Here is a 57037-nt window from a genome sequence, read left to right as displayed (position 1 = left end):
CGGCCGAGGCCGCCGTTGCCGAGTGCGGCGTCCGGCTCCAGGCCGGCAATGACGTTGACGTCGACGCCGAGCGAGGCGAGCGCATCGCGCACCTCCTCCATCAGGCCGAGGTTCGAGATGGCGTCGCGCATCAGGCGGCCGATCAGGAATTCGAGAGAAAGATAATAGACGCGCTTGGCGCCGGTCGCATAAACCTCGCGGGTGGAAGCCATCCACTTGTCGATGATGCGGTCGCGCACCACCAGGATGGTCGCGGTCAGCCAGTCATGCGGCTTTGCCACCTTGGCATCCTTGCCGATGCGGTAGGTCAGACGTTCGATAATTTCTTCAGCGAGAATTTCAGGCCTTGAACTGCGAGGGGCGGGGAGGGGATGATCGGCTTGGAAACAGTGTTCATCGTCAGGTCTCGCCAATTTTAATTTGGTTTCAGGATGTTATGCCTGATTTCAATCGATTTGTCGTTTGCGCCGGCGACAGTTTATGCATCGTTACTAAGCACTTGCAACAAAGGATTTGGACAAACCAAAAATTTGCGAAACCTTCATATTCACGCGGGTCGAGAGGGTTGATTTCAATCGTTTTTCCCGATCTGATGCGCCGAACGAGCACAACGAAAAGCCGCTCCGGTTTGTTCCGGTGCGGCTTTTTCGTTAGGCTTTTGCCGGGACATATCGTCAGTTGGTCAGGCGCGTCACCTGCGCGGAGGCCTTCGCTCCGATTGCCTTGAAGGCGGCAAGAAGGTCTTCCATTTTTTCCGGCTGGAAATAATGGGAGTCATCGGAGGCGCAATAATGCAGCAGTGCCTGTCCCCCCTCGGGCGCCATGAAGGCAATCGTATAGATTTCGATGCCTTTCAATTTCGCGTCGTCGCATGTCTTCTTCGTCGCGGTGTCGTAGGAACGGCCGCCGCTGCTATCATTGTTATTGTCGCCGTCCGTCATGAAGACGATGTACTTCTTGGGTACCTGCCCGGTTTTCTGCTGGTGGGCGGCGTCTTCGGCGTCATTCCCCGCAGCGTTCTTAGCCGTCAGGGCCGAATAGGCCGTGTTCATTGCGCCACTGGAGTTCGTGCCGCCATCATCTTGAAGCGCGCTGACATAGCTTGAGACAGCGGCAGTTCCCCAGGCGAGACTGCTGGCTGGGTATTCAACGATATCGTATGATACCGCGCCTGTGCGTACATATTCGGCATTGGGATCCGCGCTATTGAGCTGATCAAAAAGATTGCCGGCGGCGAGCTTCAGTGCTTCTATTTTTGTGTAATAACGCGTACGCGTGCCGGTGCAGGTGTCGTAGACTGTCTTACCGTTTTTGTTGAGGTGGGGGTTGCATTTATAGGTGTATGATTCCGTTGTGACCGTCGTGGTAGGATATCCCATCGACCCCGATTTATCGAGTGCGAGGAACATAGAGATCGAGCCTTGGGTCTGCGAATGCCCGCCGACCGTCGTGCCAGAGGTCGAGAGATGCTGTGTCTTGAAGCCGACCGCCTGCATGAGCGGGTTGACCGTGAGGTCATAACTCGGCGAAACCGTTACCTGGTAGGATGTTGACTTGCCCGATGTCGTTGCCTGGACATTAACGGCCGTCCTGCTCTTGATATCGGTTCCGTTTTGCAGGTAATTCGCCATCTGCCCGGCGACGAAATTCCGGGCAAAGGCTTCGGCCTCAGAGGTTTGGATCGTGCCATTCGCCAGTGCGGTGGCGGTCGCGAGCGCCGCCGAATCGGCGGCTTCCTGCAATTGCTGTTTCGAGAGCAGCATATCACCGACTTGGATCGCCATGCCGGCAGCGCCGAAAAGAACGGGGATCATGATTGCCGTCATGATACCGAAATTACCGCCTCGATCGCTGAACATGCGATGCAGGCAGGGATGCAAAAAGGAGGTGTTCATCATGTTCACCCAACTGGAAACCCTGTGAGGTGATTTAGGCATGCTGCTTCTTTACGCGGCCCTTACGGCGTCAATACAGTTTTAACGAATCGTCGGATTTTTCCAGTTTTGGGATTATTTCAGCGGGATCACGTCGACCGCCTGGACGGCGCGGTGGCCGCCATAGCTCTTCAAGACGCCGATGACGGGGACGACGTCGGAATAGTCCCGGCCATAGGCAACGACGATGTGGTCCGTGCCGGCGGGAATGTTGTTGGTCGGGTCCAGCTCGATCCAGCCGATCGTCTCGCCGCACCAGATGCGCACCCAGGCATGCATGGCGTCCGCCCCTTCCAGCCGTTCCTTGCCGGGTGGCGGGATGGTGCGCAGGAAACCGGAGACGTAGCCGGCCGGAATGCCGAGGCTTCTGAGAGCCAGGATCATCACATGGGTGAAATCCTGGCAGACGCCGCGCTTCAGCTTGAACGCCTCGAGCGGCGTGGTGTCCACCGTCGTTGCCTCCGGGTCGTAGGTGAAATCCTTGTTGATGCGGGCGCACAGCGCATGAGCGATCTGCATGGCCGTCAGATCAGGCGTGGCGCAGCTTCGCGCATAGTCGGCGATCTCGCGCGCTTCGGTGAGGCGCGGACTGTCACCGAGGAAATGGTGCGGCGAATCCGGCGCCAGCGACCACATGCCTGATATCTCCTCCGGCAGGTTGGCAAGCAGCGGCGAGAAATCGGCGGCGATCGGCTGGCTTTCCACCTGCACGCGGGCCTGCATGCGAATGTCGAGCGTTTCGTGCGGCGCGCGCAGCAGGAAGGAGGTAGCGGGATGATGGAAGAAATCGACGAAATGCGACTGCTCGTCCGGCGAGGGCGAAATGGTAATCGAGCCGGCGATCAGCCGCTGCCGATTGGCCAGCGACAGCGGCATCAGGCGCATGATATGGCGGGCGCCGGAGGCCGGCGCGTCGTAGCTGTAACCCATGTGGAGGGAGAGATCGTAGAGCACGGCCATCACCCGAGATAGGTCTGGGCGAGCAGATCGGAGAGCTGCTCCAACTCGCGTTCCAGTCGCTGATAGACCTCGACGCCCATGCCCTCCGGCGTCATCACCGCCAGGCCGGAATGGAGCCGCATCGCCTCGCGGTAGAAGGGCGACATCTGGCCATTGATCATGGCATTCGGCAGCTGCTCGACCTCGTGATGGATCTCGTTCACCTGGAAGAGGACCGAACGCGGGTTGAGCGGGTCGAGCGCCAAGAGGTCGGTGACAGTCAGCCGCGCGGTGTTGACGTTATAGCGGCGGCGATGAGTCATGACGCTGTCGCCGATCTCCAGCAGCATGTCGAGCGCGCCGTCAGGCGCTTCCGGGCCCGACATGTGGCCGAGCAGTCGCGTCATGTGCAGGCCGCGTTCGATATAACGGCCGAGCGAAAGGAACCGCCAGCCGGTGAAGCGGTACATGTTTTCATGCATCAGACCGGCAAAGCCTGCAAGCTTTCGCAAGAGGATCGTCATCGCGTGGCTGGCGTCGTCGCCGGCAGCGACGGTGACGTGGAAGCGGCGGGCGGTCTTGGCGAGATCGTTGAGCGCCAGCCAGCCGTCGGGCGAGAAACGGTCGCGGATGTTGCTGGCCGAATAAACGGCGCTGTCGATGTTGCGCAGCAGCGTTTCCGGCACGGCGTCGGCGGTATCGATATCGACGGCGGCCAGATAATCGGAGACGTCGGCCAGCAGCGGCTGGCTCGGATCGGCGGCTTCGGCGAAACGGGCATGCCAGGCGCGTAGGATGCGCAGCGCCCCTTCGGCACGTTCGATGTAGCGGCCGAGCCAGAACAGGTTGTCGGCCGCCCGGCTCGGCAGGCTGCCCGGCATGTTGCGGGTGAAGCTGCCCTCGGCCGGCAGCAACGTGTGGCGCTCAACCGGTTTGTCGCTGACGATCCAGACATCGGCGGCGGCACCACCGGACTGCATGGCGATCGCCGCGACATCGGCGCCGGAGCCGATGCGGGCAAAACCGCCGGGCATGATCTGCCAGCCGTTTGCGGTGCGCGCGGCGAAGACGCGCAGCGACATCGGCCGCGGCACGAGCTTGCCGTCCACCCAGGCGGGTGTGGTCGACAGCGTGACGACCTCCTGGCCGACGAGCTTCGGGCCGTCCGAGCTCAGCCAGTCGGTTATCGAATCCTTGGCAGCCGCGCGCAGCGATGAGCCGAGCACGGATTCGCCGTTATCGTCGAAGAAGGGAGCGCGGGAATAGGCCGGGCCGATTACCATCTTTTCGATGTTTTTTGCCACGTGCTCGCGCTCTTCCTCCTGGCCGCACCACCAGGTAGCGATCGAAGGCAGTTGCAGATCCTCCCCCAGCAGACGGTGGCAAATGGTCGGCATGAAGGCCAGAAGCGCCCGGGTTTCGAGAACGCCGGTGCCGAGCGCATTGACGATGGTGACGCTTTCGGCGCGCAGCGCTTCCACGAGGCCGGGCGTGCCGATATGCGAATTCTGGTTCAACTCCAGCGGGTCGGCAAAAGCCGAATCGAGACGGCGCCAGAGCACGCCGATCGGCTTCAAGCCGGCGACGGTGCGCACCATGACACGGCCCTTGACGACGGTCAGATCCTCGCCCTCGAGCAGCATGAAGCCGAGATAGCGGGCGATATAGGCGTGTTCGTAGTAGGTCTCGTTGGCGGGGCCAGGTGTCAGCACCGCGATGCGGTCGTCGCCCGAATGTTTCATGCCCTGTAGCGCGTCGCGGAAGGCGCCGAAGAAGGAGGCGAGGCGATGGACCGGGGTTTCAGCATAGATATCCGAGAAGGCACGAGTCGTCGCGACGCGGCTTTCCAGCGCGAAACCAGCGCCTGAGGGAGCCTGCGTCCTGTCGGCGAGCACCCACCAGTTGCCGTCAGGCCCGCGGCCGATCTCGAAGGCGCAGAAATGCAGATAATGGCCGGATGCCGGCTTGACGCCGGCGAGCGGGCGCTGGAATTCGGGATTGGCGGCGATCAGTGCCGGCGGCAGGAAACCTTCCTCCACCAGCCGGTTGTCGCCGTAGATATCGGCGATGATTGCTTCCAGCAGGTCGGCGCGCTGAACGAGGCCCGCCGACAGCGTGTGCCATTCGCGCTCGTCGATCAGCACCGGGATATGCGAGATCGGCCAGGCTCGCTCGCCGGTGCCCTTGCTGCCATAGGCGCGGTAGAAGACGCCGGCATCACGGAGATAGCGGTCGGCGCGGGCGAAGCGCTCGGCGAGATCCTTTTCCGGCATTGCGCTCAGATGCGAGAGGAAATTCTGCCAGACGGGGCGGACGGCGCCGTCGTTGTCGACCATCTCATCGGCGGTATCGGGAAGCGGCGCATAGTCGAAGGCCGCATTCTTGGCGATGCGGTCCTCTGCCTCTTCCCTGCGCTCCACTGCCGGCTTCTTGCCCATCAAAACTTAAGCCTCAAACCCTCGGCCTCAAACCCCGGCGGGCCGCCTCAGATCCAGCGTCAGCGGGAATTCCGGCGAACCCGTCTCGACGCGCGGAATGTATCCGCCCGCCGTATGCCCCCACGGCTCGAATCGGGTGAGCCGTCTTGCTTCCGCCTCGTTACCGTTGACCGGGAAGGTGTCATAGGTCCGGCCACCTGGATGAGCAACATGATAGATGCAGCCGCCGATCGAACGCTTCGACCATGTATCATAAATGTCAAAAGTCAAAGGTGTGTTGATCGGCAGGACGGGGTGCAGGCCCGAGGCCGGCTGCCACGCCTTGTAGCGGACGCCGGCGACCGACACGCCCGATGTACCGGTCGGCGTCAGCGGCAAGGTGCGGCCGTTGCAGGTGACGGTATAACGCGAGGCATTGTTGGTTTCGAGTCGCACCTGAAGGCGTTCGACGGAGCTGTCGACGTAGCGGGCGGTGCCGCCCGGCGCGCCTTCCTCGCCCATGACATGCCAGGGCTCCAGCGCCTGGCGCAGTTCCAGCTTCGAGCCCTCGTATTCGACTTCGCCGCAGAAGGGGAAGCGGAATTCGAGCTGGGCCTTGAACCATTCCGGGCTGACGTCGAAGCCGTTTTCACGAAGGTCGGCGAGCACGTCGAGGAAATCGGCCCAGACGAAATGCGGCAGCATGAAACGGTCATGCAGGGTCGTACCCCAGCGGACGAACTTGCCGTCGACTGGATTGACCCAGAAACGGGCGATCAGCGCGCGCACCAGCAATTGCTGGGCAAGCGACATGCGTGCGTTGGGCGGCATCTCGAAACCGCGGAACTCGATGAGACCGAGCCGTCCGGTCGGGCCGTCGGGCGAGAACAGCTTGTCGATGCAGATCTCGGCGCGGTGGGTGTTGCCGGTGACGTCGGTCAGAAGATTACGGAACAGGCGGTCGACGAGCCAGGGCAGCGGCTGCTGACCGCGGCTGGGGTCGATCTGCGCCATGGCGATCTCCAGCTCGTAGAGGCTGTCGTGACGAGCCTCGTCGATGCGCGGCGCCTGGCTGGTTGGGCCGATGAACATGCCGGAGAAGAGGTAGGAGAGCGAGGGGTGGCGCTGCCAGTGGAGGACCACGCTCTTCAGGAGGTCGGGACGGCGCAGGAAGGGGCTGTTGTTCGGATTGGCGCTGCCGACGACGACATGGTTGCCGCCGCCGGTGCCGGTATGGCGGCCGTCGATCATGAACTTGTCGGCGCCGAGCCGGGTGGTGCGCGCCTCCTCGTAGATCGCCGTGGTGATGTCGACGCAGTCCTTCCAGTTGGAGGCCGGATGGATGTTGACCTCGATGACACCGGGATCCGGGGCGACGCGGATGACGTTGATGCGCTCGTCCTGCGGCGGCGGGTAACCTTCGATATGGACGGGAAGCTTGAGCTCGGCGGCGGCGTTTTCTGCAGCGGCGATCAGCTCGAGATAATCCTCGATGCGCTCGACCGGCGGCATGAAGATGCAGAGCCTGCCGTCGCGCGGCTCGACCGACATGGCGGTGCGCACGGCGCCGCGGAGTTCGCCGAGCGTCTGTTCGATCCGGCCGCGATTGCTCTCGTCGGCATGGAAAGAGGCTTCCGGCATGGCGCGGCCGGCCGGTACGAAGACATCAGGCAGCGGTTCGCGCGGGATCGTCGGATCGGCGGGGTGGATATAGGGGTAACGCGCCGGGGGAACATAGGGCAGCGTGCCGAGCGGCAGGCGGTAACCGATCGGACTGTCGCCCGGGACGAGGAAGATCTTGCCGCGGCGGGTGCGCCATTTCTCGCTGACCCAGACTCGGCTTTCCGCTGCCCTGGCATTCCATGCCTGGACCGGAAGGATGTAACCGGTCGGGGTAGTGAGGCCGCGGGCGAAGACGCGGGCGATGCGGTTGCGTTCCTCGGGATCCTTCAGCTTTGAATTCGACGGGTCGACGTTTTCGGGAAGGCTGCCTTCCTTGATGATCCAGTCAGCGGGATCCTCATAGGCCGGCTGCACCATATCGGGCTTGATCGCCAGCTCCTTTGCGATCGCCGTCAGGAGCTTTTCGGCATCCTCGGCTTTGACGCCGGTATCCTTGCCTTCGGCGGCGACCAGATCGAGGTTCTGCCAGACCGGCTTGCCGTCGCGGCGCCAGTAGAGCGAGAAGGTCCAGCGCGGCAGGCTTTCGCCCGGATACCATTTGCCCTGGCCATAATGCAGGAAACCGCCGGGGGCGAAGCGTTCGTGCAGCTTGCGGATCAGGATGTCGGCCTTTTCCCGCTTGGTCGGGCCGACCGCGGCGGTATTCCACTCCTCGGACTGGAAATCGTCGATCGAAACGAAAGTCGGTTCGCCGCCCATCGTCAGATGCACGTCCTCGGCTTCGAGGACACGATCGACCTTCTCGCCGAGTTCGTTGAGCTCCTCCCAGCTTTCATCGGAAAAGGGCTTGGTGATGCGCGGGTGCTCGGCGACGCGAGAGACTTTCATGTCGAAGGCGAATTCGGTTTCGGCCTCGCCAAAATAACCGCCGGAGATCGGAGCGGCATTGCGATAATGCGGCGTAGCGGCAAGCGGGATGTGGCTTTCGCCGGTCAGCAGGCCGGAGGTCGGATCGAGGCCGACCCAGCCGGCGCCAGGCAGATAGACCTCCGCCCAGGCATGCAGGTCGGTGAAATCGACTTCGGTGCCGGAAGGGCCGTCAAGCGCCTTCAGGTCCGGCGTCAGCTGGATGAGGTAGCCGGACACGAAGCGGGCGGCGAGGCCGAGATGGCGAAGGATCTGGACGAGCAGCCAGCTGGTGTCGCGGCAGGAGCCCTTGGCGCTTTCCAGCGTTTCCTCCGGCGCCTGCACGCCGGTTTCCATGCGGATGACATAGCCGATCTGTCTCTGCAGGCGGGCATTCAGGCCGACGATCATATCGACTGTCGGCTGGTCGGGCGACCAGTCGAGCGTCGGCAGCAGCGCCTTGAGGCGCGGACCGGCCGGCTCCGGCGTCATGTAGATCGACAGATCTTCCTGGATCGTTTCAGGGTATCCGAAGGGCCACTTGGTTGCCTCTTCCTCGACGAAGAAGTCGAAGGGATTGTAGACCGTCATGTCGGCGACGAGATCAACCTCGATCTTGAATTCGGTCACCGGGTCCGGAAAGACATAGCGGGCAAGGTAATTGCCATAAGGGTCTTGCTGCAAGTTGACGAAATGGTTGGAGGGCGTGACCTTCAGCGAGTGGCTGAGCACCCGTGTCTTCGAATGCGAGGCAGGTTTCAGCCGGATGATTTGTGGGCCGAGGCGGACCGGCTTGTCATAGGTGTAATGCGTCAGATGATAGATGCTGGCTTTGATCGACATATTTCTCTTTTTATCCGGCTCGCATCGTCGTGCGGCTTGCTGTTCCCAAAATCAGTGTGTGCAATGCAGCGAAAGAAAGCAAGGCGGAAAGGTCGACGGCTTTTACGCTGCCTTGGCAAAGGTGACGGCCGCCTTCAGGCCCTTGCCGCCCGTGCCCGGTTCCAGCGTCAGCGCGGCATTGAAAAGATTGGCGATTTCTTCGACAATCGGCAGACCGAGACCGGCACCGGGCGCACCGGACTCATTGCCGCGCGAAAAGCGCCGGCGCACCGCCTCCAGCTTCTCGGGCGGGATGCCGGGACCGTTGTCCTCGATTTCGAGGCGGATCGTCTCTGACGCGGCGATGATACGGACGGTGACCTCAGCTCCCTTGCCGGCATAGGCGATGGCATTGCCGGCAAGGTTGCGCAGCATTTCGCCGATCAGCAGCGGCTCGGCGCGGACCATCGCCGGGCTCTCGCCCTCGAAGCCGAGATCGATGCCGGCGACGGCGGCCGTCGGGATCTGCTCGCCGGTGATTTCCTGGGCGATGGCGGCGAGATCGATGGCGGAGGCGGTCAGCGCCTCCTTGGCAGTGGCGGCGTCGATCTTGGCCATCAGGAGAAGCTGGGCAAGGATGCGCTCGGCATGCGCTACCGCCTGGTCGCCCTTCAGTGCTGCCGCCTGCGCCTCATCAAGCGAGCCGGCACGGGCGGAAAGGGCGAGCTGGGTGCGGATGATCGCTAGCGGGGTGCGTAGCTGATGGCTTGCATTGCCGGTGAAATGGCGGAGCGCATCCAGCGCCGATTGCAGACGGACCATGAAGGAATTTACCGTATCGACCAGCGGCTCGACCTCGCTCGGCACGGTCTGCTTGATCGGATGCAGGTCATCGGGGCTGCGTTCGCCGATGGCGTCGCCGAGCTTGTAGAGCGGGCGCAGAGCCACCGTGACCGAGATCCAGACGATGACGGCCGCGCCCGCGATCATGAAGGCGAGACGGAGTGCGGATCGGACGAGGATCGCCTGCGCCAACTGCCGGCGGGCGATGGTGGTTTCGGCGACCGTCACCACGAAGGGCACGGAGCGGATGCCCGTCGAGGCCGAGCGCTCGAGTGTGGCGATGCGGATCGGCTCGCCGCGGAAGGTGTCGTCGGCGAAGGCGGCAGCATCGCCCGGCGTTTTCTTGAGGACCGGCAGGGACTGGTAGCCGGTGATGAATTGGCCCGGCGGGCCGTCGACGCGGTAGAAGACGCGATCCTGCGCGGCCGAGGTCAGCATCTCCAGTGCGACATAGGGGATATCGACCTGCAGCGTGCCGTCCTCGGCGACGACGACGCGCTCGGCGATCGCCAGCGCGGAACCGGCGAGCACGCGGTCGGAGACGATATTGGAGGTCTGGACCGCCTCGCGATAGGTATCGGCGAGTGCCAGCGTGCCGATGACGGCGGTGGAGACGAGCAACCAGAAGAGCAGCCGGCGCCTGAGGGAATAGGCGGCTTTCATGAGGCCTCGGGCAGCTTGTCGAGATAATAACCGATGCCGCGGGCGGTCTTGACGGTCAGGCCGTGTGGTGACAGGCGCTTACGCAGACGGCTGACATATTGCTCGATGGCATTTGCGGAAATGTCGTCGTCGAAGGCCGTTAGCGATTGAATGATCGCCTCCTTGGCGACGACCTTGCCGGCCCGCATGAAGAGGATTTCGAGCAGGCCGAGCTCGCGGGCGGGAATATCGAGCGGCGTGGCGCCTGATGAAAAGGTGCGGGAATTGAGATCGAAGGAGATGCCGCCGAAGCCGACGGTCGCCGAGCGCAGCCCTGCCTGGCGGCGCAGCAGCACGCGCACGCGGGCCTCGAATTCGGCGATATCGAAGGGCTTGATCAGATAATCGTCGGCGCCGAGATCGAGCCCCTTCACCCGCTCTTCCGGCGTGCCGCGCGCGGTCAGAATGAGGACTGCCGCCTGGTTCTGCCGGGCGCGCATGGCGCGCAGCACGTCGAGACCGTCCATCTCTGGCAGGTTGAGGTCGAGGATCACCAGATCGAAATTTTCCGCTGCGATGACCGCATCGGCGGACGCTCCGTCATGGACGACATCGACGGCATGGCCCGTGCCGCGCAAGATCGCCGACAGGCCGTCGGCCAGTGCGATATTGTCTTCGGTGAGCAGGATGCGCACGGATGTTTCCCCTGTTTTTCAAGGGAGATTACAGAGATGAAGCCGGGATGTCACAGCGATTTTCAAGCTTACAGCGCCGCGCGTCCTTCAGACGCGCAAAGGACGCTGTAACACTTTGAATCGACGCATCGTGCTTTCCGAAAATCGATTCCGATTTTCGGAAAGCACGATGCGCCAGTGAACGGCCGGGAAAAGTTCGACCTCAGCTCCCGGTCCTTTCGATCCGCTCGCGCTGCATCATTGCGGCGGTGAGCAGCTTCCGGAAGCGGGGATCGTCGCGGATGTTGTCGAGATCGGAATCATTGTCGAACCATTTGATATGGTAGACGGAGCTGTTCGGCAGCAGCTTCTCCAGCAGATCGATCGCCTGATCGACGTCGCCGAGGACGGAGTAGACGCAGGCGAGATTATACTGCGCGACGATGTCGTCGGGATCGATGGCGATCGCACGGTCGGCCCAGTCGCGTGCCCTTGCCGCGTCGCCGAGATGGGCAAGCGCCAGCGCGCCGCGATGGGCGGGGCCTGAATTTTCCGGGTTGACGTTCAAGGCCCGTTCGGCGCGCAGCAGGCCGAGGCGCGCCCAGTTTTCCGTATCCAGCACACGGCCGAGCGAGCGGTAGGCCGACATCAGATGGATCGGCGAGACGTAATCATCAGGGCGGATTGCCGCGGCTCGGGTGAAATATTGCACGGATTCGGCGAAGTTGCCGTGCATGAAGAAGAACCGGGCATAGTGGAAGTTCGCCTCGAAGAGGTTCGGGTCGAGCGCCAGGGCACGTTCGAAGGCTGCCGCTGCCCTGTCGTCATAGCCGCTCTGATGGAGGGCGAGACCATGGGAGGCGTGGGCTTCGGGGAGGTCGGGATCGAGCTCTAGGGCGCGGGCGCTCATCTCGAGGATGCGCCTCAGCGGCACGTCGTCAGGCGCCCAATCGCGGATCGCCGCGTCGCAATCGGCGATGCCGGCATAGGCGCGGGCATAGTCCGGATCGAGCTCGACCGCCTTGCAGAACATGCGCCTTGCGAGCTCCAGATAGGATTTGGTCCAGGTGTGAGAGAGCTGGCGGCCTCTGAGATAATAGGTATAGGCCTCGACATTGGCGGTCGGCTCGTTGGCGATCGCCTTCTTCTCTTCCGGCAGCAGGCGCACCTTCAACTGACCGACGATCGCATGGGTGATCTCATCCTGTATGGCGAAGATGTCGGTCATGTCGCGGTCGTAACGCTCGGCCCAGAGATGGTCGCCATTGGCGGTGTCGATCAGCTGACTGGAAATGCGCACGCGATTGCCGACGATGCGCACACTTCCCTCGAGCACGTAGCGCACGCCAAGCTCCTGGGCGAGCCGCTTCACCTTTACCGATATGCCCTTGTAGGTGAAGATCGTATTGCGCGGCACGACGTGCAGGCTGGAGATCTTGGAGAGATCGGTGATGATGTCTTCGGTGATACCGTCGGAGAAATAATCCTGGTCGGCATCGCCGCTCATATTGGTGAAGGGCAGCACCGCGATGAAGCAGGTATTGCGGTTCTGCGCGACCAATCTGGCGGAGGAAGGCGGCGCTAAGCTGACGGTGTAGACCTGAACGGGCTGCCGGATGTTCTTCAGCATATGTTCGCCGATGAATTCGAAGCCGAGATTGAGGCGCGAGCCGACCTGCTCGCGCACCGAGGCCGACACGGCGATGCCGCCCGGCGCTGCGATGCGCTCGAGCCTGGCGGCGAGATTGACCCCATCTCCGAATATGTCGCCGTTCTCGACCACGACGTCGCCGAGATTGATGCCGATGCGGAATTCGACGCGCTCGTCCTTGGGCACGTTCTCGTTACGGGCTGCCATGCTGCGCTGGATTTCGGCAGCGCAGGCGACCGCATTCACCACGCTCTGGAATTCGGCAAGGATGCCGTCGCCGGTGAGTTTGACGATCCGGCCCTTGTAGTCTGAAATACGAATGTCGACCAGCTCGCAGCGATGGCGGTTCAGCGCCTGCAACGTGCCGGATTCATCGATGCCCATCAGTCGGCTGTAGCCGACGACGTCTGCAGCAAGAATAGCGCTCAGTCGTCGTTCCATGACCCCTCCCATGGATCTTCCAGTTTAGTCTAGCTTTTTATAGAGTTTTTGTCGCGTAGAGTCGTCCCCCGAATAATAAATTCGGGCGGTCTCGACGTTTTTAACGCGGCAGCGCGACCATATAACGTCGTCGATCTTCATCAATACTCTAAACGGGTGAAGGACGGAGCCAATCCCTAATCCTTTGTGATGAAAAGACAATTCACATCGGAGAAAAATGGAGTGTTCTGCTTTGGCCGACACTTTCTGAATCGACATCATAAAACCGATCGCCCACCGATTTAAGGCTTGAGCCGGACCCAGGGGCATAGCCTAGAAGACGATTCGCGAGGGAATCATGAACGAGCGAATGAACGAGAATCTCTGGCTGACGGCAGCCGAATGCGCCGAGCGAATCGGCCTGACGGTAAAAGCGCTTCGCCTTTACGAGAAACGCGGGCTGATCAACCCACGGAGAACCGGCAAGAACTGGCGGCTCTATGGTGTCGAGGACATCGCGCGGCTGAACGAGATCCTGGCCTTAAAGCGACTGGGGCTCAGTCTGGCGAGAATCACCGAACTGCTGGCCGGCCAGGCGACCGATCTCGACCGGACGCTCGCCATGCAACAGACGCAGTTGCTCTCACTGCGCAGCCGCGTCGAAGACAGTCTCTCGCGGATCAATGCTTAGCGGCAGCGGATCGCCGCCGGCGAACCCATCTCGATCAACGAACTTGTCAGCATAGCGAAGGAGGCCAGCATGACCGACCAATCCGCCGACGCCGTCGCCTGGCGGCGCTACGAGCAGGCGCGGCCGCGTACCGAAGGCGCGATCGCCCCCGAGCTCAATGATGATTATCTTGGCGCCTACCTCTTCGATGCAGGCAGCACTATCACGATCGCCCGGCGCGAAGGCGGACTGACGGCGCAGGTGCTCGGGCAGGAGGCTATCGATATCTATCCGGAGAAGGAGGACGAATTCTTCTATCGCGTCGTGGCGGCGCAGATCAGCTTCCGCCGCGGACCGGATGGGCGGGTGGAGCATCTTGTGCTGCATCAGAACGGATATGAGCAGGAGGCGCCGCGGATCGGTGCGGCGGAGGCGGCAAGGATGCTTGCCGACCTGGAGAACCGGACGAAAAACAATCAGCCGGTCGATAATAGTGAAGCGCTGCTGCGCAGTCTGATCGCCCAGCATCAGAGCGGCGAGGTCGACTACGACAGGATGGTTCCCGCACTTGCCGATGCCGGGCGGGAGCAGATGCCGATGATCCGCGCGGACCTGGAGCGGGCGGGTGCGCTGCGGTCGATTTCCTTCAAGGGCGTGTCGTCGGAGGGGTGGGACGTCTACGACGTCGCCTTCGAAAACGCTGCGATGGAATGGCGATTTGTACTTGCTGCGGATGGAAGATTCACCGGGATTTTCTTTCGACTATTGCCGTGAGGTCTGGTTATGTGCCTACGGTTTCAATAATCGGCCGAAGTCCGGCCTCGGGAAAATCATGCAACTCTAGAAAATTCCAGACCGAACCTGTGATCCCCAGCCTCGTTGCGCTCCGGTCGTGCCGGAACTCGAGCAGATCCTGCTGTTCTTCGAGCGCGAGCTCTGATCCCGCAAAACGGGCGGCAGCCTCCGTCTGGCCGGCGCCCTTGCTCCTCTGGGCGCGCTCAGGCATTGTTGCCGCATGAGGAGAGTTTTCATCTTGCTGCTGGCGTTCTGGCCGGGCTTTGCGCTCGCCGATCCGGTCTTCTATCCGGCGAAGTCGGGCAATGCCGATGCGCCGGTGCTGACGGTTTATTCTTCGCTCGACGAGCCCCTGGCGCAACCGATGATCCGGGGTTTCCAGGACGCCAATCCCGATGTCGCGGTCAAATATGAGGATATGCTGACCGGCGACATCTACGACCGGATCGTCAGGGAGACGGATGCCGGCAAGAAGACGGCGGATTTCGCCTTTTCCTCGGCGATGGACCTGCAAGTGAAACTTTCCAACGACGGATATGCACAGGTCAGCAACCTGCCGATGAGTACTGCATGGCCGAAATGGGCGAACTGGCGCAACACCGCCTATGCGCTCACCTTCGAGCCGGCGGTGTTCGTCTATCACAAGCCGAGCTTTGCGCATGAGCCGGTGCCGAGTTCGCGGGCTGAATTCGTCGACTATCTGAAGCGCAAGGGCAACGAGGTCTATGGGCGGATCGGCACCTATGACATCGAGCGCTCCGGCGTCGGCTTTCTTTTCATGGCGCGCGACCAGGAGCAGTTCGGCGACATCTGGTCGGTGATCGGGGCGATGGGGGCTGCCGGCGTCAAGCTTTATTCGACGAGTTCGGCGATCCTCGAACGCGTTGCCGACGGGCGCTTCGTGCTCGGCTACAATATTCTCGGTTCCTATGCGGCCGACTGGGCCTCGCGCTATCCCGATGTCGGCATCGTGCTGCCGAAGGATTATACGGTGGTAATGTCGCGGATCGGGCTGGTGCCGCAGGCCGCCGCCGAGCCGGAGCTCGGTCGGCGTTACCTCACCTTCTTCATGTCGAGGGAAGGGCAGACGATCATGGCGCGCGAGCTGCAGATCCCGGCCGTCAGCCCCGAGGTGGCAGGGGAGAATACCGCCAATACGCTGCAGGAACTGCTCGGCGCCCAACTGCGGCCGGTGCCGGTCAGCCCCGGGCTGATGGTCTATCTCGACCAGGTGAAACGGGCGCGGCTGATCGCGCACTGGAACGAAGTTCTGCGGACGCAGTGAAGGCGTCAGCTTTCAGCCAGTTCACTCCACGAGCTGGCGGTCTCGCACTCGTTTCGTGCGCTCTGTTGCCATCGATGACGACTCCGGAATTAAACCGGAGGCCTTTGCTGCAGAGTTGGGGAGGCCGGCCGATGATCCTGCCAGATTGAGCCCGGCAGCCGTGTTAATGCTTCGTCACGACCACTTCGAGATATTCGGCCGGCACCACCATCGTGCCGTCCTCGGCCTGGTTGAAGCGCTCGATCAGCGTTAGGAAATCACGTTCCAGCGCCGCCTTGCCCGGCTGGGGCAAGGCCTCGAACGCCTTGTGCACCGGGCCGTACCAAGTGCGGAAAATTTCCAGCCAATGGGCGGGGGAGCGATAGCGGAAATTGAAGATTTTCGGCGTGACGGCAATCCGTCCGCTGCTTGCGAACATCTCTTCGAGCCTGGCGGTCGTGCCCCAGAGTGCAGGAGATTTCACGCCGGGCATGGGTGGAATGTGCTGGCCGATCGTCTTGAACACCTGGCCGATGAATCCGTTCGGCGTCCAGTTCGCCATGCCGATCCTGCCGCCTGATCTGCAGACCCGCAGCATCTCCTTCGCCGCAGTGTCCTGATCGGGAGTAAACATCACGCCGAATGTAGAAACGACGACGTCGAAGGCTCCGTCTTCGAACGGTAGCGCCTCTGCATCGGCCATCTGGAAGTTTACCGGCATGCCTTCGGCGATCGCCCGTTCGCGGCCGCGCTCCAGAAGCTCGTGGACGTAATCCGTCGATGTCACCTCGGCCCAGCGCCGCGCTGCGGCAAGCGTGGCATTGCCGTTCCCGGCCGCTACATCCAGGACTTTCTCGCCGCCGCGCAGGTCCAGCGCCTCGCAGAGGCTTTCGCCGACGATCTGCAGTCGCACGCCGATAACGGCATAATCGCCCGAGGCCCATGCCGTCTGCTGGCGCGATTTCAGGGCGGCAAGGTCGGTATTTTGGGATAGCGCGGGTTCCCGCGACGTGCTGAGGGTGGTCTGCATGGTTTCTCTCCTGGGCTTGTCGGCAAACGCAGGCAATCCGCCGTAACGTCCGCCGGGTTTTGTTGCTCTCATTCGGCTTTTGCAAAGCGACCGGCCCGCCAATCAGCGTTGCCGCTGGTCCGCTCATGGTTCGATTGTGCCGCGAACTAGCGTTTCGGCCTAGTGTAGGAAATGTAGCGCCCCGATACAGAATATGGACTGGCAGGCCGCAACCATGGCGCCTCAGGCGATCGCGTAGGAACTTCTGACCATCCAGTTTTCCATGCTGGCGGCGAGGGTCGTGTCGCCGATCAGGGAAATCTTGTCATGGGCGATTTCCGTTTCCAGGCTCGACAGGCCAATCCATGCCGATGTCATGGCCTTGAGCTCCGCCGTCACGAAAAGGTCTACGTCATAGCCGGGATCACTGAGACACAAGTCGACCGGCGTGCCGGGCTTTGCCAGCAACCAGTAATTTCTCTCGTCTTTCGGCAGTTCGGGGTAGCTGAACCTGATGACGCTGCGCCTGCGGGAAGGAAGGGCGCTCGCATCGATCTTGCGGCGCATGTTCCACATCAATATGCGGGCATCGAGCTTTTCCAGCGTGACGTCGGCGTCGACGTTCCTGTGCGCCCATTTTCCAAGCGCGTGGACGATCGGCTCCAGTTCCTTGGCCATTTCGGTCGTTCTATAGGCTATGTCGCCCGTCGCATCGTTTTGCGACCGGACAATCAATCCGTTCGCTTCCATTTCCCTCAGGCGCTTAACCATCAGGGTCGGCGACATTCCCGGCACGCCTCGCCGGATCTCATTGAAGCGGGTCGAACCGGACCACATCTCGCAGAGAATGAGCAGCGTCCATCGCGGCTCAAGCAGCTCGCACGCTTTGGAAACCGGACAAAAATGGTTGTAACCGCCATTCGCCATTGGATTGCCTCCGGCTTAAAATATCCGGCAAATATAAACGGACGTCCAGTGTAGATAATGTACTTGCCTTGCGGCAGAGAAGGCTGATCCCAGCCGGCAGCTGCCAATTACGGCAAAAAAGTGTCGTCTCCTTCTGGATATCCCGCCGATGTCAGCTAAATGACAGGTTGTTGTGGTCGCTTTGGCTACTTCTTCTCCGTGGAGGCGGAGAGCTGAAGCCTTGGGAGGGTATTCCGCTCGTCAATCAGGACATTTGCGTCCGCTGGCCGGCCTATTCCTCCCGATTCCCAGAGAACAACAGGCGGTTTGCTCAGCCGCCGACGGAGGACACATCGTGAAGCATACATTCATCGCAACCCTTCTTGCCGCGACCATCGCGCTGCCGGCCTATGCGGCCGATTACACCATCATCGCGCCGGCCGCTCCCGGCGGTGGCTGGGACCAGACGGCCCGCTCGCTGCAGACCGCGTTGCAGCAGGAGAAGATCTCCGGCAACGTGCAGGTCCAGAACGTCCCAGGCGCCGGCGGCACGATCGGGCTTGCGCAGTTCAGCAGCCAGGCTGCCGGCAACCCGAATTCTCTGATCGTCGGCGGCTATGTCATGGTCGGCGCGATCCTCACCAACAAGTCGCCGGTGACGCTCAAGGATGTCACGCCGATCGCCCGCCTGACCGGCGAATATGAGGCCGTCGTCGTTCCTGCCGCATCCGAGATCAAGACCATGGCCGATCTGGTCGCGGCGCTGAAGAAGGATCCGGGTTCGGTTTCCTGGGGTGGCGGTTCGGCCGGCGGCACCGACCATATCACCGTCGGCCTGATCGCCAAGGCTTCCGGCGTCGATCCGACCAAGATCAACTATGTCGCCTTCTCCGGCGGCGGTGAAGCGCTCGCCGCTATTCTCGGCGGCCAGGTCACGGCCGGCGTCTCGAGCTATAGCGAGTTCGAATCGCAGGTGAAGTCAGGCACGCTCCGTCTTCTCGCCGTATCCAGCGAAAAGCGCATCGATGGTGTCGATGCCCCGACACTGAAGGAAGCCGGCACCGACGTCACCATCCAGAACTGGCGCATGGTCGCTGCTGCCCCCGGCCTGTCGGCAGAGCAGGTGGCAAGCGTCACCGCCGATTTCGAGAAGCTGCACAGCTCCGCCACCTGGCAGGAAACGCTGAAGACCAAGGGCTGGGCCGACACCTATCTGTCCGGCGACGCCTTCAAGGCGCAGCTCGAAAAGGATATCTCGGCCACTGAGAGCATTCTCAAAGACATCGGACTTGTTCAATGAGCGAGGATAACATCTCCTCGGCAACCGAGCGCCGCCCTGATTGGGCGGCGTTCATTATTGCCGTTTTCCTCTTCGCCGTCGCCGGCGTGATGGCCTGGGATGCCTTGCATCTGAAAACGATCGCGCAATACGATCGCATCGGTCCGGCGACAGCGCCTCAAATGGTGGCATTTGGCCTCTTCTGTCTTGGGATCTGGACCGCCTTCGAAGCCTGGCGCGGCGATTTTCCCGAACGTGACCGGCAGGAAGTCGCACCCGTCATCTGGATCGTCGCCGGTCTTGCGGGCCAGATGCTGCTCCTGCGCGTCGCTGGCTTCTCGATCGCAACCGGCATCCTCTTTGCGCTGACGGCACGCGGCTTCGGCAAACGCAAGCTCTGGATCTCGCTGCCGCTTGGTATCGTCCTCAGCTTCGTCGTCTGGGCGATCTTCTCGCAGCTGCTGCAGCTGACGCTGCCAGCCGGGCCGCTCGAACATCTGTTCTTCTGACCGCGCGAGACGCGCTGTCAGCTCTTTTGATTTTGCGCGGCGCCCGGTTGCGAAACGCACGGCCGGGAATGCCGCTTGGGACACCAAGATGAGCACATTCGAATTTCTATGGCAGGGTATCCTGGTTGCGATGCAGCCGATGAACCTGGTTTATGCGCTGGTCGGCGTGACGCTCGGCACCGCCGTCGGCGTGCTTCCCGGCATCGGCCCGGCACTCACCGTGGCGCTGCTGTTGCCCGTCACCTACAAGCTCGATCCCGGCGGCTCGCTGATCATGTTCGCCGGCATCTATTATGGCGGCATGTATGGCGGCTCAACGACCTCGATCCTGCTCAACACGCCGGGGGAAAGCGCTTCGATCGTTACCGCGCTTGAGGGCAACAAGATGGCGCGCGCCGGGCGCGGCGGGCCGGCGCTGGCGACAGCTGCGATCGGCTCCTTCGTCGCCGGCCTGATCGCCACGCTCGGGCTCGCCTTCATCGCTCCCTATATCGTCAAGCTGGCGCTGGTCTTCGGGCCGCGCGAATATTTCGCGCTGATGGTGCTCGCCTTCGTCACCGTCTCCTCGGCCTTCGGCGATTCGGCATTGAGGGGTCTGACCTCGCTGTTCATCGGCTTTGCGCTCGCCATGGTCGGCATCGACCAGCAGACGGGGCAGGCCAGGCTTACCTTCGGCATTCCCGACCTGCTCGACGGCGTCGAGGTAACGACGCTTGCCGTGGCGATGTTTGCGATCGGCGAGACGCTCTATATAGCCGCGCAGGGCAACCGGATCGCCGAGAAGGTCGAGGCGGTGAAGGGTTCGCTCTGGATGACCGCTGAGGACTGGGCGCGCTCGTGGAAGCCGTGGCTGCGCGGCACGCTGATCGGTTTTCCGATCGGCGCAATGCCGGCGGGCGGCGCCGAAATCGGCACCTTCCTCTCCTATGCCACCGAAAAGCGGCTGGCGAAAAACCCGGAAGAGTTCGGCCATGGTGCGATTGAAGGCGTGGCCGGTCCCGAGGCGGCGAACAACGCATCGGCCGCCGGCACGCTGGTGCCGCTTCTGACGCTCGGCCTGCCGACGACGGCGACGGCGGCGATCATGCTTGCCGGCTTCCAGCAATACGGGCTGCAGCCGGGGCCGCTGCTGTTTGCCACCAATCCGCAGCTCGTCTGGGGGCTGATCGCCAGCCTGCTCATCGCCAATGCGATGCTTTTGGTGCTGAACCTGCCGATGATCGGGCTCTGGGTGCGGCTGCTGACCATTCCGAAGCCGTGGCTCTATGCCGGCATCCTGCTGTTTGCGACGCTCGGGACGATCGGCGCCAATCCGTCGGTGTTCGAACTCGGCATGCTGCTCGCCTTCGGCCTGCTCGGCTATGTAATGCGGCTCTTCGGCTATCCGATCGCGCCTGCCGTCGTCGGGCTGATCCTCGGGCCGCTTGCCGAGCAGCAGCTGCGCCGGGCGCTGGCAATCAGCCAGGGCGACGTCACGACGCTGGTGATGTCGCCGATCGCGGCAGGCCTGCTCATCGTTGCAGCGGCCGCCTTCCTCATCCCGCTGATCCTGCGGCTGCGCGGCAGGGGACAGGTGCTCTCGCAGCTGGCGGCAAACGAAGACTAGCGCATCGGCCCGAAAATCGGTTCCGATTTTCGGAAAGCATGATGCGCAGATTTCAAAGTGTTAGAGCGTCCTTTGTGCGTCCGAAAGGACGCACGGCGCTCTAAGAATAAAAAGACCACCCACCCCTTCCTCGAGGCTGGCCATGGAGACATGTGCCGGCCTGCTGTTTTTTGCATGGCTGAGGTGATTTTCTGAGCATTGTGGAGGTCTATTCGCGATGCCATCTATGAGTAGTCAATCATAGAGCAAGAGGAAAAGGACAATGTCCGCACTTCGCAATTCAGTCCGTACTGGCTTCTTTGGCCGCGCATTCGCCGTTCTTGGTGCCGCAAACGCCGTCAGCGCTGCTGTCGAAGCCGGTCGCCGCCCGCGCGCCAACGACCTCACCACACTCGGTATCGACCCGGCCTCCTTCGGTTAGGTCTCCCGCTAACACCTTCAAGCAATGCATGAATGAATTAGCCCGCAACCGGATGGTCGCGGGCTTTATTTTTAGCTGCAAGAGTGTCGCACACTGCGGCTTCTTGCTTCGTCAGGCGTGAAGTTCCTCCTGCCGAGCGCCGTGATCCTCCACCTTTTCGCGCCTGTTATGGCGAATGGACGACCAGAGCGACAGACCGATCAAGACCGCGCCGCCGAGGCCGGTGATGACCTCGGGAATGTGCACCAAGGTCTGCGCATACATGATCACCGAGAGGATCAGGATGGCATAGAAGGCGCCATGTTCGAGATAGCGGTATTCGGCAAGCGTTCCCTTCTCTACCAGCATGATCGTCATCGATCGCACATACATGGCGCCGATGCCGAGGCCGATCGCGATGACGAAGAGGTTCTGCGTCAGGGCAAAGGCGCCGATGACGCCGTCGAAGGAAAAGCTCGCATCCAGCACCTCCAGATAGATGAAGGCGCCGAGGCCGCCCTTGGCGGCAGCACTCATCGTCTGCTGCGACGCATCGAGCAGCTCGCCGACAACCTCGACCGCGAGGAAGGTGAGCAGGCCGTAGATGGCGCAATGGACAAAGACACTGGCTTCCTCGCCACCGATCAACCAGGAAAACACAAGCATCAGAGCCAGCACGAAGGCGATCTCGATGCCCCTTATGGTGGCCGAACGCGCCATCACCTTTTCCAGACCGCGAAGCCAATGGATTTTCTTCTCATGGTCGAAGAAATAGCTGAGGCCGACCATCATCAGGAAGGTGCCGCCGAAGGCCGCGATCGGCAGATGCGCATCGTTCATGATGCGGGCATATTCGGCCGGCTCGCGTGCGGCAAGCACCAGAGCATCCCAGGGGCCGATCTGTGCCGCGATCGCGACGATTGCCAGCGGGAAGACGATGCGCATGCCGAAGACGGCGATGATGATGCCCCAGGTGAGGAAGCGCTGCTGCCAGACCGGCGTCATCTCCTTCAGCTTGTTGGCGTTGACGATGGCATTATCGAAGGAGAGCGAGATCTCCAGCACCGCAAGCACCGTGCAGATGAAGAAGACGGTCGCCATGCCGCCGATCGTGCCGGTCGTCTGCCAGCCGAGCACGGCGCCGAGAACGAGGCCGAGGGCAGTGACGATGAAAGCCCAGCGGAAATAGCTGAGCGAGGATTTATGGGTCACGGGTTGATTCATGGCCGCACCTCGCGGCCGCAAATCGTGTTGAAGAGGGTCGATATAGTGGAAAAACGCGGCACGCCACAACGGGCACGCGGGTCAGGCATGGTGAGCTTGTTCATCGATGAAAAATCCGCCGGCTAAGCTGCAGGCGGTACCGACATCACGAGAGCGCCGTAAAAACTCTCGCCAGAGGGGCCCGGCACCAAAGTACCCCGTCAGCCGATGTCTGGAAGGCTGCGGGATAGGCTCTAGGTAATGAACTTCGCGGGCCAGTCAAGGCCGGTCGTCACACCGGGATTGGGTGATTTTTTTTGGAACCATCCCGACGCCCGCCCGTTAGGCCCTGGTTGAGCTTAAAAAAGGAGGCCGATGATGCACACTTCGACCCATCTTCCCGACAAACGCACGGAGGCGTCCGACCGCATGAAGCGGGCGAAGCCGAACCGCATGCAGAAGGCGCAGGTGCTGCCGCCGCATCATGTCGACCTGACACTGACGCCCGGCGTCTACCACGACATTCACGTGCCGGCCCATGTTAGCGGCGCCGATCTTTCCAAGGGCGGCCCCGACATCAAGGGCAATGCGGGCACCAAGAAATAACGGGTATTCCGGAAGCCTCCTGCGCGAACGGTAGATTTGAAACAGGGTGAGAAACATATGACGATCAACTTTGTGCCCCGCGAGATCTTCATCCGGCACGAAAATGAATGGCAGGCGGTACGCGAGGCGGCGGACGAACGCATCAATATCGGCAGACGCCAGAAGCCGCTCTCCGTCGGCGGCACGGCATTGGTTGGTAAAAGCGATCCTTCGGCGACACGCGCTGAACGACCAACAGCCGAATGACCAACTGAAGCACACGTGACACGAGCGCCCGGCGTGATGCCGGGCGCTTTGTTTTTCTATTTGTGTTCATCGCGATCGACACGCTGTCCGGAATTATAGCCGAACCATTTTTCGAGCTTGCCGAAGGCGAAGAGCACGCAGATGGCAGCAAGCGTCGTGAAGAAGGCGATCGGCCAATAGCCGAAGCCCATGGCGAGGCCGATCGCGCCGGAGAGCCACATGCCGGCGCCCGTCGTCAGCCCGTGCACCCTACCTCTTGCAAAGACGATCATGCCGGCGGCAAGGAAGGCGACGCCGGCGGTGACGGCTTCTATGACGCGCAGCGGATCGATGCGCACCTGATCGTCATCGGTAAAACCCGGCATGTGCACTGCCTCGATCGAAATGATGGCAAAGAGGGCAGCGGCAAGACTGATCAGAATATGGGTGCGGAAGCCCGCCGGGCGGTCGCGGGCCTCACGTTCGAAACCGATCAGCCCGCCGAAGACGATGGCGCCGAAGAGGCGGGCGAAGATGACGGGATAGTGGATACGCGACGCCGGTATTATGTCGGCGATAATCAGATCCATGGATTTTTCCCCCAGAAAGATGGAATTTTTCGCTGGCTAACGTCTGGGCGCGGAATTTGTTCAGCTTTTCCCTCTTGCGTTTCGGCAGTGCCGTTGGCCTCTCCGGTGTGCGCCGGTGCGTTCGGGTCATTGGAAGGAAAGTTTGGCAAACCAGGCGTCATCCTGTCGCCGCGCCAACCTTTCGGAAAGGATTGAGCAGCGATAATCCCGGCCTCACGGGAATCGGACAGATGGCCAAGACAGCGACACGCGGCCGCCGCAAGGCGCCGGCGAGAGGAAAGAGCAAAGCGCGCAGCAGCGGGGGCGGATTGCTGTCCTGGGCGGTGATCGGCATTGCCGCGATCGGCGGCATCGTCGCCCACGACCATTGGAAGAGCATTCAGCCGATGCTTGCAAGGCAATCGACGCCGATCACACGGGACACGGCGGAGCCGAGGCCTGTCGTCAAGAAGGACGCGCCGCCGAAGCAGGTGGCGCTTGCCGCACCCACGCCGAAAGTCCCAGTACCGCAGTTGCTGCCGCAGCCGCAGCCGCTGCCGCCGGCCGCGATCCCGACGCCGATGATCCAGCCGATAAAGGCAGTGCCGTCGCCGGCCTCCGCTGCTGTTTCGGAAGCCAGGACAGTCGCCTTCGGCTATTGCGGGCAGGGCGCCCATATCAATTGCGTCGGCGACGGTGGCGTCTTCTGGTACAAGGGCGAGAAGATCGTGATTGCCGACATGGCAAGCCCGGCGGTCGACCGGGCGCGCTGTGACGGCGAGCGCCGGGTGGCCTTTGCCGCCAAGTCGCGGCTGCTGGCGCTTCTGAACGCCGGACCCTTCATCATGAATGCGGCGGGTAAGGCCGAACCCTCTGGCGCGCCGCGCGTCGTCTCGCGCGACGGGCGCTCTTTCGGCGCACAGCTGATCAATGAGGGCCTGGCACGCAAGCCAGGGGCCGCCGGCAGCGCCTGGTGCGCCTGAGGGCGGCTACTTACCCTTCTTCACCAGCTTGCCGCCGGTGCGGAAGCTGCCAGTGAAGGAGGAGTCCTTGCTTTCGGCGGTGCATTCGATCGCGATCGGCTTACCGGCATAGGGATTGCCGAAGGTGCAGAAGCCGGCGACCTTGACCTCTCCGGTCATCTTGTTGCCGACACCCGTGGTGACGAGGCTGAGCGGCAGGCGGGCATTGCCGTTGGAGGCAGGCTTGATGCCGCTGCCGTCGCCCTGGAAGCCCAGCGCCTTGCCATCCGAGGTGAAGATGAAGGTCACCACGCCATTGGCCAGCGTGACGCTGGCAAGCTCGTTCTTGCAGCCCTTGGTGGCGTCGAACTTGGCGACGACCAGCTTGGCGCATTTGCCGGAAAGCGTAATGACGCCGGGCGCACCAGGAAAGGTCTCGGCGGGCGCGGGCGGCGCAGCGGAGGCCGGCAAGGCGAGGACGGCGGAAAAAAAGGCGGCAGCGGCAAGCGCGTATAACTTCATTTCGATCTCAAACCCCATGTCGCGGCGAGGCGAATCACTACCTCACCCTCGGTTCGCCATGGCATGGCTCTGTGTCCGAATTTGGCGCGCCGTTATTGCTGAGGAGAAAAAATTTTGTCGGCGGCCGAGCTCGCTCGACGATCGGCGGCAGATCAGTAAAAAGCTGGTTGCGGTTGCTGGTTACAAGATCCGGCAACGACATAGGCTGCCGGACATCGGCAACGAACCGATGTGACACGACAGTGGCAGGGCACTCATCGAGGTGCCGTCTTGGACGCACGTCTGGTCAAGGGGAATGGGCCCAGGCAGGGAAGTCCAGGCCCATTCTTTCCCGATCGGAGGTCAGTCAGATCAGGAATTTGTAGCTGCCGGTCCAGAGCATGATGCCGAAAAGTGTGAACGGTTTTCGGATGACATCCTGTTCTAGCCGGCAGCCCTTTATCAGAACGCGCGCTGCAGGCGGAAGAAGCCCGAGGTAACGTCGCTAGCATTGTCCGGATCGAGGTACTGAACCGAAATCTTCGTGGAGAGGTTCTCGACGATCTGGTAGTCGATCGTCACGCCGGCCTTCCAAGCGTCAACGTCGTCGTTGAACTCGCCAGCAGTGATGCCATAGTTGTTGTAGTACTGAACAGCGGGGGTGATCTTCAGCTTGTCAGTCGCCTTGATGGCGTATTCAGCAGCGATCGCCCATTCAGCCTTGTTGTAGTAGGCGTTCGGGTTGCTTGCGTAGACAACTGCGAGGCCGAGCGTGCCCGGACCGACAGCAACCGTACCCATAGCGCGGACGGCGCCTTCTTCGTTGTCGGTGTCGTAACCGGCGGTGATCTGGTAGCTGAATGCACCAGCCTTGCCGCCGAGACCGACTGCAACGCCGACGTTGTTGGGGGTTTCGCCATTGTAGAACGGGCTGTCTTCCAGCTCGTCAACGCTGATGCCAGCGTAGAAGGCGTCGGTTTCGTACTGATAACGGATGGAGTTATGCAGCGTGACCGGAGAACCGATATCGTCCGTTTCGCCGGAGAGGCCATCGTCCCACCAGGAGTAGAACAGACCAGCGCGGAAGCCGGCGATGTCGAGGTAAGCGGAGTCCAGCTGGGCCTTCTGGGCCGAAGCGTTGTCAGCATTGAACTGCATGACGATGACGCCGGTCAGCGGACCATATTCGGTGTCGCTCTTGGCGGTAAACTGAACCTGACCACGCGTACGGGCATCCCAGTCCGAGTCGTTGGCGACAGAACCACCGCCGCCGGCGCCGATCGAGCTGGCGTTCGGAGCAACGTCAACCTGGAAACGGATGTAACCGTTGATCTTGAGGCAGGTTTCGGTGCCTGGGATGTAGAAGTAGCCGGTGCCGTATGCGTCGCAGACGCGAACGTATTCAACCGGTTCCGGCTCGGCAGCAACGATAGCGTCGGCAGCCTGAGCGCCGGATACTGCTGCAAGTGCAGCAGCGGAGCCGAGAAGAAGGCTCTTAATGTTCATGGAATAACCTCCAGTTCAGATGCAGAAGGATGAAGACCGTTGCCATCGGCAGTCCCTACGTATCTTCAACCCGTGTGAGCGAAGCGGCGCCTTTTGACCAGGTGCCTGCCTCGCCGCGGTAGTTACACAGCGGCATGTTGCGTCGCAATAACGATGTCGATCATGACAGCAGGGCGGCGCTGCTATGTTGCTGAAATCACACGTTTTTTGTCATAAACCTGTCATCTGTCCGTCACAAAACCGGCAGCTCTGGATGCTTGACCAACGAGGGGCTGAAATTTGAATACGCTAATGCAAGTGACGAGCGCGTGAGCATGTTCTCATATGCGAACCACGCCATAATCAAGATGTTTGAGGCGGAAGGCGTGCCGCACCCGTTCGGACGTGCCAGGGTGGTGGCGGCGGACCGGACGGAGCAGCCGTCGAAGGAAACCGTGAACCTGCAAAACAGCCCGCTTCTGCCGGCGCTGGGGACAGTTAAACGGAACTGGAGAAGCGAATAACAGTCATCGTCACTGGGCCGGCCGCTATCGATTGTTGAATGGCGGCCAGCTCCGCCAGCATTCCCGGGGTTGGCAAATATCCGGCATCCGCCATGCTTTTGACTGTTACACTCCGCAAGTCGATAAGAGTTTCCAGCAGCCGTTCCATTCGAAGATCCTCGTGTTGACGAATCGAGATTCTCTTTCATCTCGAGGGTGTCATCGACAGCGTGACCACGATATTCACTGATTTGCACCGGTGGAGATATCTAGAGTTTTTGTCGCGGTTAACGACGAATCGGAATTTTCGAATAGTAAGTTGGGACATCATATCCCTGATCAGCAAGAAACTGTTTTAGCGCCAGATCCGAGACGGTCGCATATGGCGACGGACCGACGGTCACACTCAAGACCGGCAGTGGCAGTGGCCCGTCCTTGCCGACCCACTCGTAATAAGGCACGACGCCCAGGGAACTGGCCCGATACTTTGGCGAAACGGTAGCCGCAATGTCAGGGCGATAGCAAACTGCGCGATACTCCTCTTCTGCCTCAAAAGCCCAGTTTTTGAAACGCGTTATGAGTTTCGCAATCTCCATCGCCGCGCCGATAGCCAAACGCTTCGCTTCTTCTTCATCGAACGCTTCACGCTCGCCCTTGATGGTGATCGCCCTGTCGTAGATGTTTTTAACCAAGCTGATTGTCAGATCCTTTTGGAAGTGTGCGTCGTAGACAATCTTTGTCAGAAAGTGCGGAAAGTTCCGGGACTGCCAGTTTTCGAGTTCAGCCGCGTTGAACTCTATGCAATAGGGAACGACATCCTTCCCATAGTCTCGCCACTGGTTAAGAAGGTTGTTGCGCGCACTCATGCAAAAGATGATGGGCTGATAGTGTCGCATCGCGTCTGCGATTTGATCGATCAGGTACGAGCCTGCGTTCTTTTCCGCGTCCGTTTTGTCTTCGACGAACTCACGGATAGCGTAGGCGGCGACTTCAACGCCATATACAACCTCTGATCCGTCATTCATGAATGCGGCGTCGGAAAACCAAAGCTTATGTTCCCCCAGAATGCCAATGAGGCCTTGAGCGCTCGTGTAGTGAAACAGAGATGTCGGGATGACGACATCCTCGTAGATTCTCTTAATTTGGATCTCGGCCAATCCGTCAAATACGTTGACGAACGGCGGCAGCTCCGCCGGCTGCTGTTCTAGTCCCTCTGACCCTTTTTCATCTGGTGATGCGTCTTCCATTGAATTTCCCCGTTATCAGGTCGAGCGCTCGTCCGCGCTTCATCTTCAGCGAAAATTAGGCGGACGATCACCCGCCGGATGGTTCTCACAGTCCGGCGGGTGGCATCAAGCTTCAAGGGCGTGCGGGTCCGCCCCTAGGACGTCAGTGCAGATCGCGCTTTTCCCGAGCAATCTGCTCGCTGCCAGAGTGGCGCTTTCCCTTCAGCACTTCGTTGACGCGTCCCGACGCCGAAGCGGAAGGCGATCTCGTGCTGGTACTCGCCGTTCCAGCTGTGCAGCCAGACCTGTACGGCGTCGTCGAGGGTGAGGCGGTGGTTCGTATGCTTCATTTTCGAGTTTCCTAGTGGTTAAGAAACCTCGATCAGCTTGACAGGCCATCCTCCCCAAGTATCCTTGGGATTGTTAAGGGGTGAGCCGTTTTGCCGATCGAGGCATTCGGTTTATTCGACGCGAGGCCGGGGTTGCACCCCCGGCCTTTTTCGTGCCCTGCTCGCCCGATTGGCGATCAGTGAGGAAAGTAAAGTGTAAACACACTGATTCCGTCAAGGGGTTGAAAATTAACATCTGTGGAACGGGTGCATGCCATAAGCATCTGCACCAACTAGTACCACGCCACAGAGATTATGACGGTTTGTCTTATCGTAGAATTGGCAGGGCTTCTGGTGGGATGAGAAGTTGGATGCTGCGTGCGGCGCCTGGCACGCGAGATATAAAACCCGCCTTCTCGAGGGTCAGCACCATCTGGTGAACAGACGGAGCCGTAACGCCGAAGTGGCGACGCATGTCGGCTTCGGCCGGAGGCTGTTTGAAGATGCGGCTGTAGGCGTAGATGAAGGCCAGGTACTGGCCTTGGATCTGCGTAAGGCCCCGTCTTGCCGTTGCGGCTTGCGGGTCAAGTGAGGGACTCATTTTGGGATTCATCTGCGTCTCCACGCTGAAGGAGGTGTCGATGAATATAAAGTTTCACATAGAGCTTAGCCAATCGGAACGTGACCAACTGGCCGCTTTGTTGAGCGGGGGGTGCCACAGGTCGCGCAAGATCAAGCGCGCCCAGATCCTGGTCGCAGCGAACGAAGGCTTCAGCGACGAGGTGATCGCGGCAACCTTGAACGTCAGCGGATCGACGATTTACCGGACCAAACGCCGGTTTGTGGAAGCCAATCTGGAAGGGGCGCTCAGCGAAGAACCGCGCCCGGGTGTTGAGCGCAAGCTATCGAGCAAGGAGGAGGCGCTGTTGGTAGCGACCGCCTGCTCAAAGCCGCCGCCCGGGCGAGCCCGCTGGACCCTGGAGCTTCTGGCAGATGAGATGGTCCGGCTCACCGATCATGACCAGTTGTCCTCGGAGACCGTGCGTCGCCGGCTGGCTGAGAACCATCTCAAGCCTTGGCGCAAAGACATGTGGTGCATCCCAAAGATCGATGGGGAATACGTCGCGCGCATGGAGGATGTTCTCGACCTCTACGCAGAAACGCCTGATCCACAAAGGCCCGTGGTCTGCTTCGACGAGAGCCCGACCCAACTCATCGGCGAAGTGCGCGAGCCCATTGCGGCCAAGCCTGGCCAGCTTGAACGCTACGATTGCGAGTATCGCCGAAACGGCACGGTCAATCTGTTTGTCTTCATGGACGCCCACCGGCCCTGGCGCAGGGTGAAGGTCACCGATCGGCGAACCAACCAAGACTTCGCCGAGTGCATGCGCGAACTGGTCGACGTCGATTATCCCGACGCGCCGATCATCCGCGTGGTGATGGACAACCTCTCCACTCATTCCGCCGGGGCGCTTTACGACGCATTTCCCGCCCCGCAAGCTCGAAGGGTGCTGAAGCGACTGGAGTTCCACCACACGCCCAAGCACGCCAGTTGGCTCAACATGGTCGAGATCGAGATCGGTGTCCTGCGTAGCCAATGCCTCGACCGTCGTATCGACAACAAAGACACCATAATCGCCGAAGTCGCAGCCTGGGAGCAGCAACGCAACGCCCACGGCGCAAAGATCCAATGGATGTTCACAACCGAAAATGCCCGCAAAAAGCTCCGTAAAGCTTACCCCGTCAAAGAGTCATAATCTCTGTGGCGTGGTACTAGGTTTTTCCCCATCCACAATTAAAAGCTGTTTAAAAACATGGCCTTCCACCTGAAACACTAAGGTCATGAAAAGACTTGTGAAAACCGGCCGTTGACCTGCTGCTTTCCACATAATCCACAGTTCGCACTTGTCGGCGCCCGCGTTTGGTGGGCGGGTTTTAGAATCGCGACGACGCGTTTCGCCGAAAGTCCATCACAAGATTTGTCGGAAGTGGATTCTCTGGGTGGAGCCTGTTGATAGTTAACAGATCCCCATCGACGACGGCGACGAGGCAAGCTTCGCCCGTTCCCGCCGGATAGTTCCGGCGGCATCTGCTTGCGCAAAGGGGTGCGGGGGGCGCGATAGTTGCGACTGCCTTTTGCTGCGCAAAGGGGTGCGGGGGTTCGGAAGAGCTGCGCTGACCTAGGAAAAGCGCATGGCTGCCCATTCCAGGAAACGACCGGCGTCGCCACCCCAAACGATCAAGAATATTGTGAAAAGCAAAACGGCGCCTGTAAGCAGCAACAAAATCATCGCCGGATAACTATAGGCCATGAACACTTTCGCCGATTTTTCAAATCGGTCGAAGCGATTCATTATGTACTCTTTTGGGTATTGAAGCTGATAGCGGTAGAAATCGACGTCGTCGTGATTGATGGAATACTTCTGCAGCACCGCGTCGTAGCGGTGTGAAAGAGTTGAAAATAGCTCCTGTGTAACATTTTCACCGGCAAAACGAAGTTCGCGCCGGATCTCCTGAATCTCCAGCGCGCTGCGGCGATATTGCTCCGACCGAACCGCGTGACCGCTTGCGTAAGATAGCACCGATGACGCCAAGAGTAGCACCGACAGGGCCGTCGAAAACAGGTTTGTGATCGGCTGCGAAGCCGCCGAGGCTCCCATGAGTGATGGTCCGACAGACAGCAATATCAGGTATGCGGAAGAGAACGACGTGAGCGCGGTCATGCGCTTATCGATATGCTCGAGGCGCTTGCCGCATTGAAGCGCGCCCCAGCTGTCGCTTTGAGCGAGCGGTTGAAATCCGTAATAGTGTCACTCATGCTCTGGCCTTCGTTGCGATAGTTGGAGCGTTTTTTGCTGTGTAAAGGGGGCGGGGGGCTTTCAGCCGGCATTGTTTGTTTTTCACCAGATCAAAGCCGTACCGCGCCGCGATCGTCTCCACCTGTTTTCGCAGCGTCTCGTCATAGCCGAGCTCCGTCCGGCTGATCGCTAAAGAGCGCAAGGGGTTTGCAAGGGCGCGGGAGTTGGCTGGACTAGGCGAAGACGTCACGTCGCACATTCTGAAGCACACTTGCATCACCCGGATGATGCAGCGCGGGGTTCCAATCTGGGAAGGGGCCGGCTTCTCCGGAATCTCCGAGCAGATCATCCGCAGCGTCCATGGGCACCACCACCCGAAACACCTATCCGCTGCAAAACAGCGGTTTCGTGGGCGATGATTGGGCAAGGCCATGAAGAACAGAAAACAGCTACAGCTACTTTTCAAATTCTCCTTGTGGGCCAAGGAGATCGGATGGTGGGCGTGACAGGGATTGAACCTGTGACCCCTACGATGTCAACGTAGTGCTCTCCCGCTGAGCTACACGCCCATCCGATGGCGGCGCATAGATCACAAAACCTTCGGAGCCGTCAATAGGCTTTTTTCAGTTTTGTGACGCGCCGCCCGCAGGCCTTACGCGGCAAGCATCTTGTTGACCTCGTCGACGAGATCGCGCAGGTGGAAAGGCTTGGAAAGGACCTTGGCATCCTTCGGCGCCTTCGAATCAGGGTTCAGCGCCACGGCGGCAAAACCGGTGATGAACATCACCTTCAGGTCGGGGTCGAGCTCGGTGGCGCGGCGCGCCAGCTCGATGCCGTCCATCTCGGGCATGACGATATCGGTCAGCAGCAGGGAAAACGGCTCCTCGCGCAGCCGGTCATAGGCGCTAGCGCCATTGTCATAAGAAAGGACCTTGTAGCCGGCCTTTTCGAGCGCTTTCACCAGGAAGCGGCGCATGTCATTGTCGTCTTCGGCGAGAAGTATCTTCTGAGTCATCAATCCAGACCGCGATCCATAGGTTTTTGGTGGGCTGTCAGCCGTTTACACTAGTCTCGCTCCGGTAAACAACCGGTGAATTGCCTGTGCCTGACCGCCATCCCTTCTACATAGTATGGACTTGCGGCCGGGCAACTGGCAACATACGCGAAGCAGTCAGTTCATGACATGGTAAAGAGGGCCGAAAGTGCCGGAAATACGCGAATACGAGCTTTTTGAGGTCCATGAGCCCGTGTCGCAGACCATTCCCTTCGTCTACAACTCCCCCCATAGCGGCCGTATTTATCCACCGGATTTTATCGCTCAGTCCAGGCTGGAGGGCATCGCCATCCGCCGTTCCGAGGATCACTATGTCGACGAGCTCTTCGGCTCGGCGGTCGCACTCGGTGCGCCGCTTTTGGCGGCCAACTTCCCGCGCGCCTATCTCGACGTCAATCGCGAACCCTACGAACTCGATCCGCGGATGTTCGACGGGTTGCTGCCGCCCTATGCCAACGTCAATTCGCTGAGAGTCGCCGGCGGGCTCGGCACCATACCGCGCATCGTCGCCGAGAATATGGAGATCTATGCCCGGCGCCTGCCGGTGCAGGAGGGGCTCGACCGCGTCGAAGCGGTCTACAAGCCCTATCATGCGGCGCTCCGCCGGCTAATCGCGCGAACGCATGTGCAATTCGGCTTCGGCGTGCTGATCGACTGCCACTCGATGCCCGGCAATGTGCGCGTTGCCGGCAGCACTGCGCGACCTGATTTCATCATCGGCGATCGCTACGGCACCAGCGCTTCGGCTGAACTTTCGCGCGCGGCCATCGCCATCCTCGAGGAGATGGGCTTTGCGGCGATCCGCAATAAACCCTATGCTGGCGGCTTCATTACCGAACATTACGGCCGGCCCTCGCGCGGACTGCACGCGCTGCAGATCGAGGTGAACCGGGCGATCTATGTCGATGAGCTGACGCTGGAGAAACGCGAGGATTTCACCGCGGTGGCCGATGCCGTCGCGGACTTCATGCAGCAGATGGCGGACTATGTCGAGAAATTCGCCGGCGAGCGGCCGCTGGCCGCCGAATAGATCCGTTTTTCGATTTTGCTGACGTGTGGCCTTCCCCGGCCAAAAAAAACCGCGCTTGTGAGCGCGGCTAAGTCTAGGGAGGAAACACCCAAGGAGGGTATTTACAGTCAGAAGACTGTATGAAGACACTACTATTGCATTGCACAAATGTCAAGCAATTTATTGCGCTGCGATATCTTTGTGCAACTAAACTCAATTTGCCTGCTGCGTTTGCATTCCCGTTGCTTTTCGCTATGAAAAGCGCCACTCCCGCCAGCCAAACGGATCCAACATGTTTCCTGACCGTTCGTTCTTCAATCGCCTGGCGGAGGCTGCCCGAGCCGAAACGCTGCCGCGTTTCCGCTCCGGCCTCGATGTCACGAACAAGCTTTCTTCCGGTTTCGATCCGGTGACGGAGGGCGACCGGGCGGCCGAACTCGCCATCCGGGCGCTGATCGAAGAGAATTTCCCCGACCACGGCATTCTCGGCGAGGAACATGGCGATGTCGGGCTCGACCGCGAATATGTCTGGGTGATTGATCCGATCGACGGCACGCGCGCCTTCATCTCCGGCGTGCCGGTGTGGGGAACGCTGATCGGCCTGCAGAAAGCGGGCCGGGCGATCATGGGCATGATCGAGCAACCCTTTACCGGCGAGCGCTATTTCGCCGACCAGAACGGGTCGATCTATACCGGGCCGGAGGGCGAGCGACGGCTGGCGACGCGCCAGTGCGACACGCTTTCAAACGCCATCCTGTTCACCACCTCACCGCATCTCTTTGCCGGCGAGGAAATGGAGAAATACCGCGAGATCGAGAGCCAGGTGCGGCTCTTCCGCTATGGCTGCGACTGCTATGCCTATGCGCTGCTTGCCGCCGGCCATATCGATCTGGTCGTGGAAAACAGCCTGAAGCCCTATGACGTCGGCGGCATCATTCCCGTCATCGAAGGGGCGGGCGGCATCATCACCACCTGGGACGGCGGACGGCCGGAAAACGGCGGCTCGATCATCGCCGCCGGCAGCCAGGCGGTCTACGAACAGGCAATCGCCATCCTGCAACGCTGATCCCAGGGTCAGCAGCGGCGATCCCAGGGTCAGCAGCGCTGATCCCCCGGTCGGCAAAGCCGATCCGGCTCACGTGCCGAGGGCGGCGACGTCCTGGTTTTCTTCGGCATCGCTGCCGGGAATAAAGGCGTGGAAGGCGGCAAGGGCGGCGGCGCGATAGATATCGCGCTCCTGGAAGATCTCATGACGGGCGCCGTTGATCGGTACCAGCTGGCCGGCGCGGAAATAACGCGAGAGCCGCTCCTGCGCCGTGTAGGGCACGACACCGTCGCGCGTCGGGGCGATGACGATGGTCGGAATGGTGATCGAGAAGAGATGGTAGGGCGAGGTGACCCGGTCCATCGTGCGGAAAGCCTCGATCAGCCAGCGGGCCGTCGGCGGCCCGAGCGTCAATTCCGGATGAGCCTTCATCATTGCGACATTGCGCTCGAAGCGGTGTTCGTCCGAGGTCAGCGGATTATCGCTGAAGTTCGGCTCCTTCAGTTTCGAGGTGAGCGGCAGAAAGCCGAGGCCGACGGCGGTCAGCGTGCCGGCGAGCGCGCGGATGACGCGGGGCGAGGCCGCCTGGCCGGTCAGGCCGATGAAGGGCGCCGACAGCACCATGCGATCGATACGGGTGGTGAGGTAGGGGGCGGCCGAGAGCGCGATCAGGCCGCCTGTGGAATGCGCGAGCAAATAGAAGGGCAGGCGGGTATCCGGCAGCACTACCTTTTCCAGGAAGGTATCGAGATCACGCTCGTAATCGGCAAAGCGGCGGATGTGGCCGTGGTTGCGGCGCTTCATGAGCCGTGACGAACGGCCCTGGCCGCGCAGGTCGAAGGTCGCGACCCAGAGGCCTTTGGCCGTCAGGTCGCGGATCGTCTCGAAATATTTCTCAATATATTCGTTGCGGCCGTGCAGGATGACGACGGTGCCCTTGGCAATCTGGCCACTCGATCGGAAGACGGCGTAACGCAGTTGGTGGCCGTCATGGGTTTCGAAGAACCCCTCCGTGCGGTTTTCCGGGGCGGGATTATCGGGCGTCGAATAGAGAACCTGATCCATGACTTTGCCAATGCGCCGCTGCTGACTGCTTCGCATCAGGGATAGCGCATGGCATCCGGCTTGGAAAGCGGTGGGGAAAAGGGCCGGCAGGAGCATGAGGGTGCTCGCGGCCGGCCGAAGTTGAGGCTGAAGAAGAAGGGACGATGCACTTCAGCCATCGGGACCAGATTCACCCGACGCCTAAGTCCTAGGCGAATGCGCCTGAACGTGCTCCGAACCGGTCGTTCATGCGGGGTTCACGGGCCGATCAAGGCGATTGCAAAAGGTCTTGAACTCCTCGAATCCCATCACCATTTCCTTTCTGCGGGTGCCGAACAGGGCCTGCGCAACCGTCCCAAGGCCGCCAATGATGGGGTCTCAGGGGCATTTCATCGCAACACGTCGCTTCCACAGGAGGACATCATGCGTCACGTAGACTTCTCTCCCCTTTATCGTTCGACCGTCGGTTTCGACCGGCTCTTCACCATGCTCGACAGCCTTGCCCAGCCGGAGCAGGCGCAGACCTATCCGCCCTATAATATCGAGCGCACCGGTGAAAACACCTATCGCATCACCATGGCCGTTGCCGGTTTCGACGAGACCGAACTTTCGATCGAAGCCCATGCCCATGTGCTGTCGGTGAAGGGTGAAAAGAACGAGGAACCTGCCGAAAGCGGCGAATTTCTCTACCGCGGCATTGCCAAGCGCGCCTTCGAGCGCCGCTTCCAGCTTGCCGATCATGTCGAGGTGACCGCCGCTTCGCTGAAGAACGGCCTGCTGCACATCGATCTTCTGCGCAATATTCCCGAGGCCATGAAGCCCCGCAAGATCGCGATTGCCGCAGAACCGGTCGAGGCTCCGAAGGCCATCGAAGCGCAGGTCATCAACGGCTAATCATATCCCACGGGATAAAACGCACGGCGCTCCATCGGGGCGCCGTTTTTTTTATTGCGGCTCAGGCCGGGCTGGCGGCTTCGTCTATCTCTTTTTGCGTTGCGCGGCGGGCAGCGGCAGCGGCGTATTTCTGGGCAATGACGGCGCAGACCATCAGCTGGATCTGGTGGAACAGCATCAGCGGCAGCACGATCGCGCCGATCGACTGGCCGGCGAAGATGACGTTCGCCATCGGTACGCCGCTCGCGAGGCTCTTCTTCGAGCCGCAGAAGGTGATGGTGATCTGGTCGGCCTTGTTGAAGCCCAGCCAACGGCTGCCGAACATCGTCAGCACCAGGACAATTGCCAGCAAGGCCACGTCGGCGACGATGACAACGGCGATATCGGCGATCGAGAAGGTGTGCCACAGGCCCTCGACCACAGCCGTGCTGAAGGCAAGATAGACGACCATCAGGATCGAGCCGCGGTCGACAGGCATCAGGATTTTCTTCTTGGCGCGAATCCAGTCGCCGATCCAGGGTTGCAGGATCTGGCCGATGATGAAGGGGGCAAGCAGCTGCAACAGGATCTGCTCTAATGCGTCGAAGGAGAAGCCGCCATGGCCGCCGACGGAAAACAGCAGGCCGACGAGCAGCGGTGTCAGGAACATGCCGAAGATGTTGGATGCAGAGGCCGAGCAGATGGCGGCGGGCACATTGCCGCCCGCCATCGAGGTGAAAGCGATCGACGACTGCACCGTCGACGGCAGAACGCAGAGGAAGAGGATGCCGAGATAAAGCGGCTGCGGCAGGATCGTGTCGGGGATCAGCCCGAGCGCCATGCCGAGCAGCGGGAAGATGCCAAAGGTCGTCAGCAGGATGACGATATGCAGGCGCCAGTGCAGCAGGCCTGATATGACCACGTCGCGCGAAAGCCGGGCGCCATGCAGGAAAAACAGCAGCGCGATAGCGAGATCGGTGGCGATGCCGAAATAATCCGCGAACGTGCCGCGCGCCGGCAGCAACGAGGCAAGGATGACGGTGCAGACGAGCAGGATGGTGAATGTATCGGGCAGAAAGCGGCGCATGGCGGTCTCGCGGCGTGATAAAACAGCCATTGTTCTGTCGTCCATTATGATCCAGGATGCAAGGAATAACAGTTATCGAGAATCTGGATCATGCTCGACCTTTCGCAATTGCGCAGTTTCGTCGCCGTCGAACAGATGGGCAGTTTCACGCTTGCCGCAGAAAGGCTGGGCCTCGGGCAGTCGACGGTCAGCCAGCACATTCAGCGGCTGGAGGCAGCACTCGGGCGCAGGCTGCTGGCACGCGACACGCATAAGGTGATGCTGACCGGCGATGGCGAAGCGCTGCTGTCGCATGCGCGCGCCATGCTTTCGATCGAAGGGCAGGTGCAGTCATTGTTTAAGAGCCACAGCCTGCGCGGCAGTCTGCGGCTCGGCGTGTCGGAGGATTTCGTCACCAGCCAGTTGCCGGCTGTGCTGGAGGATTTCGTTCGTTCGCACCCCTCCGTCGATCTCGAACTGACGGTGGCGCTGTCCGGTGTCCTTTACGAGATGCAGGACAATGGCGAAATCGATCTGGTGCTTGCCAAGCGCCGGCTCGGCGATGCGCGCGGAAAACTCGTCTATCGCGAGCCGCTCGTCTGGCTGGCGCGCGATCCCGAGCGTGTGCTTGCCTCCGGCCCTTTGCCGCTGATCGCCTTTCCGCCGCCGAGCGTCACATGGGTGATCGCGCTGGAAGCGCTCGGGCGAAACGGCGTACCCTGGCGGATCGTCTGCACCTGCGGCAGCCTGAGCGGTCTAACGGCAGCGGCGCGAGCCGGGATGGGCGTGCTGGTGCAGCCGCGCAGCATGGCGCCGTCCGGTCTGAAGGAAATCGCTGCGGGAAGACTTCCGGTGCTGGAGGATGTGGAATTCGTGCTGGTGCCGCGTAAGGGTGCGGACCAGGCACTGGTTTCAGCACTGTCGGAGGATATTCTGCAAAAGGTGAGGGGACTGAGGTCGGCGTGAATCCTTGTCCGTCACCCAAGGCCCGCCGGGTCGACAGGCCTTTCCGACAGGCGATCAGGCGGCCAGGCACTTCAAGAAGCCATCGACATCTGCTTCGGTGGTCGCGAAGCTGGTGACGAGGCGAACCAGGGTTTCGCTTTCGGAGACGAGTTCGGGCGTTGCCGCCGGGACCGGCCATTCGTAAAATTTCGCGCCCTTTTCCTCCGCAATTTTTGCGGCACTTTTGCTGACGACGGCAAAGACTTCGTTGGACGCGGTCGGCCAGGCCAGGCGGGCGGAGTTGCTGGTGGCGATGCCGGCGCGCAGCCTGTCGGCCATGCCGTTCGAATGGCGGGCGAGATCGAGCCAGAGACCGTTTTCGAAATAGGCATCGAACTGGGCGGCGATGAAACGCGACTTGGAGAAGAGCTGGGCGGCGCGCTTGCGGATGAACGGCATTTCCCGGGCCTGATCCGGATTGAAGAAGACGATCGCTTCGGCACACCAGCAGCCGTTCTTGGTGCCGCCGAAGGACAGCATGTCGACGCCGCGCTTCCAGGTCATCTCGGCCGGGGTGGCGCCGAGTGCGACCAGGGCGTTGGCGAAGCGGGCGCCGTCCATGTGGAGCGGCAGATTGCCCTTCCTCGATATGGCGGCGATCTCGCCGATCTCCGGCAGGGAATAGACGGTGCCGATCTCGGTCGCCTGGGTGATGGTCACCGCGCTGGCGCGGCCGTGATGGACGGCGTCCTCGGGAAAGCTTGCGATCTTCGCCGAAAGCTTTGCCGGATCGATCTTGCCGGCTTCGCCGTCAATGGCAACGAGGCGGGCCGAGCCGGAGAAAAATTCCGGCGCGCCGCATTCATCCTCGATCACATGGGCCTCCGAGTGGCAGAAGGTGATGCCACCGGGGCGCTGGACGCTTGCCAGCGACAGGGAGTTGGCGGCCGTGCCGGTGGCGACGAAGAAGATCGAAACCTCACGCTCGAAAATCTCGGAAAAACGGGCTTCGACCTTTCTGTCCAGATCGCCGGCGCCATAGGCGGCGGCAAAGCCGGTCGATGCCGTCAGCAGACGTTCGGCAATGGATTTGTGGGCGCCGGCCCAGTTATCGGAAGCAAAGAACATGTGGGGAAACCGTGAGAAAGGAAGGGGTTGGCAAGTCCGCAGCGGACATTACGCCAAAGCTTCACGGGATCAAGGTTGTCGCCCGCGACACATCACGGAAATTGAACTACGCAATCAATAAACAAAATAATACGTCCTGGCGTAATTTTATTTCGCCATGGCCGCCACTCAGGCAATCTTCCGTCGCAAATTGACGTTTTTTAACGGAGCGCTCTTGCAGAGCCGAATGCTTTCTGGCATAGAACTGATGAATTAGGACAGTGTTGCTGTCCTATTTTGACCTTTATGACCGAAGAGGCGCCGAAAGCCCTGGAACAGACCGGCTTTCACGCTATAGTTCTTCCGAGCGTCAAGCCTCAAGGGGCGGCGCGCGGAGGCGAATGGCAGGCGCGGAACGCGACGGTTTGCTTTCCTTTAAAAGCAGATGTCTGCGGCCGATCTTCACAATGCAACAGCGCTGTCATGCGCCGAACCTATCTTCGGGTTGCGGCGCGAGACGAAAAGCCGCCCGCGGCCCCGCGGGCTTCGACAGGAGGAAAGATGATGACGAAGACGCCATCCATGGAAGTTGACCGGTTTGCTGCTGCTAATCTGCGCGCGACGGCCAATATCTCCAAATCCGCCTCCGGCCTGCCGAAGAAACAGGGCCTCTACGATCCGCGCAACGAACATGATGCCTGCGGCGTCGGCTTCGTCGCGCATATGAAGGGTGAGAAGTCGCACCAGATCGTCAAGGATGGCCTGTTCATCCTGGAGAACCTGACGCATCGCGGCGCCGTCGGCGCCGATCCGCTGATGGGTGACGGCGCCGGCATCCTGGTGCAGATCCCCGACCGGTTCTTCCGCGAGGAGATGGCCGAGCAGGGCATCACCCTGCCGCCGGTCGGCGAGTATGGCGTCGGCCATATCTTCATGCCGCGCGATGAAAAGCAGATCGAGCACTTTAAGAAGGTCATCAAGGACGTCATCACCGAGGAAGGCCAGGTCTTCATCGGCTTTCGCGACGTGCCCGTCGACAATTCCTCGCTCTCCAAGGCGCCGGCCATTGCCGCCACCGAGCCGCATCATGTGCAGGTCTTCATCGGCGCCGGCGAGGATGCCGAAAACAACGACGAGTTCGAGCGCCGGCTGTTCACGCTGCGCAAGGTGATCTCCAACCGCATCTATGACGAGTTCGACGGCGAGGAGAGCAATTTCTATCCGGTATCGCTGTCGTCGGCGACGGTCGTCTATAAGGGCATGTTCCTGGCCTATCAGGTCGGCGTCTACTACAAGGACCTGTCGGATCCGCGTTTCGAAAGCGCGGTCGCCTTGGTGCACCAGCGCTTCTCGACCAACACCTTCCCGTCATGGAAGCTCGCGCATCCCTACCGCATGGTCGCCCATAACGGCGAGATCAACACGCTGCGCGGCAACGTCAACTGGATGGCGGCGCGCCAGGCGTCGGTCTCCTCACCGCTGTTCGGCGAGGACATCTCCAAGCTCTGGCCGATCTCCTACGAGGGGCAGTCGGACACGGCCTGCTTCGACAACGCGCTCGAATTCCTGGTGCGCGGCGGTTATTCGATGGCGCATGCCGTGATGATGCTGATCCCGGAAGCCTGGGCCGGCAACCAGTCGATGGCCGCCGAACGCAAGGCCTTCTACGAATATCATGCGGCGCTGATGGAGCCCTGGGACGGGCCGGCTGCCGTTGCCTTCACCGACGGCACGCAGATCGGCGCGACGCTCGACCGCAACGGACTGCGGCCGGCGCGCTACCTCGTCACCGATGACGACCGCGTCATCATGGCGTCCGAAGCCGGCGTGCTGCCGGTTCCGGAGGAGAAGATCATCCAGAAGTGGCGCCTGCAGCCGGGCAAGATGCTGCTGATCGATATGGAAGAAGGCCGCATCATCTCCGATGACGAGGTGAAGTCGCAGCTGGCGACGGCGCATCCATATCGCAGCTGGCTCAACCGCACCCAGCTCATCCTCGAAGACCTGAAGCCGGTGGAACCGCGGGCGCTGCGCCGCGACGTGTCGCTGCTCGACCGCCAGCAGGCCTTCGGCTACACGCTCGAGGACACTCGCATCCTGATGTCGCCGATGGCGACGACCGGCCAGGAAGCGATCGGCTCGATGGGCACGGATACGCCGATCTCGGCGATGTCGGAAAAGCCGAAGCTGCTCTACACCTATTTCAAGCAGAACTTCGCGCAGGTGACCAACCCGCCGATCGACCCGATCCGCGAGGAACTGGTCATGAGCCTGGTTTCCTTCATCGGGCCGCGGCCGAACATTCTCGACCATGAGGGGGCGGCCAACGCCAAGCGGCTCGAGGTGCGTCAGCCGATCCTGACCAATGGCGATCTCGAGAAGATCCGCTCGATCGGTCATACGGAAGACCGTTTCGACACCAAGACGCTCGATTTCACCTATGATATCGAGCGTGGCGCCGAAGGCATGCCCGAGATGCTCGACCGGCTCTGCGAGCGCGCGGAAGCGGCCGTCAAGGGCGGCTATAACATCATCGTGCTCTCCGACCGCCAGATCGGGCCGGACCGGATCGCCATTCCGGCACTGCTGGCGACGGCTGCCGTGCACCATCACCTGATCCGCAAGGGGCTTCGCACCTCGGTCGGTCTCGTCGTCGAGACCGGAGAGCCGCGCGAAGTCCATCATTTCTGCCTGCTCGCCGGCTATGGCGCCGAGGCGATCAACCCCTATCTCGCCTTCGACACGCTGCTCGACATGCATGCCAAGGGCGAATTCCCGAAGGAAGTGGATGCTTCCGAAATCGTCTACCGCTACATCAAGGCGGTCGGCAAAGGCATCCTCAAGGTCATGTCAAAGATGGGCATCTCGACCTACCAGTCCTATTGCGGCGCGCAGATCTTCGATGCGATCGGCCTGCAGTCGGAACTGATCGACAAGTATTTCTTCGGCACCGCGACGATGATCGAAGGCATCGGCCTCGAGGCGATCGCCGCGGAAACCGTCGCCCGCCATAATGCGGCCTTCGGCACGGACCCGCTTCTTGCCACGACGCTCGACATCGGCGGCGAATATGCCTACCGCATGCGCGGCGAAAGCCATGCCTGGACGCCGGATGCGGTCGCAGCCCTTCAGCATGCCGTGCGCGGCAATGCCGAGGACCGCTACCGCGAGTTCGCCGATATGGTGAACAATTCGGCGCTGCGCATGAACACGATCCGCGGTCTCTTCAAGATGAAGAGCGCCGAGGCGCTCGGCCGTACGCCGGTATCGATCGACGAGGTCGAGCCGGCGGCCGATATCGTCAAGCGTTTCTCGACGGGGGCGATGTCCTTCGGCTCGATTTCCAGGGAGGCGCATACGACGCTGGCGATCGCCATGAACCGGATCGGCGGCAAGTCGAACACCGGCGAGGGCGGCGAAGAATCCGACCGTTATATACCGCTGGCCAATGGTTCGATGAACCCGGAACGTTCGGCGATCAAGCAGATCGCCTCGGGCCGCTTCGGCGTCACCACCGAATATTTGGTCAATGCCGACGTGCTGCAGATCAAGGTGGCGCAAGGCGCCAAGCCTGGCGAAGGCGGCCAGCTGCCGGGTCACAAGGTTGACGCGACGGTTGCCAAGACCCGCCACTCGACACCGGGTGTCGGCCTGATTTCGCCGCCGCCGCACCACGACATCTATTCGATCGAAGATCTGGCGCAGCTGATCTACGATCTGAAGAATGTCAACCCGACTGCCGATGTTTCGGTCAAGCTGGTCTCGGAAGTCGGCGTCGGCACGGTCGCTGCCGGCGTCGCCAAGGCGCGCGCCGACCATATCACGGTCGCCGGCTTCGACGGCGGCACCGGTGCGTCGCCGCTGACCTCGCTCAAACATGCCGGCAGCCCCTGGGAAATCGGCCTTGCCGAGACCCAGCAGACGCTGGTGCTGAACGGCTTGCGTTCACGCGTCGCCCTGCAGGTGGATGGCGGCCTGAAGACCGGCCGCGACGTGATTATCGGGGCGCTGCTTGGAGCCGACGAGTTCGGCTTTGCCACGGCGCCGCTGATTGCCGCCGGCTGCATCATGATGCGCAAGTGCCATCTCAACACCTGTCCGGTGGGCGTGGCGACCCAGGATCCGGTGCTGCGCAAGCGCTTCAAGGGCGCGCCGGAGCACGTCATCAACTATTTCTTCTTCGTCGCCAACGAAGTGCGCGAAATCCTCGCCTCGCTCGGCTTCACCCGGCTTGACCAGATCATCGGCGCCTCGGAGCTGCTGGAGAAGGACGAGATGCTGAACCACTGGAAGGCGAAGGGCCTCGACTTCAGCCGTATCTTCCACAAGGTCAACGCTCCCAAGGAAGAGACCTTCTGGACGAGCCGGCAGAAGCACCCGATCGACGACATTCTCGACCGCGTGCTGATCGAGCAGGCTCAGCCGGCACTGACGGCCAAGACACCCGTCGCCTTCGAGGTCGGCATCAAGAACGTCGACCGTTCGGTGGGAGCGATGCTTTCCGGCGAGGTCGCCAAGCGTTATCGCCATCGCGGGCTGAAGGAAGACACGATCAATGTGACGCTTCGCGGCACGGCGGGACAGAGCTTCGGCGCCTTCCTGGCGCGCGGCGTCACCTTCAACCTGATCGGCGACGGTAACGACTATGTCGGCAAGGGCCTTTCGGGCGGCAAGATCATCATCCGGCCGCCGGAGAATTCGAGGATCGTCGCCGAGGACTCGATCATCGTCGGCAACACTGTGCTCTATGGTGCGACCGAGGGCGAATGCTACTTCCGCGGCGTGGCGGGCGAACGTTTCGCCGTGCGCAATTCGGGGGCGATCGCCATCGTCGAGGGTGTCGGCGACCATGGCTGCGAATACATGACCGGTGGCGTCGTCGTCGTGCTCGGCGCTACGGGCCGCAACTTCGCGGCCGGCATGTCCGGCGGTGTCGCCTACGTGCTCGATGAAACCGGTGATTTCGCCAGCCGCTGCAACATGGCGATGGTCGAGCTCGAGCCGGTGCCCGAGGAGGACGACATGCTGGAGAAGCTGCATCATCACGGCGGCGATCTCATGCACAAGGGACGCGTCGACGTCTCCGGCGACATGACCCGTCATGACGAGGAGCGCCTTTACCAGCTGATCTCCAACCATCTGCATTATACGGGCTCGGCCCGCGCCACTGAGATCCTGGACAACTGGGCCGACTACCGCCCGAAATTCCGCAAGGTCATGCCGGTCGAATACCGGCGTGCGCTCGAGGAAATGGAGCGCAGCCGGATGGGTATCGCCGCGGAATGAATTGCACCGGACATTCGTCACCTGACGACTGCAGGTGACGGATGACGAAAATATCTCGATGACCCGTGACGATCACACCGACGGCGAAAGCTGTCCAGATCGCACGGATGTCTTTCAGGGGATATGGTCCAATGACGGTCAAGACAAGCAACTTGCCCCGGGTACCGGGACTGACGATAGACAGATTGGCTGCGGTGAGGCGGTCATGAGGGTAAGGGACGAAGATATGGGTAAGGTAACAGGGTTTCTGGAAATCGACCGGCAGGTGGCGAAGTACCAGCCGGCGTCGGATCGCATCCGTCATTTCCGCGAGTTTACGATCCCGATGTCGGACCCGGAAGTGCAGAAACAGGCCGCGCGCTGCATGGACTGTGGCATCCCCTATTGTCACGGCCCGACCGGCTGCCCTGTTCACAACCAGATTCCCGATTGGAACGACCTCGTCTACAACAACAACTGGGAAGCGGCGATCCAGAACCTGCATTCGACCAACAACTTCCCCGAGTTCACCGGTCGCGTCTGCCCGGCGCCCTGCGAGGAAGCCTGCACGCTGAATCTCGAGGATGCGCCGGTCGCCATCAAGACGGTCGAACAGGCAATTGCCGACAAGGCCTATGAGCTCGGCTTCATCCGGCCGCAGCCGGCCACGGTCCATACCGGCAAGAAGGTCGCGGTCATCGGCTCCGGTCCCGCCGGCATGGCGGCCGCCCAGCAGCTCGGGCGCGCCGGCCACGAGGTGCACCTTTACGAGCGCGAGACCAAGCCGGGCGGACTGCTGCGTTACGGCATTCCCGATTTCAAGATGGAGAAGAACTTCATCGACCGCCGCGTCGAGCAGATGAAGGGCGAGGGCGTCACCTTCCATTGCGGCGTCAATGTCGGCGTCGACGTCAAGGTCGAGCAACTGCTCGCCGATCACGACGCCGTCCTCTACTGCGGCGGCTCTGAAACGCCGCGCGAGGCGGGCATCCCAGGCACCGACCTTGCCGGTGTGCATGATGCGATGCCCTATCTCGTGCAGCAGAACCGCCGCGTCGGACGCGAGAACATCGACAGCGTCGGCTGGCCGTCGGACCCGATTCTTGCCGGCGCCAAACATATCGTCGTCGTCGGCGGTGGCGATACGGCTTCGGACTGCGTCGGCACGGCGTTCCGCCAGGGGGCCGTCAAGGTCACCCAGCTCGACATCCGGCCGCAGCCGCCGGAGAAGGAAGACAAGCTTGCCGTCTGGCCATTCTGGGCGACGAAGATGCGCACCTCTTCCTCGCAGGCCGAGGGCGCCGTGCGTGAATTCCAGGTGGCCACTCTTGAATTCGTCGGCGAAGACGGTGTGCTGACCGGCGTCAAGTGCTGCGAGGTCGACGAACGCCGGCGGCCGGTTCCAGGCACGGAATTCGTCATCCGGGCCGATCTTGCCTTCATCGCCATCGGTTTCCGCGGGCCGTTCACCGGCAGCGTACTGAAGGAGCTCGACGGCAAGCTGACGCTCAACACCGACAAGCGCGGCTCGACCAACGTCGTCGCCAACGACCGCGACTACAAGACTTCGGTCGACAAGTTCTGGACGGCGGGCGACGTGCGCCGCGGCCAATCGCTGGTGGTCTGGGCGATCCGTGAAGGCCGCCAGGCGGCACGCGCCATCGACGAGGAATTGATGGGCTCGACCGTCCTGCCGAACTGAGCGTCAGCCGCACACCTTTCCGAAGACAAGAACTCCGCCGCTCCGGCGGAGTTTTTTTATAGCGCCGTGTTTGACAGGACGCGCGAGCGACGTCCTCGAAGCGGCGAGCCGCCTCGCGCTGCCCTTTCACTTGACCGAGACTTCGGCCGGCGCTTTTGCCACCGGCAGGCGGTAATCATCGACGCGGCCGGGAGGCGCCGGCGTCATTTCGCCCTGCTCGACCAGGAGGTCGCGTGGCGACCGCGTCAAGGCCATGGGCGGCGGCCTGGCGCCGAGCAGCTCGGCGCCGCCGTCGAGATTGGGATCGGAGAGGCTGATCGGCACGGTGTGCTCAACCGGATTGGCGGGAAGGCCGAGACCGGGCAGATTGCTGGAGTCGAGGCGGACCAGATCCGGGCTTGCCTGGGTACCGAGAAGACGTCGCGCCGGTTTTTCCACGTAAAAGGCAAGCTTGCGCCGGCCGGCCTGGGTCAGGTTGATTCCGTCGGAGGTGCGCAGGCGCACCTGCTGGCCGTTCACATCCGAACCGGTGACGATGAAGTTGCCGTTTTCGTCGACGAAGCCATCCCAGATATCGACGAATTCACCGCCGATGCTTTCGACCTGGTTGCGATAGAGCTGGTTCATCTGGACGGCATCGGCCGTCATCTGATCGGATTCGAAGGCGGGAAGGCCGACCCAGAGCAGTGGGATCTTGCGGTCGGTGACCTCCTTGCCGAAGGAAAGGACGCGGCGGCGGTATTCGGTGAACCAGGCATCGGTGCGGAATTTTTCCTTGGCGGTGTCGGTCACCATCTGCTGGCGGTCGTTGGCGCCGATCATGACGACGACCATTGCCGGCTTCAGCTCGTCGATCATCTTCGGCAGCTGTTCCGGCCAGTCGTAATAATCGTCGCGGACAAGACCCGATGAGACGTTGCCGCGGGCTTCGACGACGACACCCGGCGAGGTCTCGAAGGCGGCGGTGAGGCCGTCGCCGAGGCCGCTGGCCAGGAAATCGCCGACGATCAGGATTTTTCGGGCGTCGCCAAGCTTTTGCACTGCCGGCTCCTCCTGGACGGGAGCGCGGACCGGCGGTGCAGTGCGGGTATTGACGATGGCTTTCTGCGCCGGCGGGCGTTTGCGCTGCTGGCGTCTCGGCTGCTGAACGTCAGGGGCTTGCGGGCCGTCGTCGAGATAGCGCCGGCCAAGGAAGAAATCGAAGATCGACCGGCGCTGATAGCGCTGCTCCTGGGCTTCGGCGACATGCACCGGCGCCAGAGCGCCAAGGCACAGCGAAGCCGCCGCCAAGGCGAGCACGAGCCAACGGATTTTACGGGTCCGATCAGTTTTCTTCGTCATGGGCAGTTCCGCATCTGCAGGCATCTTGCACGCAGGGCAGGCCAGCGTCCACTCCCACTAATATCTAGGTCGCGGTTCTGCCGCTTCCAATACGGATTCGCCAAAACCGTGCGGCAGGACGGGGCGACCTGCATGAGACAAAGACTTGAAGCGCCCTGCATGATTCCCGAACCGACGCGAACTCTAGCGGCGCAGGGCGTTCAGAAGCGGTAGCGAGGGCTCGCCGTCCGGCTGCATGCCGATGCGCGACTGCACGGCTGATATCGCCGCCTTCGAACCCGAGCCGAAATTGCCGTCGACCTCGCCATTGTAATAGCCGAGCGTCTTCAGACGGGTCTGCAGCTCGAATTTCTCGGTGATGTCGAGTGCGCCGTTCGGGCGCGGCCAACGCTGCTGCATGCCGCCATAGCCGGCGATCTGGTCGGCCAGCAGGCCGACGGCAAGCGCGTAGCTGTCCGAGGCATTGTAGTTCTTGATGGTGAAGAAGTTGGCAGTCATCAGGAAGCCCGGGCCGCCGGCTCCGGCCGGCATCTTCAATACGGCTTTGGTGCCGCTCTCGCGGAAGGCCTTGCCATTCGGGCGTGTCAGGCCGAGTGCCGCCCATTGGGCCAGTGTATGGGTCTTGCCGGCCTGCTTGGCGACTGCGGCGGGAACGACGACCTCGTAGCCCCAGGTCTTGCCGGTGTCCCAGCCGTTCTTCATCAAGAGATTGGCCGAGGTCGCCAGCGCGTCGGGGATCGAGTTCCAGATGTCGCGATGGCCGTTGCCGTCGGCATCGATGGCATAAAGCAGGTAACTTGTCGGAATGAACTGGGTGTGGCCCATGGCGCCGGCCCAGGAGCCGGTCATCTCGCGTGCCGGCACATCGCCATTCTGCAGGATCTTCAGCGCGGCGACCAGCTGTTTCTTGGCGAATTTGGCACGGCTCGGATCGGCATAGGCAAGCGTTGCCAGGGCGCGCGGCACGTAGTGCAGCCGGTCGTCCTTGTCGAGAACCGCGCCGTAATTCGATTCCATCGACCAGATAGCCAGCAGTATGGTCTTGTCGACGCCGAAGCGCTGCTCGATCGCAGCGAGCGTTCTTGCGTGCTTGGCGGCCATCTCGCGGCCGATCTTGACGGTATAGGGATTGACGCGGGAATCGACGTAGTCCCAGATCTTCGAGGTGAATTCCGGCTGGTAGGCCGCCTTTTCGAGCACGGTCGGATCGGGCTCGCTCACCCCGGAAAAGGCCTTTTGATAGGTTGCCTTACTGATGCCACTCTGAGCGGCTGTTTGGTAAAAATCCGCGATCCATTTCTGGAAGCGGGAATCAGCTTTCGCGTTGTCGGGGACCAGCCCAACCTGGGCGGCGACAATGAGGGCGAGAGCAAGACCACGAAGGGAGTTTTTGTGATTCTGGGTCATCGACAGTCGTATCCCACATCTTCAGTTTCAGGCGTAGCAGGGCGTCATGTCCGCCCAGACCCGAGACTACAGGAACGGAGTCAACAAATTCTTTACCATGACCGTCAGCTGAGGTCACCAGTTGCAAAACAGTTGCAATTCTATACTAGTCAGACGTGAACGGCTTTATTTAAAAGGCGATATAGTCAAAGCAGGAGGCCTGTGTGGCGCATCACAATAAAGTTCGTAAGGCAGTTTTCCCGGTAGCAGGGTTGGGGACGCGGTTCCTGCCGGCAACAAAGGCTGTTCCGAAGGAAATGTTGACCGTGGTCGACAAGCCGATCATTCAATATGTCGTCGATGAGGCGATCGAAGCCGGGATCGAGCATCTGGTTTTCGTCACCGGGCGCAACAAGCACGTCATCGAAGATTATTTCGACATTCATTTCGAACTCGAGCAGACGCTCAAGGAGCGCGCCAAGAAGGCGGAAATCACGCTCCTGCAGCAGCAGCTTCCCAAGGCAGGTACGGTGAGCTTTACCCGCCAGCAGGAACCGCTCGGCCTCGGCCACGCCGTATGGTGCGCCCGCGAGATCGTCGGCGACGAGCCCTTCGCTTTGCTGCTGCCCGATATGATCATGAAGGGCGAAAAGGGCTGCATGAAGGGCATGATCGACCTTTACGGCCAGAGCGGCGGCAATATCATCGCCGTCGAGGAATGCGCGCCGGACCAGGCGCATAAATACGGCATCGTCGGAGTCGGCGAGGCGATCGGCGACGGATTCCGCATTACCGGCATGGTGGAAAAGCCCGCCAAGGGGACGGCGCCTTCCAACTTCTTCATCAACGGCCGCTATATCCTGCAGCCGGAGATCTTCAAGATCCTCGAAACCCAGGAGCGCGGCGCCGGCAACGAGGTCCAGCTCACCGACGGCATGCTGAAGCTGCTGAAGGAACAGGATTTCGCCGGTTACCATTTCCGCGGCGCGACCTACGACTGTGGCGCCAAGGATGGCTTCATCCTGGCAAACGTCGCCTTCGCCCTCGAACGCGCCGATATTCGCCCTTCCGTCGAAGGCGGCTTCAGGGAACTGCTGGCCGGCCTGAAATAAGTCGCAGATTCAATGTGATGAGCGCCGCGTGTCCTAACGGATACGCGGCGCTCTATTTTGGTCGAAATGCATTAGAGCGTGCGTCCTTTCGGACGCACCAAGGATGCTCCAACACTTTCGAATCTACGCATCGTGCTTTCCGAAAATCGATTCCGATTTTCGGGCCGGTGCGCTAGCCCGAATCTCTCAAAGTAAGGGGTGCATCGGGCCTGCGAATCTGAGAAACTGCTTTTACGACAAAGGCTTACCAGATTCGTTACGGAGGCCCGATGCAAACACACTGTATCTCCGCGCAGTTCGGATTTAAAGGCTTCGACGGCCACAAAGTTATCGCTGGTTTTGACGGCGGCGCGATCACCTCGGATGCCGGTGCGCTGCTGCTTCGCCACGTCGATGGGGCCATCGGGCTATTCGACCGGGTGGCCGGCTGCTTCATTGATGGCCGCGATCGCAAGTGCACGGTCCACAGCATGCGCACGCTGGTCGGGCAGCGCATTGCAGCGATCGCGCTGGGCTATGAGGATGTCGACGATCACGACACGCTGCGCCACGACCCGGTACTTGCGCTGCTGTCGGAGCGGCTGACGCCGAAGCGACAAGACTGTGCGGTGCTTGCCGGCAAATCCACGTTGAACCGGCTGGAGCACGGCCGCCCCGGCGCGCCGACGCGCTATCATAAGATCGCCTATGACGCAGGGGCGCTGGAAGCGCTATTCGTGGAGCTGTTCGTGGACGCACACGACAGGCCGCCGGAGGAGATCGTGCTCGATCTCGACGCCACCGACGATCCGCTGCACGGCCATCAGGAAGGGCGGTTCTTCCACGGCTATTATGACGGCTATTGCTATTTGCCGCTCTACATCTTTTGCGGCCGGCATCTGCTTTCGGCCAAGCTGCGACGCTCCAATATCGACGCCAGCGCCGGCGCGGTCGAGGAGGTCGGGCGGATCGTCAAGCAGATCCGCGCGCGCTGGCCCAACGTCCGCATCATCCTGCGGGCCGATTCCGGCTTTGCCCGCGACGAACTGATGGACTGGTGCGAGGCAAACGGCGTCGACTATGTCTTTGGCCTTGCCCGCAACAAGCGGTTGGAAGAGAAGATCGCCGAGGCCCTGGAGGAAGCGAGCCTTGCGGCCAAGGCAAGCGGCCAGGCTGCCCGCGTCTTCCGCGACTTCCTGTGGTCGACGAAGGGCAGCTGGTCATGCCGGCGGCGGGTGGTGGCCAAGGCCGAATGGACGATGGCGGGGGCCAATCCGCGCTTCATCGTCACCTCGCTGGAACCGGAATACTGGGCGGCACAACCGCTTTACGAGGAGCTTTACTGCGCCCGTGGCGATATGGAGAACCGCATCAAGGAATGCCAGCTCGATCTCTATGCCGACCGCACCAGCGCCCACACCATGCGCGCCAATCAGTTGCGGCTCTGGTTTGCATCCTTGGCCTATGTGCTGATCTGTGCGCTACGCCGCCTCGGCCTCACCGGTAGCCGCCTTGCCGATGCCACCTGCGGCACGATCCGATTGAAGCTCTTGAAGATCGGCGCCCAGGTCCGCATCTCCGTCCGCCGCATCAAGGTGGCGATGGCTTCGGCCTGCCCATATGCCGAGGAATTTGCCCTGGCTCACGCCCGAATATGCGCCGCGGCCCGATGATGCCGCCGGACCCGAGCCCTTCCCGCCAACGACAGAGGATACATCGCCGGACCAGACAAAACGCCCAACATCGCGGTGACGACCGCCCGCGTCTTCGGCGGGGAGCCCAGCCCCGACCGCCGCCAACAGCCCAACGTCAACCAACGCCACAGGCGCTGTGAGAGATGCGGGCTAGCGTTTCAGCTTGAGACCGACGCCGGCTCGCCATTGCTGCGAATCGGTGCCTTCCTTGCGCGTCGTCAGCTCGTAGCCGAGCGTGCTGGTCAGATCGAGATAGCGGTTGATGTTCCAGGTTAGGCCAGTCGCGGCGGTATAGACGAGCTCGTCGTTGATGGTGCTGTCCGTGGGATAATCGCGCCATATGACCCCGCCGATCATCGTCCCGACCAGGTTGTCGCGCAGCTGGTGGGTGACCGTCGTCGTCAGCGCGTGCGAGACGTAGCCGCTTTCGCCTGCCGTGGTCGAGGGTTGGATGCTTGTCTGCAGGTCGAGATTGACATCGGTGCCGCGGATCGGCGACCAGAGCAGGCTCGCATCAAGCGTGGCGGTATCGATCGAGGACAGGCGGCTGTCTTCGAAATCCGCCATCTCGTAGCCGACGCCGACTTCACCCTTCAGCTTTTCGCCGAGATCGACCTCGACGCCTGCCTTGGCGCCATAGCTATGGCCGGAACGCTCGTAACCGGCAGAATCGCGTGTTTCATCATAGACCGAACGGCCGATTGTTGCCTCGATAAAGGGAATGAGCGCGGGGGACAGCTCGTAGCCGACGCGGCCGCGCAGCGTGCCCGTCGTCTGGTTACGGTCGCTGAGAGCGACGGTGGTGCCGTTGGCAAGCTTGGCATCCGAATAGATCGAGCGGGTCAGTGCCAGTGCCGTCGTGCCGCGCAGGATGCCGAAATCGCGTTGGACGGAGGCGCCTGCCGAAAATTCCTGAACGTCCGACTGCTGCGCGGCGTCGGCGATGGCGTCGGGATCGTCCGTATCCTCGCGATAGAAATTATAACCGGCGGTGAGGTGCGCGACAGTCTCGTCGGCAAGATCCAGCCTGAGATCGCCGTCGACTTTAAAGGAAGGCTGCTCCTCGCCCTCGCCGCTGATATTCCTCTGCCAGGCGCCTTCCGAGGTCACGGTGAGCTGGTGCCGACCCCAGTCGGACGTCAGTGTCGCTGCCGCATCCGTTTCGAGGAAGGCGCGCCGCTGCCTGGTATTGCCGTCCTTGGTGGTCTCGGTGTTGATGCTCTGGGTGACGCTCGGACGGAGCACAAAAGTGCCGATCGGAATTCCTGGCGTTTCCTCTGTCGAGGCGCTCTCGGCAGCCCTGCGGCGCGGCAGCGTCTCGTCGATCGGCGCCTCGCGGGTGTTCAGCCGGCGTATGTCCTCGTCGAGGATGGAGCCGGTAATGTCGTCGCCGGCCTGTGCATCCGGTATGGCGGGCCGCTGCTGGGCATCGTCCGCGGTCGCAGTCGTGCCGTTTGCCTCAGGAGTGGTGGTATCGCCGGTCTCGTCATCGAAACCGGTGGCGGATGTGGCATTGTTGGTGGCGCGGTAATCCTGAGAGGCGGGGGAGCGGCTGTTTGCTGGCTGTGTCGAGGCGGATTGCGCGAAGGCTGCCGTCTGGCTGAGAAGCATGCTACCAAGCACGGCAAAAGAGACGGCACGGCTCATGGCGCGGAGCGGCGTCACACTGCTCGTCTGTTTTGGCTGGCCCATGCAATTCGCGCCTGACATGCTTTCGGTTCTTACCCAAAGGTAAAGCCTTGTGGTTAACCATTCGTTGCCGGCGGCGGGCGCTCTTCACAATTCGGAAAGAGTGCGGGGTGGACTTGGAAAGTGAAAAGGTCTAACGCAATTTCATGAACAGAAGAGCGATCAACCTCGTTGAAAACAGCGTGCTCGAATCGGCAAAACGCACGATAGAGACCGAAAGACGCGGTCTTGAAGCGCTCGAACAGGCTTTTGACAATGGATTGGCCGGCCCGTTCACACGGGCCGTCGAAGTCATCGGCGACATCTCCGGCCGCGTTATCGTCACCGGCGTCGGCAAGAGCGGGCATATCGGCGCCAAGCTCGCGGCGACATTCGCCTCAACCGGGACACCTGCCTTTTTCGTGCATGCGGCGGAGGCCAATCACGGCGATCTCGGGATGATCGCGCGCGACGACGTCGTGCTGGCGATTTCCAAGGGCGGCGAGAGCGCCGAGCTCAAGAGCATCATTTCTTTCACGCGGCGCTTCTCCATTCCGCTGATCGCGATCACCTGTAGCGAAGGTTCCTCGCTCGCGGCCGCCGCCGATATCATCCTTCTGATGCCGAACGAACAGGAGGCCTGCCCCAATGGGCTGGCGCCGACGACCTCGACGCTGATGCAGCTTGCGATCGGCGACGCGCTGGCGGTGGCGCTGTTGGAGGCGCGCGGCTTTACCGCCACGGATTTCCACGTCTTCCATCCCGGCGGCAAGCTGGGCGCGAGCCTGATGCATGTCGCCGATGTCATGCATACAGGCGAGCGGCTGCCGCTCGTTGCCACGGGTACACCGATGCCGGATGCGATCACGGTGCTGTCGCGCAAGCATTTCGGCTGCGTCGGCGTGCTTGATGAGGATGGGCGGCTCTGCGGTATCGTCACCGAAGGCGACATGGCGCGCAACCTGACGCGCAATCTTGCCGAGCTTACCGTCGACGACATCATGACGCGGACGCCGAAGACGGTGAAGCCGACGGTGCTGGCGACCGCGGCCCTAGCGCTGCTCAACCAGCATCACATCGGCGCGCTGATCGTCATCGACGACGACCGCCGGCCTGTCGGGCTGGTGCATTTCCACGACCTGCTACGGATCGGCGTCGCCTGATCAGGCTCGTTTGATCAGACGGGTTCCACCGTCAGGTCGCGGCCGTTGCTCGAAACCACCTTCACCTGTGTTCCCACGGGCAGGTCAGGTCCCATCACCTGCCACAGCGTATCGTCGAGTCGGATTCGGCCGCGGCCCTCACGGATCGGTTCGTGCAGCGTCGCTGTGCGGCCGACGAGGCTGGCGCCGCGCTGATTGAGGAAGGGCTCGTCGGTCGTCGCATTGCGCAGCGTCAGCCGGCGGCCGGCGAAGGTCGTGGCAACGGCGAGAAGCGCAAAAAGGATCGCCTGCAACTCCCAGACCCAGAAGGCGCTGTCCCAGAAGAGCAGCGACAGCGCGCCGACGATCAAGGCAGCAAGGCCGATCCAGACCAGGAAGAAGCCGGGAACGATCATTTCCGCGGCGAGCAGCACGAGGCCCGCGACCCACCAGCTCCATGGACCGAGTTCGGCGACGATCTTCGCCAGCATGGCTTAGCGCTCCTGCTCGGGATTGAAAGGATTGGGGGTCGACGGATTGATCGGCGGCGTCGAGCGCGCCGGAGCGGGACGCGGACGCGGCGGTACCGGCAGCGGCGTTGACGGGCTGTTGCCGGCATCGCCGAAGACTTCGCGGGCAATGGCGCCGATACCACCGAGCGAGCTCAGGATGGAAGAGGCTTCCATCGGCATCATCACGATCTTGGAATTGGGCGCCGAACCGATCGAGGTCAGAGCCTCGGTGTATTTCTGGGCGACGAAATAGTTGATCGCCTGGATGTCGCCGGCGGCAATCGCTTCAGAGACCATCTTCGTCGCCTTGGCTTCGGCCTCGGCCAGACGTTCGCGGGCTTCGGCGTTGCGGAAGGCGGCCTCGCGCTGGCCTTCGGCCTGCAGGATGGCGGACTGTTTGGCGCCTTCGGCTCTCAAGATCTGTGCATTGCGCGATCCCTCGGCTTCCAGCACCTGGGCGCGCTTCTCGCGCTCGGCCTTCATCTGGCGGGCCATCGCATCGACGAGGTCGCGCGGCGGCTGGATGTCCTTGATCTCGACGCGGGTGACCTTGATGCCCCAAGGATGCACGGCCTCGTCGACGACGCGCAGCAGCCGGTCGTTGATCGCATCGCGGTTGGAGAGCAGTTCGTCGAGATCCATCGATCCCATGACCGAGCGGATGTTGGTCATGGTGAGATTGAGGATGGCATTTTCGAGGTTGGAAACCTGATAGGCAGCCTGGGCGGCGTTCAGCACCTGGTAGAAGGAGACGGCATCGGCCGAAACCGAGGCATTATCCTTGGTGATCACCTCCTGGGTCGGCACGTTCAGCACCTGCTCCATCACGTTCAACTTGGCGCCGACGCGCTCGATAAAGGGGGTGATGAGGTTGAGGCCCGGCTCCAGCGTGCGGGTATAACGCCCGAAGCGCTCGATCGTATAGCGGTAGCCCTGCGGCACGGTCTTGATCCCGGCAAAGAGCACCAGGATGACGAAGATGACCAGCACGATCACGACGATGTCGAAGCCGCCGAACAGCATGAATAATTCCTCCTATCGGCGCATGCGCCCATACACTGATGTGGTGGGGTAGCATGTTCTTTGCGAGGAAGAAATGCCACACGGATGCCACACACCCGCATGAGAGGGAGGTTTCATCTCGGTTGAGTTATCCGGGCCTTCGCCAGCTATCCGCGCGGCGCCGCTTTCTGAAAAAGTTTCTCAGATCCAGCCCTGCAATTCGCGGCGGACGACCTTTTCCAACACCTTCATGCCGTCCTCGCCGTCGTTGAGGCAGGGAATATGCGCGAATTTCTCGCCGCCATTCTCGTGAAAGGAATGGGCGGCCTGTTCGGCGATCTCCTCCAGAGTCTCGAGACAGTCGGAGACGAAACC

At 61.4% G+C, this 57037-nt stretch carries 51 protein-coding genes and 1 tRNA gene (2 of these 52 only partly in view); 20 read left to right on the top strand and 32 right to left on the bottom strand.

Annotated features, from left to right (window positions below; all coding sequences use genetic code 11):
* From BA011_RS16695 to BA011_RS16660, 8 genes are all read right to left on the bottom strand, one after another.
* On the bottom strand, window positions 1–413 hold the 5' end (the start) of the coding sequence (locus tag BA011_RS16695) for a glycogen/starch/alpha-glucan phosphorylase (protein ID WP_065281270.1). 2065 nt of this gene lie to the left of the window's left edge; the window shows 413 of its 2478 coding nt (coding positions 1–413); its start codon is at window positions 411–413; its stop codon lies off the left edge, out of view.
* 261 nt (window positions 414–674) lie between these two features.
* Complete coding sequence (locus BA011_RS16690; protein ID WP_065281269.1) at window positions 675–1895, bottom strand: TadE/TadG family type IV pilus assembly protein; 1221 nt, start codon at window positions 1893–1895, stop codon at window positions 675–677.
* Window positions 1896–2009: 114 nt separating this feature from the next.
* Window positions 2010–2897, bottom strand: coding sequence for a transglutaminase family protein (locus BA011_RS16685; RefSeq protein WP_151343489.1), 888 nt, complete (start codon window positions 2895–2897; stop codon window positions 2010–2012).
* Complete coding sequence (locus tag BA011_RS16680; protein WP_065281268.1) at window positions 2894–5311, bottom strand: circularly permuted type 2 ATP-grasp protein; 2418 nt, start codon at window positions 5309–5311, stop codon at window positions 2894–2896. The genes BA011_RS16685 and BA011_RS16680 overlap by 4 nt, the downstream gene beginning before the upstream one ends.
* A gap of 27 nt (window positions 5312–5338) precedes the next feature.
* On the bottom strand, window positions 5339–8662 hold the full coding sequence (locus BA011_RS16675) for a DUF2126 domain-containing protein (RefSeq protein ID WP_065281267.1): 3324 nt from the start codon (window positions 8660–8662) through the stop codon (window positions 5339–5341).
* A 102-nt stretch (window positions 8663–8764) separates the two neighbouring features.
* A complete protein-coding gene (locus BA011_RS16670; protein WP_065281266.1) occupies window positions 8765–10147 on the bottom strand; it encodes a sensor histidine kinase in 1383 nt (460 codons plus the stop codon).
* Window positions 10144–10821, bottom strand: coding sequence for a response regulator transcription factor (locus tag BA011_RS16665; RefSeq protein ID WP_027667773.1), 678 nt, complete (start codon window positions 10819–10821; stop codon window positions 10144–10146). The genes BA011_RS16670 and BA011_RS16665 overlap by 4 nt, the downstream gene beginning before the upstream one ends.
* Before the next feature lie 202 nt (window positions 10822–11023).
* On the bottom strand, window positions 11024–12892 hold the full coding sequence (locus tag BA011_RS16660; RefSeq protein WP_065281265.1) for an adenylate/guanylate cyclase domain-containing protein: 1869 nt from the start codon (window positions 12890–12892) through the stop codon (window positions 11024–11026).
* A gap of 337 nt (window positions 12893–13229) precedes the next feature.
* On the opposite strand from BA011_RS16660, the gene BA011_RS45110 reads away from it, so the two are divergent.
* Together BA011_RS45110 and BA011_RS45105 are read left to right on the top strand one after the other, a co-directional pair.
* The gene (locus BA011_RS45110) at window positions 13230–13562 is read left to right on the top strand and encodes a MerR family transcriptional regulator (RefSeq protein ID WP_237352489.1); all 333 of its coding nucleotides are present in this window, start codon (window positions 13230–13232) and stop codon (window positions 13560–13562) included.
* A 69-nt stretch (window positions 13563–13631) separates the two neighbouring features.
* Window positions 13632–14315 (top strand): DUF3471 domain-containing protein, encoded by a 684-nt coding sequence (locus tag BA011_RS45105; protein ID WP_237352488.1) that lies wholly within the window; start codon window positions 13632–13634, stop codon window positions 14313–14315.
* Between the two features lie 7 nt (window positions 14316–14322).
* Here the strand turns inward: BA011_RS45105 and BA011_RS16650 are convergent, their stop codons facing one another.
* Window positions 14323–14547 (bottom strand): hypothetical protein, encoded by a 225-nt coding sequence (locus BA011_RS16650; RefSeq protein WP_065281264.1) that lies wholly within the window; start codon window positions 14545–14547, stop codon window positions 14323–14325.
* Window positions 14548–14574: 27 nt separating this feature from the next.
* Between BA011_RS16650 and BA011_RS16645 the strand changes: the two genes are divergently transcribed.
* A complete protein-coding gene (locus BA011_RS16645) occupies window positions 14575–15621 on the top strand; it encodes an ABC transporter substrate-binding protein (RefSeq protein ID WP_065281263.1) in 1047 nt (348 codons plus the stop codon).
* A gap of 163 nt (window positions 15622–15784) precedes the next feature.
* Here BA011_RS16645 and BA011_RS16640 read toward each other — a convergent pair whose 3' ends face one another.
* Window positions 15785–16630, bottom strand: coding sequence for a class I SAM-dependent methyltransferase (locus tag BA011_RS16640; protein ID WP_065281262.1), 846 nt, complete (start codon window positions 16628–16630; stop codon window positions 15785–15787).
* A 222-nt stretch (window positions 16631–16852) separates the two neighbouring features.
* Complete coding sequence (locus tag BA011_RS16635; protein WP_065281261.1) at window positions 16853–17536, bottom strand: winged helix-turn-helix transcriptional regulator; 684 nt, start codon at window positions 17534–17536, stop codon at window positions 16853–16855.
* Between the two features lie 334 nt (window positions 17537–17870).
* Between BA011_RS16635 and BA011_RS16630 the strand changes: the two genes are divergently transcribed.
* From BA011_RS16630 to BA011_RS44350, 4 genes are all read left to right on the top strand, one after another.
* Window positions 17871–18815: a Bug family tripartite tricarboxylate transporter substrate binding protein gene (locus tag BA011_RS16630; protein ID WP_026158883.1), complete on the top strand. Its 945-nt coding sequence runs from the start codon at window positions 17871–17873 to the stop codon at window positions 18813–18815.
* On the top strand, window positions 18812–19303 hold the full coding sequence (locus tag BA011_RS16625; RefSeq protein WP_065281260.1) for a tripartite tricarboxylate transporter TctB family protein: 492 nt from the start codon (window positions 18812–18814) through the stop codon (window positions 19301–19303). The genes BA011_RS16630 and BA011_RS16625 overlap by 4 nt, the downstream gene beginning before the upstream one ends.
* 88 nt (window positions 19304–19391) lie before the next feature.
* A complete protein-coding gene (locus tag BA011_RS16620; RefSeq protein ID WP_065281259.1) occupies window positions 19392–20909 on the top strand; it encodes a tripartite tricarboxylate transporter permease in 1518 nt (505 codons plus the stop codon).
* 262 nt (window positions 20910–21171) lie between these two features.
* Window positions 21172–21330, top strand: a complete 159-nt coding sequence (locus BA011_RS44350; RefSeq protein ID WP_186806449.1) for a hypothetical protein — start codon at window positions 21172–21174, stop codon at window positions 21328–21330.
* 111 nt (window positions 21331–21441) lie between these two features.
* Here BA011_RS44350 and BA011_RS16615 read toward each other — a convergent pair whose 3' ends face one another.
* A complete protein-coding gene (locus BA011_RS16615) occupies window positions 21442–22533 on the bottom strand; it encodes a DUF475 domain-containing protein (RefSeq protein ID WP_065281258.1) in 1092 nt (363 codons plus the stop codon).
* A gap of 354 nt (window positions 22534–22887) precedes the next feature.
* On the opposite strand from BA011_RS16615, the gene BA011_RS16610 reads away from it, so the two are divergent.
* On the top strand, window positions 22888–23118 hold the full coding sequence (locus tag BA011_RS16610; protein ID WP_065281257.1) for a hypothetical protein: 231 nt from the start codon (window positions 22888–22890) through the stop codon (window positions 23116–23118).
* A 57-nt stretch (window positions 23119–23175) separates the two neighbouring features.
* Window positions 23176–23364, top strand: a complete 189-nt coding sequence (locus BA011_RS16605) for a hypothetical protein (RefSeq protein ID WP_065281256.1) — start codon at window positions 23176–23178, stop codon at window positions 23362–23364.
* Window positions 23365–23420: 56 nt separating this feature from the next.
* Here the strand turns inward: BA011_RS16605 and BA011_RS16600 are convergent, their stop codons facing one another.
* Window positions 23421–23933, bottom strand: a complete 513-nt coding sequence (locus BA011_RS16600) for an MgtC/SapB family protein (RefSeq protein WP_017962091.1) — start codon at window positions 23931–23933, stop codon at window positions 23421–23423.
* Window positions 23934–24163: 230 nt separating this feature from the next.
* Here BA011_RS16600 and BA011_RS16595 point away from each other — a divergent pair, with 230 nt between their 5' ends.
* Window positions 24164–24895 carry a hypothetical protein gene (locus BA011_RS16595; RefSeq protein WP_065282573.1) on the top strand — a complete coding sequence of 244 codons (732 nt, stop codon included), beginning with the start codon at window positions 24164–24166 and terminating at the stop codon, window positions 24893–24895.
* A 6-nt stretch (window positions 24896–24901) separates the two neighbouring features.
* Here the strand turns inward: BA011_RS16595 and BA011_RS16590 are convergent, their stop codons facing one another.
* From BA011_RS16590 to BA011_RS16565, 6 genes are all read right to left on the bottom strand, one after another.
* Window positions 24902–25396 carry a hypothetical protein gene (locus BA011_RS16590; protein ID WP_170269171.1) on the bottom strand — a complete coding sequence of 165 codons (495 nt, stop codon included), beginning with the start codon at window positions 25394–25396 and terminating at the stop codon, window positions 24902–24904.
* Between the two features lie 441 nt (window positions 25397–25837).
* Entirely contained in the window at window positions 25838–26881 is a 1044-nt protein-coding gene (locus BA011_RS16585) for a porin (RefSeq protein WP_065281254.1), read from the bottom strand.
* Between the two features lie 477 nt (window positions 26882–27358).
* Window positions 27359–27532, bottom strand: a complete 174-nt coding sequence (locus BA011_RS44345) for a hypothetical protein (RefSeq protein WP_186806448.1) — start codon at window positions 27530–27532, stop codon at window positions 27359–27361.
* Window positions 27533–27650: 118 nt separating this feature from the next.
* The gene (locus BA011_RS16575; RefSeq protein ID WP_065281252.1) at window positions 27651–28610 is read right to left on the bottom strand and encodes a DUF2971 domain-containing protein; all 960 of its coding nucleotides are present in this window, start codon (window positions 28608–28610) and stop codon (window positions 27651–27653) included.
* A 134-nt stretch (window positions 28611–28744) separates the two neighbouring features.
* Complete coding sequence (locus BA011_RS16570; RefSeq protein ID WP_237352487.1) at window positions 28745–28939, bottom strand: hypothetical protein; 195 nt, start codon at window positions 28937–28939, stop codon at window positions 28745–28747.
* A 307-nt stretch (window positions 28940–29246) separates the two neighbouring features.
* Window positions 29247–29531 carry a LexA family protein gene (locus BA011_RS16565; RefSeq protein WP_420493416.1) on the bottom strand — a complete coding sequence of 95 codons (285 nt, stop codon included), beginning with the start codon at window positions 29529–29531 and terminating at the stop codon, window positions 29247–29249.
* A 28-nt stretch (window positions 29532–29559) separates the two neighbouring features.
* On the opposite strand from BA011_RS16565, the gene BA011_RS16560 reads away from it, so the two are divergent.
* Window positions 29560–30675 (top strand): IS630 family transposase, encoded by a 1116-nt coding sequence (locus BA011_RS16560; RefSeq protein ID WP_065282351.1) that lies wholly within the window; start codon window positions 29560–29562, stop codon window positions 30673–30675.
* 423 nt (window positions 30676–31098) lie between these two features.
* On the opposite strand, the gene BA011_RS16555 is transcribed toward BA011_RS16560, so the two are convergent.
* From BA011_RS16555 to cpdR1, 4 genes are all read right to left on the bottom strand, one after another.
* The gene (locus BA011_RS16555; protein ID WP_065281251.1) at window positions 31099–31641 is read right to left on the bottom strand and encodes an SLATT domain-containing protein; all 543 of its coding nucleotides are present in this window, start codon (window positions 31639–31641) and stop codon (window positions 31099–31101) included.
* Window positions 31642–31732: 91 nt separating this feature from the next.
* A complete protein-coding gene (locus BA011_RS44340) occupies window positions 31733–32065 on the bottom strand; it encodes a hypothetical protein (protein ID WP_065281250.1) in 333 nt (110 codons plus the stop codon).
* A gap of 145 nt (window positions 32066–32210) precedes the next feature.
* Window positions 32211–32285 (bottom strand) — tRNA-Val (locus tag BA011_RS16545).
* An 83-nt stretch (window positions 32286–32368) separates the two neighbouring features.
* The gene (cpdR1, locus tag BA011_RS16540; RefSeq protein WP_003542883.1) at window positions 32369–32731 is read right to left on the bottom strand and encodes a response regulator CpdR1; all 363 of its coding nucleotides are present in this window, start codon (window positions 32729–32731) and stop codon (window positions 32369–32371) included.
* 187 nt (window positions 32732–32918) lie between these two features.
* Between cpdR1 and BA011_RS16535 the strand changes: the two genes are divergently transcribed.
* Both BA011_RS16535 and hisN read left to right on the top strand, forming a co-directional pair.
* Window positions 32919–33800 (top strand): N-formylglutamate amidohydrolase, encoded by an 882-nt coding sequence (locus BA011_RS16535; RefSeq protein ID WP_065281249.1) that lies wholly within the window; start codon window positions 32919–32921, stop codon window positions 33798–33800.
* A 271-nt stretch (window positions 33801–34071) separates the two neighbouring features.
* A complete protein-coding gene (gene hisN, locus BA011_RS16530; RefSeq protein ID WP_065281248.1) occupies window positions 34072–34845 on the top strand; it encodes a histidinol-phosphatase in 774 nt (257 codons plus the stop codon).
* Between the two features lie 69 nt (window positions 34846–34914).
* Here hisN and BA011_RS16525 read toward each other — a convergent pair whose 3' ends face one another.
* Window positions 34915–35889: an alpha/beta fold hydrolase gene (locus tag BA011_RS16525; RefSeq protein ID WP_026158880.1), complete on the bottom strand. Its 975-nt coding sequence runs from the start codon at window positions 35887–35889 to the stop codon at window positions 34915–34917.
* 402 nt (window positions 35890–36291) lie between these two features.
* Between BA011_RS16525 and BA011_RS16520 the strand changes: the two genes are divergently transcribed.
* Window positions 36292–36762 carry an Hsp20 family protein gene (locus BA011_RS16520; RefSeq protein ID WP_065282572.1) on the top strand — a complete coding sequence of 157 codons (471 nt, stop codon included), beginning with the start codon at window positions 36292–36294 and terminating at the stop codon, window positions 36760–36762.
* A gap of 61 nt (window positions 36763–36823) precedes the next feature.
* Here BA011_RS16520 and BA011_RS16515 read toward each other — a convergent pair whose 3' ends face one another.
* The gene (locus tag BA011_RS16515) at window positions 36824–37873 is read right to left on the bottom strand and encodes a bile acid:sodium symporter family protein (RefSeq protein WP_065281247.1); all 1050 of its coding nucleotides are present in this window, start codon (window positions 37871–37873) and stop codon (window positions 36824–36826) included.
* A 45-nt stretch (window positions 37874–37918) separates the two neighbouring features.
* Between BA011_RS16515 and BA011_RS16510 the strand changes: the two genes are divergently transcribed.
* Window positions 37919–38773 carry a LysR family transcriptional regulator gene (locus BA011_RS16510; protein WP_065281246.1) on the top strand — a complete coding sequence of 285 codons (855 nt, stop codon included), beginning with the start codon at window positions 37919–37921 and terminating at the stop codon, window positions 38771–38773.
* Between the two features lie 54 nt (window positions 38774–38827).
* Here BA011_RS16510 and BA011_RS16505 read toward each other — a convergent pair whose 3' ends face one another.
* A complete protein-coding gene (locus BA011_RS16505) occupies window positions 38828–39880 on the bottom strand; it encodes a threonine aldolase family protein (RefSeq protein ID WP_065281245.1) in 1053 nt (350 codons plus the stop codon).
* A gap of 540 nt (window positions 39881–40420) precedes the next feature.
* Here BA011_RS16505 and gltB point away from each other — a divergent pair.
* Together gltB and BA011_RS16495 are read left to right on the top strand one after the other, a co-directional pair.
* Window positions 40421–45145 carry a glutamate synthase large subunit gene (gene gltB / locus BA011_RS16500; RefSeq protein ID WP_186806447.1) on the top strand — a complete coding sequence of 1575 codons (4725 nt, stop codon included), beginning with the start codon at window positions 40421–40423 and terminating at the stop codon, window positions 45143–45145.
* Window positions 45146–45371: 226 nt separating this feature from the next.
* Entirely contained in the window at window positions 45372–46826 is a 1455-nt protein-coding gene (locus BA011_RS16495; protein WP_062941551.1) for a glutamate synthase subunit beta, read from the top strand.
* A gap of 126 nt (window positions 46827–46952) precedes the next feature.
* On the opposite strand, the gene BA011_RS16490 is transcribed toward BA011_RS16495, so the two are convergent.
* A complete protein-coding gene (locus BA011_RS16490) occupies window positions 46953–48191 on the bottom strand; it encodes an SGNH family hydrolase (RefSeq protein ID WP_186806446.1) in 1239 nt (412 codons plus the stop codon).
* Between the two features lie 159 nt (window positions 48192–48350).
* Complete coding sequence (locus tag BA011_RS16485; RefSeq protein ID WP_062941549.1) at window positions 48351–49574, bottom strand: lytic murein transglycosylase; 1224 nt, start codon at window positions 49572–49574, stop codon at window positions 48351–48353.
* A gap of 203 nt (window positions 49575–49777) precedes the next feature.
* On the opposite strand from BA011_RS16485, the gene galU reads away from it, so the two are divergent.
* Together galU and BA011_RS16475 are read left to right on the top strand one after the other, a co-directional pair.
* Complete coding sequence (galU, locus tag BA011_RS16480; RefSeq protein WP_062941548.1) at window positions 49778–50665, top strand: UTP--glucose-1-phosphate uridylyltransferase GalU; 888 nt, start codon at window positions 49778–49780, stop codon at window positions 50663–50665.
* A gap of 269 nt (window positions 50666–50934) precedes the next feature.
* Window positions 50935–52317 carry an IS1380 family transposase gene (locus BA011_RS16475; protein WP_065281243.1) on the top strand — a complete coding sequence of 461 codons (1383 nt, stop codon included), beginning with the start codon at window positions 50935–50937 and terminating at the stop codon, window positions 52315–52317.
* Window positions 52318–52488: 171 nt separating this feature from the next.
* On the opposite strand, the gene BA011_RS16470 is transcribed toward BA011_RS16475, so the two are convergent.
* Window positions 52489–54030 (bottom strand): outer membrane beta-barrel protein, encoded by a 1542-nt coding sequence (locus BA011_RS16470; RefSeq protein WP_065281242.1) that lies wholly within the window; start codon window positions 54028–54030, stop codon window positions 52489–52491.
* A 143-nt stretch (window positions 54031–54173) separates the two neighbouring features.
* On the opposite strand from BA011_RS16470, the gene BA011_RS16465 reads away from it, so the two are divergent.
* Complete coding sequence (locus BA011_RS16465; protein WP_062941546.1) at window positions 54174–55169, top strand: KpsF/GutQ family sugar-phosphate isomerase; 996 nt, start codon at window positions 54174–54176, stop codon at window positions 55167–55169.
* 14 nt (window positions 55170–55183) lie between these two features.
* Here the strand turns inward: BA011_RS16465 and BA011_RS16460 are convergent, their stop codons facing one another.
* The 3 genes from BA011_RS16460 to hemH form a co-directional block, all read right to left on the bottom strand.
* Window positions 55184–55639: an NfeD family protein gene (locus tag BA011_RS16460; protein WP_003542867.1), complete on the bottom strand. Its 456-nt coding sequence runs from the start codon at window positions 55637–55639 to the stop codon at window positions 55184–55186.
* A gap of 3 nt (window positions 55640–55642) precedes the next feature.
* Window positions 55643–56683, bottom strand: coding sequence for an SPFH domain-containing protein (locus BA011_RS16455; protein WP_011653489.1), 1041 nt, complete (start codon window positions 56681–56683; stop codon window positions 55643–55645).
* Window positions 56684–56863: 180 nt separating this feature from the next.
* On the bottom strand, window positions 56864–57037 hold the end of the coding sequence (gene hemH / locus BA011_RS16450; protein ID WP_065281241.1) for a ferrochelatase. Its footprint extends 861 nt past the window's final position; only the last 174 of its 1035 coding nucleotides appear in the window; the start codon falls outside the window, past its right edge; its stop codon occupies window positions 56864–56866.

Source organism: Rhizobium leguminosarum, assembly GCF_001679785.1.
Lineage (GTDB): Bacteria > Pseudomonadota > Alphaproteobacteria > Rhizobiales > Rhizobiaceae > Rhizobium > Rhizobium leguminosarum_R.
This window is presented reverse-complemented; position numbering and strand designations above follow the sequence as displayed.

Bases quoted from the DNA above. Each gene is read 5' to 3' on its own strand.
- BA011_RS16615 (WP_065281258.1), bottom strand. From the start codon at position 22,533: ATGAATCAACCCGTGACCCATAAATCCTCGCTCAGCTATTTCCGCTGG.
- BA011_RS16505 (WP_065281245.1), bottom strand. From the start codon at position 39,880: ATGTTCTTTGCTTCCGATAACTGGGCCGGCGCCCACAAATCCATTGCC.
- BA011_RS16470 (WP_065281242.1), bottom strand. From the start codon at position 54,030: ATGGGCCAGCCAAAACAGACGAGCAGTGTGACGCCGCTCCGCGCCATG.
- BA011_RS16635 (WP_065281261.1), bottom strand. From the start codon at position 17,536: ATGGCGAATGGCGGTTACAACCATTTTTGTCCGGTTTCCAAAGCGTGC.
- BA011_RS16675 (WP_065281267.1), bottom strand. From the start codon at position 8,662: ATGTCGATCAAAGCCAGCATCTATCATCTGACGCATTACACCTATGAC.
- BA011_RS16565 (WP_420493416.1), bottom strand. From the start codon at position 29,531: ATGAATCCCAAAATGAGTCCCTCACTTGACCCGCAAGCCGCAACGGCA.
- BA011_RS16560 (WP_065282351.1), top strand. From the start codon at position 29,560: ATGAATATAAAGTTTCACATAGAGCTTAGCCAATCGGAACGTGACCAA.
- BA011_RS16555 (WP_065281251.1), bottom strand. From the start codon at position 31,641: ATGACCGCGCTCACGTCGTTCTCTTCCGCATACCTGATATTGCTGTCT.
- BA011_RS16680 (WP_065281268.1), bottom strand. From the start codon at position 5,311: ATGGGCAAGAAGCCGGCAGTGGAGCGCAGGGAAGAGGCAGAGGACCGC.
- BA011_RS16670 (WP_065281266.1), bottom strand. From the start codon at position 10,147: ATGAAAGCCGCCTATTCCCTCAGGCGCCGGCTGCTCTTCTGGTTGCTC.
- BA011_RS16605 (WP_065281256.1), top strand. From the start codon at position 23,176: ATGACGATCAACTTTGTGCCCCGCGAGATCTTCATCCGGCACGAAAAT.
- BA011_RS16495 (WP_062941551.1), top strand. From the start codon at position 45,372: ATGGGTAAGGTAACAGGGTTTCTGGAAATCGACCGGCAGGTGGCGAAG.
- BA011_RS16455 (WP_011653489.1), bottom strand. From the start codon at position 56,683: ATGCTGTTCGGCGGCTTCGACATCGTCGTGATCGTGCTGGTCATCTTC.
- BA011_RS16610 (WP_065281257.1), top strand. From the start codon at position 22,888: ATGATGCACACTTCGACCCATCTTCCCGACAAACGCACGGAGGCGTCC.
- BA011_RS16640 (WP_065281262.1), bottom strand. From the start codon at position 16,630: ATGCAGACCACCCTCAGCACGTCGCGGGAACCCGCGCTATCCCAAAAT.
- BA011_RS16475 (WP_065281243.1), top strand. From the start codon at position 50,935: ATGCAAACACACTGTATCTCCGCGCAGTTCGGATTTAAAGGCTTCGAC.
- BA011_RS16490 (WP_186806446.1), bottom strand. From the start codon at position 48,191: ATGCCTGCAGATGCGGAACTGCCCATGACGAAGAAAACTGATCGGACC.
- BA011_RS45110 (WP_237352489.1), top strand. From the start codon at position 13,230: ATGAACGAGCGAATGAACGAGAATCTCTGGCTGACGGCAGCCGAATGC.
- BA011_RS16590 (WP_170269171.1), bottom strand. From the start codon at position 25,396: ATGAAGTTATACGCGCTTGCCGCTGCCGCCTTTTTTTCCGCCGTCCTC.
- BA011_RS16575 (WP_065281252.1), bottom strand. From the start codon at position 28,610: ATGGAAGACGCATCACCAGATGAAAAAGGGTCAGAGGGACTAGAACAG.
- BA011_RS16625 (WP_065281260.1), top strand. From the start codon at position 18,812: ATGAGCGAGGATAACATCTCCTCGGCAACCGAGCGCCGCCCTGATTGG.
- BA011_RS16525 (WP_026158880.1), bottom strand. From the start codon at position 35,889: ATGGATCAGGTTCTCTATTCGACGCCCGATAATCCCGCCCCGGAAAAC.
- BA011_RS16595 (WP_065282573.1), top strand. From the start codon at position 24,164: ATGGCCAAGACAGCGACACGCGGCCGCCGCAAGGCGCCGGCGAGAGGA.
- BA011_RS16460 (WP_003542867.1), bottom strand. From the start codon at position 55,639: ATGCTGGCGAAGATCGTCGCCGAACTCGGTCCATGGAGCTGGTGGGTC.
- BA011_RS16515 (WP_065281247.1), bottom strand. From the start codon at position 37,873: ATGGACGACAGAACAATGGCTGTTTTATCACGCCGCGAGACCGCCATG.
- BA011_RS16585 (WP_065281254.1), bottom strand. From the start codon at position 26,881: ATGAACATTAAGAGCCTTCTTCTCGGCTCCGCTGCTGCACTTGCAGCA.
- cpdR1 (WP_003542883.1), bottom strand. From the start codon at position 32,731: ATGACTCAGAAGATACTTCTCGCCGAAGACGACAATGACATGCGCCGC.
- BA011_RS16600 (WP_017962091.1), bottom strand. From the start codon at position 23,933: ATGGATCTGATTATCGCCGACATAATACCGGCGTCGCGTATCCACTAT.
- BA011_RS16660 (WP_065281265.1), bottom strand. From the start codon at position 12,892: ATGGAACGACGACTGAGCGCTATTCTTGCTGCAGACGTCGTCGGCTAC.
- hisN (WP_065281248.1), top strand. From the start codon at position 34,072: ATGTTTCCTGACCGTTCGTTCTTCAATCGCCTGGCGGAGGCTGCCCGA.
- BA011_RS16570 (WP_237352487.1), bottom strand. From the start codon at position 28,939: ATGAAGCATACGAACCACCGCCTCACCCTCGACGACGCCGTACAGGTC.
- BA011_RS16620 (WP_065281259.1), top strand. From the start codon at position 19,392: ATGAGCACATTCGAATTTCTATGGCAGGGTATCCTGGTTGCGATGCAG.
- BA011_RS16690 (WP_065281269.1), bottom strand. From the start codon at position 1,895: ATGAACACCTCCTTTTTGCATCCCTGCCTGCATCGCATGTTCAGCGAT.
- BA011_RS44345 (WP_186806448.1), bottom strand. From the start codon at position 27,532: ATGGAACGGCTGCTGGAAACTCTTATCGACTTGCGGAGTGTAACAGTC.
- BA011_RS16465 (WP_062941546.1), top strand. From the start codon at position 54,174: ATGAACAGAAGAGCGATCAACCTCGTTGAAAACAGCGTGCTCGAATCG.
- BA011_RS44340 (WP_065281250.1), bottom strand. From the start codon at position 32,065: ATGATCTGCTCGGAGATTCCGGAGAAGCCGGCCCCTTCCCAGATTGGA.
- gltB (WP_186806447.1), top strand. From the start codon at position 40,421: ATGATGACGAAGACGCCATCCATGGAAGTTGACCGGTTTGCTGCTGCT.
- BA011_RS16485 (WP_062941549.1), bottom strand. From the start codon at position 49,574: ATGACCCAGAATCACAAAAACTCCCTTCGTGGTCTTGCTCTCGCCCTC.
- BA011_RS16510 (WP_065281246.1), top strand. From the start codon at position 37,919: ATGCTCGACCTTTCGCAATTGCGCAGTTTCGTCGCCGTCGAACAGATG.
- BA011_RS44350 (WP_186806449.1), top strand. From the start codon at position 21,172: ATGTCCGCACTTCGCAATTCAGTCCGTACTGGCTTCTTTGGCCGCGCA.
- BA011_RS16520 (WP_065282572.1), top strand. From the start codon at position 36,292: ATGCGTCACGTAGACTTCTCTCCCCTTTATCGTTCGACCGTCGGTTTC.
- BA011_RS45105 (WP_237352488.1), top strand. From the start codon at position 13,632: ATGACCGACCAATCCGCCGACGCCGTCGCCTGGCGGCGCTACGAGCAG.
- BA011_RS16650 (WP_065281264.1), bottom strand. From the start codon at position 14,547: ATGCCTGAGCGCGCCCAGAGGAGCAAGGGCGCCGGCCAGACGGAGGCT.